This window comes from Brevibacterium jeotgali (genome assembly GCF_900169175.1).
Lineage (GTDB): Bacteria > Actinomycetota > Actinomycetes > Actinomycetales > Brevibacteriaceae > Brevibacterium > Brevibacterium jeotgali.
In genome coordinates this window covers 1-49367 of sequence record NZ_FXZM01000017.1, presented here as the reverse complement: position 1 = coordinate 49367, position 49367 = coordinate 1, and the positions used below count along the sequence as shown (strand labels likewise).

The 49367-nt window shown below is 66.8% G+C and carries 44 protein-coding genes, 1 tRNA gene, 1 other RNA gene and 1 pseudogene; 24 read left to right on the top strand and 23 right to left on the bottom strand.

The annotated features are described in order from the left end of the window. Positions 1 to 360 precede the first annotated feature (360 nt). From BJEO58_RS13855 to BJEO58_RS13835, 5 genes are all read right to left on the bottom strand, one after another. On the bottom strand, positions 361 to 1092 hold the full coding sequence (locus BJEO58_RS13855; protein WP_101590052.1) for a ZIP family metal transporter: 732 nt from the start codon (positions 1090 to 1092) through the stop codon (positions 361 to 363). A 125-nt stretch (positions 1093 to 1217) separates the two neighbouring features. Further along, on the bottom strand, positions 1218 to 1625 hold the full coding sequence (locus BJEO58_RS13850) for an ArsR/SmtB family transcription factor (protein ID WP_101590051.1): 408 nt from the start codon (positions 1623 to 1625) through the stop codon (positions 1218 to 1220). Positions 1626 to 1779: 154 nt separating this feature from the next. Next, positions 1780 to 2274, bottom strand: coding sequence for an NAD(P)/FAD-dependent oxidoreductase (locus BJEO58_RS13845; protein WP_101590050.1), 495 nt, complete (start codon positions 2272 to 2274; stop codon positions 1780 to 1782). Positions 2275 to 2306: 32 nt separating this feature from the next. After that, on the bottom strand, positions 2307 to 2510 hold the full coding sequence (locus BJEO58_RS13840) for an FAD-dependent oxidoreductase (RefSeq protein WP_101590049.1): 204 nt from the start codon (positions 2508 to 2510) through the stop codon (positions 2307 to 2309). A gap of 44 nt (positions 2511 to 2554) precedes the next feature. Then, complete coding sequence (locus BJEO58_RS13835; RefSeq protein WP_144573823.1) at positions 2555 to 2893, bottom strand: SOS response-associated peptidase family protein; 339 nt, start codon at positions 2891 to 2893, stop codon at positions 2555 to 2557. Between the two features lie 98 nt (positions 2894 to 2991). Here BJEO58_RS13835 and BJEO58_RS13830 point away from each other — a divergent pair, with 98 nt between their 5' ends. Together BJEO58_RS13830 and BJEO58_RS13825 are read left to right on the top strand one after the other, a co-directional pair. Then, positions 2992 to 3291: a hypothetical protein gene (locus BJEO58_RS13830; RefSeq protein ID WP_101590047.1), complete on the top strand. Its 300-nt coding sequence runs from the start codon at positions 2992 to 2994 to the stop codon at positions 3289 to 3291. A gap of 331 nt (positions 3292 to 3622) precedes the next feature. Next, the gene (locus BJEO58_RS13825) at positions 3623 to 4483 is read left to right on the top strand and encodes a C40 family peptidase (protein ID WP_101590046.1); all 861 of its coding nucleotides are present in this window, start codon (positions 3623 to 3625) and stop codon (positions 4481 to 4483) included. 365 nt (positions 4484 to 4848) lie between these two features. On the opposite strand, the gene BJEO58_RS13820 is transcribed toward BJEO58_RS13825, so the two are convergent. The 6 genes from BJEO58_RS13820 to BJEO58_RS13795 form a co-directional block, all read right to left on the bottom strand. Continuing rightward, on the bottom strand, positions 4849 to 5250 hold the full coding sequence (locus tag BJEO58_RS13820) for a cytochrome c oxidase subunit 4 (RefSeq protein ID WP_101590045.1): 402 nt from the start codon (positions 5248 to 5250) through the stop codon (positions 4849 to 4851). Next, positions 5247 to 6953, bottom strand: a complete 1707-nt coding sequence (ctaD, locus tag BJEO58_RS13815) for an aa3-type cytochrome oxidase subunit I (RefSeq protein WP_180951970.1) — start codon at positions 6951 to 6953, stop codon at positions 5247 to 5249. The genes BJEO58_RS13820 and ctaD overlap by 4 nt, the downstream gene beginning before the upstream one ends. Next, complete coding sequence (gene ctaC, locus BJEO58_RS13810) at positions 6953 to 7846, bottom strand: aa3-type cytochrome oxidase subunit II (RefSeq protein ID WP_101590043.1); 894 nt, start codon at positions 7844 to 7846, stop codon at positions 6953 to 6955. The genes ctaD and ctaC overlap by 1 nt, the downstream gene beginning before the upstream one ends. Before the next feature lie 177 nt (positions 7847 to 8023). Beyond that, positions 8024 to 8662 (bottom strand): leucyl/phenylalanyl-tRNA--protein transferase, encoded by a 639-nt coding sequence (aat, locus tag BJEO58_RS13805; RefSeq protein WP_308297873.1) that lies wholly within the window; start codon positions 8660 to 8662, stop codon positions 8024 to 8026. A gap of 141 nt (positions 8663 to 8803) precedes the next feature. Next, positions 8804 to 9157: a HesB/IscA family protein gene (locus BJEO58_RS13800; protein WP_087006461.1), complete on the bottom strand. Its 354-nt coding sequence runs from the start codon at positions 9155 to 9157 to the stop codon at positions 8804 to 8806. A 191-nt stretch (positions 9158 to 9348) separates the two neighbouring features. Beyond that, positions 9349 to 10743, bottom strand: coding sequence for a dipeptidase (locus BJEO58_RS13795; protein ID WP_101590042.1), 1395 nt, complete (start codon positions 10741 to 10743; stop codon positions 9349 to 9351). A 20-nt stretch (positions 10744 to 10763) separates the two neighbouring features. Here BJEO58_RS13795 and BJEO58_RS13790 point away from each other — a divergent pair, with 20 nt between their 5' ends. Beyond that, a complete protein-coding gene (locus BJEO58_RS13790; RefSeq protein ID WP_101590041.1) occupies positions 10764 to 11390 on the top strand; it encodes a DUF3043 domain-containing protein in 627 nt (208 codons plus the stop codon). A 72-nt stretch (positions 11391 to 11462) separates the two neighbouring features. Here BJEO58_RS13790 and BJEO58_RS13785 read toward each other — a convergent pair whose 3' ends face one another. Beyond that, the gene (locus BJEO58_RS13785) at positions 11463 to 12575 is read right to left on the bottom strand and encodes a quinone-dependent dihydroorotate dehydrogenase (RefSeq protein WP_101590040.1); all 1113 of its coding nucleotides are present in this window, start codon (positions 12573 to 12575) and stop codon (positions 11463 to 11465) included. 90 nt (positions 12576 to 12665) lie between these two features. On the opposite strand from BJEO58_RS13785, the gene BJEO58_RS13780 reads away from it, so the two are divergent. The 3 genes from BJEO58_RS13780 to sucB all read left to right on the top strand — a co-directional run bounded on the left by BJEO58_RS13780 (position 12666) and on the right by sucB (position 17592). Then, positions 12666 to 14177, top strand: a complete 1512-nt coding sequence (locus tag BJEO58_RS13780) for a leucyl aminopeptidase (protein WP_101590039.1) — start codon at positions 12666 to 12668, stop codon at positions 14175 to 14177. Positions 14178 to 14328: 151 nt separating this feature from the next. After that, positions 14329 to 15720 carry a dihydrolipoyl dehydrogenase gene (gene lpdA, locus BJEO58_RS13775; protein WP_101590038.1) on the top strand — a complete coding sequence of 464 codons (1392 nt, stop codon included), beginning with the start codon at positions 14329 to 14331 and terminating at the stop codon, positions 15718 to 15720. 21 nt (positions 15721 to 15741) lie between these two features. Then, a complete protein-coding gene (gene sucB / locus BJEO58_RS13770) occupies positions 15742 to 17592 on the top strand; it encodes a 2-oxoglutarate dehydrogenase, E2 component, dihydrolipoamide succinyltransferase (protein ID WP_101590037.1) in 1851 nt (616 codons plus the stop codon). A gap of 106 nt (positions 17593 to 17698) precedes the next feature. On the opposite strand, the gene BJEO58_RS13765 is transcribed toward sucB, so the two are convergent. Then, positions 17699 to 19162, bottom strand: a complete 1464-nt coding sequence (locus tag BJEO58_RS13765) for a hypothetical protein (protein WP_101590036.1) — start codon at positions 19160 to 19162, stop codon at positions 17699 to 17701. A 178-nt stretch (positions 19163 to 19340) separates the two neighbouring features. On the opposite strand from BJEO58_RS13765, the gene lipB reads away from it, so the two are divergent. The 3 genes from lipB to BJEO58_RS13750 are packed head-to-tail and all read left to right on the top strand — an operon-like array spanning position 19341 to position 21873. After that, entirely contained in the window at positions 19341 to 19979 is a 639-nt protein-coding gene (lipB, locus tag BJEO58_RS13760) for a lipoyl(octanoyl) transferase LipB (RefSeq protein WP_101590035.1), read from the top strand. A gap of 60 nt (positions 19980 to 20039) precedes the next feature. Next, positions 20040 to 21080 carry a lipoyl synthase gene (lipA, locus tag BJEO58_RS13755; protein WP_101590034.1) on the top strand — a complete coding sequence of 347 codons (1041 nt, stop codon included), beginning with the start codon at positions 20040 to 20042 and terminating at the stop codon, positions 21078 to 21080. A gap of 37 nt (positions 21081 to 21117) precedes the next feature. Beyond that, positions 21118 to 21873, top strand: a complete 756-nt coding sequence (locus BJEO58_RS13750; protein WP_101590033.1) for a DUF4191 domain-containing protein — start codon at positions 21118 to 21120, stop codon at positions 21871 to 21873. A 195-nt stretch (positions 21874 to 22068) separates the two neighbouring features. On the opposite strand, the gene BJEO58_RS13745 is transcribed toward BJEO58_RS13750, so the two are convergent. Further along, entirely contained in the window at positions 22069 to 22551 is a 483-nt protein-coding gene (locus BJEO58_RS13745; RefSeq protein WP_101590056.1) for an RDD family protein, read from the bottom strand. A gap of 220 nt (positions 22552 to 22771) precedes the next feature. Here BJEO58_RS13745 and glnA (BJEO58_RS13740) point away from each other — a divergent pair, with 220 nt between their 5' ends. Then, positions 22772 to 24196 carry a type I glutamate--ammonia ligase gene (glnA, locus tag BJEO58_RS13740; RefSeq protein ID WP_101590032.1) on the top strand — a complete coding sequence of 475 codons (1425 nt, stop codon included), beginning with the start codon at positions 22772 to 22774 and terminating at the stop codon, positions 24194 to 24196. A gap of 110 nt (positions 24197 to 24306) precedes the next feature. Then, on the top strand, positions 24307 to 25770 hold the full coding sequence (locus tag BJEO58_RS13735; RefSeq protein ID WP_101590031.1) for a mycothione reductase: 1464 nt from the start codon (positions 24307 to 24309) through the stop codon (positions 25768 to 25770). Between the two features lie 25 nt (positions 25771 to 25795). Here the strand turns inward: BJEO58_RS13735 and BJEO58_RS13730 are convergent, their stop codons facing one another. From BJEO58_RS13730 to BJEO58_RS13720, 3 genes are read right to left on the bottom strand one after another with little or no spacing between them, the layout of a single operon-like run. Then, positions 25796 to 28927 carry a bifunctional [glutamine synthetase] adenylyltransferase/[glutamine synthetase]-adenylyl-L-tyrosine phosphorylase gene (locus BJEO58_RS13730; RefSeq protein WP_101590030.1) on the bottom strand — a complete coding sequence of 1044 codons (3132 nt, stop codon included), beginning with the start codon at positions 28925 to 28927 and terminating at the stop codon, positions 25796 to 25798. Then, positions 28924 to 30261: a type I glutamate--ammonia ligase gene (gene glnA, locus BJEO58_RS13725; RefSeq protein WP_101590055.1), complete on the bottom strand. Its 1338-nt coding sequence runs from the start codon at positions 30259 to 30261 to the stop codon at positions 28924 to 28926. The genes BJEO58_RS13730 and glnA (BJEO58_RS13725) overlap by 4 nt, the downstream gene beginning before the upstream one ends. A 13-nt stretch (positions 30262 to 30274) precedes the next feature. Continuing rightward, positions 30275 to 30469 (bottom strand): hypothetical protein, encoded by a 195-nt coding sequence (locus BJEO58_RS13720; RefSeq protein ID WP_101590029.1) that lies wholly within the window; start codon positions 30467 to 30469, stop codon positions 30275 to 30277. 166 nt (positions 30470 to 30635) lie between these two features. On the opposite strand from BJEO58_RS13720, the gene ald reads away from it, so the two are divergent. Further along, positions 30636 to 31754: an alanine dehydrogenase gene (gene ald, locus BJEO58_RS13715; protein WP_101590028.1), complete on the top strand. Its 1119-nt coding sequence runs from the start codon at positions 30636 to 30638 to the stop codon at positions 31752 to 31754. Between the two features lie 77 nt (positions 31755 to 31831). Here ald and BJEO58_RS13710 read toward each other — a convergent pair whose 3' ends face one another. Further along, on the bottom strand, positions 31832 to 32545 hold the full coding sequence (locus BJEO58_RS13710; protein ID WP_101590027.1) for a FadR/GntR family transcriptional regulator: 714 nt from the start codon (positions 32543 to 32545) through the stop codon (positions 31832 to 31834). A gap of 162 nt (positions 32546 to 32707) precedes the next feature. Between BJEO58_RS13710 and map the strand changes: the two genes are divergently transcribed. Continuing rightward, the gene (map, locus tag BJEO58_RS13705; RefSeq protein ID WP_101590026.1) at positions 32708 to 33622 is read left to right on the top strand and encodes a type I methionyl aminopeptidase; all 915 of its coding nucleotides are present in this window, start codon (positions 32708 to 32710) and stop codon (positions 33620 to 33622) included. Between the two features lie 41 nt (positions 33623 to 33663). Then, positions 33664 to 34506, top strand: coding sequence for a polyphosphate--glucose phosphotransferase (gene ppgK, locus BJEO58_RS13700; RefSeq protein ID WP_101590025.1), 843 nt, complete (start codon positions 33664 to 33666; stop codon positions 34504 to 34506). Positions 34507 to 34578: 72 nt separating this feature from the next. Here the strand turns inward: ppgK and rnpB are convergent. Next, positions 34579 to 34972: RNase P RNA component class A (rnpB, locus tag BJEO58_RS13695), an RNA gene on the bottom strand. Between the two features lie 157 nt (positions 34973 to 35129). Here rnpB and BJEO58_RS13690 point away from each other — a divergent pair. Together BJEO58_RS13690 and BJEO58_RS13685 are read left to right on the top strand one after the other, a co-directional pair. Then, the gene (locus tag BJEO58_RS13690) at positions 35130 to 36005 is read left to right on the top strand and encodes an SDR family oxidoreductase (protein ID WP_246075993.1); all 876 of its coding nucleotides are present in this window, start codon (positions 35130 to 35132) and stop codon (positions 36003 to 36005) included. A gap of 129 nt (positions 36006 to 36134) precedes the next feature. Further along, positions 36135 to 36899, top strand: a complete 765-nt coding sequence (locus BJEO58_RS13685) for a YaaA family protein (protein ID WP_101590023.1) — start codon at positions 36135 to 36137, stop codon at positions 36897 to 36899. Positions 36900 to 36923: 24 nt separating this feature from the next. On the opposite strand, the gene BJEO58_RS13680 is transcribed toward BJEO58_RS13685, so the two are convergent. Together BJEO58_RS13680 and BJEO58_RS13675 are read right to left on the bottom strand one after the other, a co-directional pair. Continuing rightward, entirely contained in the window at positions 36924 to 37655 is a 732-nt protein-coding gene (locus tag BJEO58_RS13680; protein ID WP_101590022.1) for a zinc ribbon domain-containing protein, read from the bottom strand. Between the two features lies 1 nt (position 37656). Further along, a complete protein-coding gene (locus tag BJEO58_RS13675) occupies positions 37657 to 38550 on the bottom strand; it encodes a Nif3-like dinuclear metal center hexameric protein (protein ID WP_246075992.1) in 894 nt (297 codons plus the stop codon). A 22-nt stretch (positions 38551 to 38572) separates the two neighbouring features. On the opposite strand from BJEO58_RS13675, the gene BJEO58_RS13670 reads away from it, so the two are divergent. The 3 genes from BJEO58_RS13670 (at position 38573) to BJEO58_RS13660 (ending at position 42152) form a co-directional block, all read left to right on the top strand. Continuing rightward, complete coding sequence (locus BJEO58_RS13670; protein ID WP_101590053.1) at positions 38573 to 40081, top strand: fatty acyl-CoA synthetase; 1509 nt, start codon at positions 38573 to 38575, stop codon at positions 40079 to 40081. A gap of 58 nt (positions 40082 to 40139) precedes the next feature. Next, entirely contained in the window at positions 40140 to 40595 is a 456-nt protein-coding gene (locus tag BJEO58_RS13665; RefSeq protein ID WP_180951969.1) for a Fur family transcriptional regulator, read from the top strand. Between the two features lie 81 nt (positions 40596 to 40676). Continuing rightward, positions 40677 to 42152: a catalase gene (locus BJEO58_RS13660; RefSeq protein ID WP_087005816.1), complete on the top strand. Its 1476-nt coding sequence runs from the start codon at positions 40677 to 40679 to the stop codon at positions 42150 to 42152. Between the two features lie 382 nt (positions 42153 to 42534). Here the strand turns inward: BJEO58_RS13660 and BJEO58_RS13655 are convergent, their stop codons facing one another. Together BJEO58_RS13655 and BJEO58_RS13650 are read right to left on the bottom strand one after the other, a co-directional pair. Further along, a complete protein-coding gene (locus tag BJEO58_RS13655) occupies positions 42535 to 44460 on the bottom strand; it encodes a heavy metal translocating P-type ATPase (protein WP_101590020.1) in 1926 nt (641 codons plus the stop codon). Positions 44461 to 44499: 39 nt separating this feature from the next. Beyond that, a tRNA-Val gene (locus BJEO58_RS13650) sits at positions 44500 to 44576 on the bottom strand. Positions 44577 to 44911: 335 nt separating this feature from the next. Between BJEO58_RS13650 and BJEO58_RS13645 the strand changes: the two genes are divergently transcribed. The 5 genes and pseudogenes from BJEO58_RS13645 to BJEO58_RS13630 all read left to right on the top strand — a co-directional run. Then, complete coding sequence (locus tag BJEO58_RS13645; protein ID WP_101590019.1) at positions 44912 to 46573, top strand: LPXTG cell wall anchor domain-containing protein; 1662 nt, start codon at positions 44912 to 44914, stop codon at positions 46571 to 46573. 156 nt (positions 46574 to 46729) lie between these two features. After that, positions 46730 to 47926, top strand: coding sequence for a DDE-type integrase/transposase/recombinase (locus BJEO58_RS13640; protein ID WP_257904218.1), 1197 nt, complete (start codon positions 46730 to 46732; stop codon positions 47924 to 47926). 33 nt (positions 47927 to 47959) lie between these two features. Next, entirely contained in the window at positions 47960 to 48871 is a 912-nt protein-coding gene (locus tag BJEO58_RS13635; RefSeq protein ID WP_144573822.1) for an IS1249 family transposase, read from the top strand. A gap of 60 nt (positions 48872 to 48931) precedes the next feature. Next, positions 48932 to 49051 (top strand): annotated as a pseudogene (locus BJEO58_RS14825) (transposase); the annotation flags it as partial. 69 nt (positions 49052 to 49120) lie between these two features. Continuing rightward, a partial coding sequence (locus tag BJEO58_RS13630) for a transposase (protein WP_180951968.1) occupies positions 49121 to 49367 on the top strand: 247 nt, incomplete at its 3' end.

Below are 49367 nucleotides of genomic sequence, written 5' to 3'. Positions count from 1 at the left end.
ACTGAACCAGTAGCACGGCAGTCGGTGGGGGCCGGTGGTCCCCACCGACACCACGCCTGGTCCCCGACGGCAATATCGGTGGCCCCGAGAGGCAATATCGAGTGGCCTTCAAACCTTCAAATACTCAGGCAGAGAGCGCGACTCCTTGCTGGCCCTGGCCGAAGACCACGAGCGGTCCCACACCGGCACACTTGCCAGCCGCATGCGTATCAACGTCTACCGCGACCGCCTCATCACGTAAGGCCTCACTGAACCCTCAGGCCGCGGCCATGTCTCCTATGCCATGATGCTCCGGATTTCGTTGAGGCTGAACACCCGGTCAGCCTCAGAAAAATCCGGGACTTGACGCATCAGGGTGTCTCAGCCGAGGTATGCGGAGATGGCGGCGAAGAGAGCGAAGCCCACCGTCAGCACCACTGGGCCCAGCCGGCTGGTAGCGACGTCATGCGCCTCGGTGAGCATTTCCTCGATGACGACGCAGAGCAGGATTCCGCCGGTGAAGGCCAGCACCGACACTGTGACCAGTTCGGGAGCGGCCCGGAGGATGAAGTAGCCAAGCGCTGCTCCCACGAGGACTGGAATCCCGAATGAGGCCGCCAAGAGGATCCGTTTCCCGCGTGGTACGCCGGCTCGGCGCAGTGTCGCGATCGCGGCGAATCCTTCTGGAGCGTCGGCCGGTACCTGGCCAAGAGCCAGCAGCAGGCCAAGTGTTGGGTTGATGATGGTACCGGCGCCGATCATCACCCCATCGCTGAAGAGATCGAGTCCGACTCCTGCGAAGATCGCCCAGGGTCCGGACCCGCTGTCATCGCCGGCGAGGCGACGCCGTACGGAGTCGATCAATCGTTCCAAGCCGATGAAGCCCAATCCGCCGGCAGCCAGCGCCAGGACTGGCACCCAGGCCGGGGTCGCGGTCAGTGCCTCGGGCATAAGCTCGAGCCCGACAACGGCGAGAACGATGCCGGCTGCCAAGTGAAGTGCCAGGCTGAGCGCGCGGTCTGAGACGTTGAGAACTTCGGCCAGTAGCCCACCGGCGAAGTTGCCGGCTGCCGGCAAGGCGGCGAGCAGGAGTACGAGGACGAAACCGTCCATAGTGTGGGGCCTCCGGTAGTGATTCGCGGCGGTCTGCCGCGACAGCGGGTATCGGTGAGCGGTCTGACTGAGTGCCGTCGAGGGTTCGGGCCCGTCATCGCCTCAACAGCTGTCGAGGTGGTGACCTATCGGTCCTTATTCTCGTGATGAGACTGAAACTGCTCGGGTATCGGGCGACTCGCCGTGCCCACGCCGTAGTTTGGACACAACGCCACAGCGTGGCCGGTGGCAGTCAGGAGGTCTTCGGCCGCAGCCAGAAGCATCAGCAGCTGTGGAGTGGTACTCAACGAGAACATCGAGGCGCGGCCCTCCTGCCGGGATTCGACCAGCCCGCAGTCGCGCAAGCAGGACAGGTGAGCACTGACGGTCGATTGGGCCAGCCCCAAGTGGTCGGTCAGGTCCCGCACCCGATGTTCCCCTGCGGCAAGGTGTTGCAGAATCGCCAACCGTCTCGGGTCCGACAATCCATGGAACACGGCGGCCGCGGGCTCCAACTCGTGGGCCGATGCAACTGTCTGAGCACGGTCAATCATGGGGTGGACCTCGTAACGACTCGGTGGCGGATCACAATAACGGCCAAAGTTTTCGACATCATGCGCACCGGAACAACAGGAGATCGCTCAAGGAGTGATCCACCAGGGGCGTAGCTGATTCCGGACGCAGATATGAGATTTCTAAGCAGCGTGTCTATACCTCCTCTGCCGGTGGGGAGGACCGGCCGTGGAAGCCGGGGGCCGGTTTGCTGAGTGAGTGCATGGCTCGGCGGGCGAGGCGGTGAGCGTCGCGCGCGACGAAGCCAAGGAGCGCGGATCCGCGGTCCTGCTGCCAGGAGCGGCCGATCGAGTACAGGCCGGGAACGGGAGTCACTCCGTCGGTGGTGATGAGAGCGCCGGAGCTGTCGAGCGCACCTGGGAGCGTGATCCAGCGGTCGCGGTGCCGGTATCCAGTGGCCCAGATGACCGTATCGAAGTCGAGGGTCGATGAGTCGGCGAAGGTGATGCTGCGACCCTGCGCGTTGACGGCGCGAGGGTGGAAGGTGACGCCTGCGTTGCGTAAGCCGCGTCGGGTGGAGCCGATGACGGGTTCGGCTCCCCGGACCCGGCGCCCGAGTCGTGAGGTGTGCGACGCGTCGAGGACTCCTGTGGTGGTCAGCCACCAAAACAGGTCTCGGCCGGCGATCACTTGAGGAAGCGTGCGGCGGCGTGCTCCCTCAGCTAGATGCACTTGCCGTCCGGCCTTGGCAAGCTCGTGAGCGACCTGAAATCCCAGGAGTCTCCCACCTGTTCACTCTCGTCGACAAGGAGTACGTCGGCTCCAGCTCGCGCCAGGTGATACGCCACCGCCAGCCCCGCCTGACCAGCACCCACCACCACGACGTCCCGGGGTGTCGCTTCAACCACACCTTTCTCTACTTGCATAGCCACACTCTACCTCAAAACATCGTCACATGACAATGCCATCCTCATTCAACGATGCAACCCAGAATGGCCATCAAGGCAGGTATAGCCAGCCTCAGGTTGTGGCGCGCGAGGACAAGACAGGGGTCAGGCGATGGGTGAGAGGAGTGTCGGTCGACGGCGCGAGTGCTGGTGACTCGCGGGAAGATTCTACGGGTCTGGAGCGCCTTCGCCGCTGCCCGCGCGGAGTCAGCCAAGCGTGCCGTCATGTCCTCAGCCGAGTCGAGCGGGCCGGAGTGCAGCCACTCGGCGGCAAGCTCTTCGGAGAGGAAGACCAGCATCCGGTCATGAACCTCACCGCATCCTCGGCGTCGTCGGTGATGATCGTGCAGGACAACTGCCACTGCTCCTCCTCATCCTTGCGTGGCGCGTAGAGCCCCGCCGCGAGCAGGTCGAGACGAGGATCCTCTCGATCCTCCCGGAGCACACGACCGGTCCCTACGTGAACCCGATCCCGGGCTTCGAGGACCTGGGGGCAGGCTCGACCGGCGTGCCGGAGACCATCTCGCTCACGCGTGCGGTGAAGTCCGGTGAGAAGAAGACCCTGGGCGTCGCGTGGCTCACGGAGCCGTTCCAGGTCGACATCGAGCTGCTGGCGCAGATGCAAGAGACCGGGATCGCGCCCGGCACTGTCATGAAGGCGGAGCCGGACGGCGACTACATCAGCAACCGGGCCGACGGGTCGTCGGATGTACCGGATCTCCCATCCGAGACCACGGCATCCGTATTCGTGACACGCTGACATACACCCTCGTTATATCCGTTATGATTCCGTTACTTACCGCTCTGAGCTGCAACGCTGAAAGCTTCTGGCGCGCACGGGATGACCAATCACGATTTCATCCGTGATCCAAACGTGACATGACATTGCCGATCGTTTACATTTGTCGAGGCGCCTTCGAAAGAAGGCCATCCGACCCGGGCTCCGCACGCCGCACCCGCACGATCGGATCGAAGAGACAGCAACAGGACCTGAGCGGCGGCGAGGGGCCGGGCAACCGGCAGCACAGTCCGGAAGGACAGGGCATCTCCAGCTCGACGTGCGACATCTCGTAGGAAATGGAGAGGACATCGTGGCTACGAAGAAGCATGGTCGCCGCGCGGCCGAAACCCGCGTCAAGACCCCGCTCACAGAACTCACCGACGCACTGGGCGCCAACTACGGCGTCGTCGGTCGTCGCGCGGCGGTCGTCGCCGCAGCGGGCGGACTCGTCGTCACCGCCACCCTGCCCGCAATGGGCCAGGGCGAGGATAAGACAGCAGCCGTCACCGCTGAAACAGAGAACACACCCAGCACCGATTTCGTGAACCAGGCGAAGACGGTCATCCCGGAGCAGGGTGAAGACAGCGACGACGCAGACGTCGTCGGTGCTGCATCGGTCTCCAATGTGACCGCGGAGAAGGCTCCCGAGCCGGAACCCGAGCCGGAACCCGAGCCGGAGCCCACTCCCTCCGAGTCCGTCGAGTCGAACTCCGGTTCGTCCGACTCTGACTCCTCCGATTCGGGATCCTCCGACTCCGGTTCGTCGGACTCCGAGTCCTCCGATTCGGACGAGTCCTCCGAGGGCGGCGGCGACGCGGCCCTTCCGGACGAGTCGAAGGCTGAACAGGTCATGTCGATCGCCGAGCAGTACACAGGTGTCCCCTATGTGTACGGTGGCACCACTCCCTCTGGTTGGGACTGCTCGGGCTACATCGCCTTCGTCTACGACAAGGTCGGTGTGGACCTGCCGCGCAACTCCGCCGCCCAGAAGGCCGCCGGCGAAGTCGTCTCCGCCTCCGAGGCGAAGCCGGGCGACCTCGTGTACAAGCCGGGACACATCGGCATCTATGCCGGCGACGGCATGATGTACGACGCCGGATCGCCGGGCTCCGGCACCTCGTACCGCAGCCACTCGTGGATGGGAAGCGTCACCTACATCCGCGTTCTCTGATCGCACTCCTCACGCAGAAGACACCCGCACGCCGTCCCCAGGTCCGGACGGAGTTCGGGTGTCTTCTGCGTGATGGCCTCCTGCATGTGGGCCGTCCCTATTAGCAGTCAACGCGCGTCCTGGACTCCTGGTGGCAACCACCCCCGGGACCATGAGTGGCAGGGCAAGAACGCCATACCGGGGCCAGCAACCAGATTCTCTGATGAGGACCTACCAATAAATGTAACGGGGGGATCGCCAAGCGGAACGGATACGCAGACAACACACAGGGAGGGAGAGCGGGATGGAAGCTTCCTTCCATCCCGCTCTCCCTCCCTGGTCAGAGTGCAGGGCTCACGGCGGGATCGACCCGTCGCGCGCTCCGATCAGTGAGCGAAGTTGCCGCGGTCGTACTCGTAGATCAGCCCGACCATACCGATGACAGCGATGACGCCACCGAACGGGAAGATCCACCAACCCACTGCAACCGAGATGAAGCAGAGTGCCGCGCCCGTAGCCAGGGTGATCGGCCACCAGCTCCACGGAGAATAGAAACCGTACTCGTAGTACTCGTCCTCGATCTCACCATCGACGTCATCCATGGGTAGCTGCGGGTGCTTCTTCTCCCACATCCACAGGTAAACGCCGATCATGAGGGACATACCGCCCACCAGCATGAGACCGGCGAGTCCAACCCACTCCGTGAAGTCGGTCAGGAACCCGTAGAGAATGGCCACGGGAGCGAAGAAGAATATTCCCAGACCGAAGATCCATGCCGATGTCTTCACTTCGCGACCTCCTTGGCCGCAGGCGCACCGTGACCGGCGGCCGCGAGTTCCAGCAGTTCCGGGTGGTTCGCTTCGAACGCAGGGCGCTCGGAGCGGATGCGCGGAAGCGAGGTGAAGTTGTGACGCGGCGGCGGGCAGGATGTCGCCCATTCGAGCGATCCGCCGTAGCCCCACGGGTCGTTGACCGTGACCTTGGGTGCCTTCCGCGCGGTGACCCAGACGTTCCAGAAGAACGGGATCATCGACAGGCCGAGGATCAAGGATCCAACGGTGGAGATCTGGTTCAGGAACGTCCAGCCGTCCTGCGGCAGGTAGTCCGCGTAGCGACGCGGCATGCCGTCTGCGCCCAGCCAGTGCTGCACGAGGAAGGTGGCGTGGAAGCCGATGAACAACGTCCAGAAGTGGATCTTGCCCAGCGTCTCGTCGAGCATCTTGCCCGTCCACTTCGGCCACCAGAAGTAGAAGCCGGCGAACATCGCGAACACCACGGTGCCGAAGACGACGTAGTGGAAGTGAGCGACGACGAAGTATGAGTCGGACACCTGCTGATCCAACGCCGGCGATCCCAGGATGACGCCAGTCAGACCGCCGAACACGAAGGTCACGAGGAAGCCGAGCGACCACAGCATGGGGGTCTCGAATGTCAGCGAGCCCCTCCACATCGTGCCGATCCAGTTGTAGATCTTCACGCCGGTCGGTACGGCGATGAGCATCGTCATGACCGCGAAGAACGGCAGCAGCACGGCGCCGGTCACGTACATGTGGTGTGCCCACACCGTGACGGACAGTGCGGCGATGGCGATCGTCGCGTACACCAGACCGACGTAGCCGAAGATCGGCTTGCGGCTGAAGACCGGGAAGATCTCCGACACGATGCCGAAGAACGGCAGGGCGATGATATAGACCTCCGGGTGTCCGAAGAACCAGAAGAGGTGCTGCCAGAGCAATGGCCCTCCGTTCTCCGGGCTGAAGATGTGTCCACCGAGGATCCGATCGGACGCGAGAGCCAGCAAAGCGGCGGCAAGCGCAGGAAACGCCATCATGACGAGCACAGCCGTGATGAGCGTGTTCCACGTGAAGATCGACATGCGAAACATGGTCATGCCCGGGGCACGCAGGGTGAGGATCGTGGCGATGAAGTTCACCGAGCCGAGGATGGTGCCGAAGCCCTGGAAGGCAAGGCCCATCACCCAGAGGTGACCGCCGATCCCCGGAGTGAACGTGGTGTTCGACAGAGGCGCGTAGGCCGTCCATCCGAATGATGCCGCTCCCTGCGGGGTGAGGAAGCCCGCCAGCGCGATGAGCGAGCCGAAGGAGAAGAGCCAGAACGCGAACGAATTCAGCCGCGGGAAGGCGACGTCGGGCGCACCGATCTGAAGAGGCATCATCACGTTCGCGAAGCCGGAGAACAGCGGCGTCGCGAACATCAGCAGCATCACCGTGCCGTGCATGGTGAACATCTGGTTGTACTGCTCCTTGGTCTCGAGGACCTGCATCCCCGGCTCCCACAGCTCCAGGCGGATGATGAGTGCCATCACGCCGCCCAGGCAGAAGAAGATGAAGGAGGTGATCAGATACATGTATCCGATCGTCTTGTGGTCAGTGGAGGTGATCCAGCTGACGAAGATACGACCCTTGCTGGTCGGTACCGGATCGGCAGACATCCCCGCAGTACCGGCGGGACGCGAGTCAGTCGCAGTCATCAGTTCTCAGCCCCTTCCTGCTCGTACGGGTTGTCGTACCAGTCGTCGCGGTTGTATTCCTCACCCAGAACACCTTCATTGCCCTGTTCGCGCAGGGACTCGATGTAGTCGTCGTACTCGGCCGGCGAGACGACCTTGACGTTGAAGATCATCTCCGAGTGGAACTCGCCGCAGAGTTCTGCGCACTTGCCCATGTAGTCGCCTTCTTTGAGGGCCTGGAGATGGATGCTCGACGAGCGCCCGGGGATCATGTCGCGCTTCTCAAGGAAGGCCGGAATCCAAAAGGAGTGGATCACGTCACGGGATTCGAGTTTGAGCTCGAGGTCCGTGTTCGCGGGAAGGTAGAGCGTGGGCGCCTCGATGCCCGGCTGCTCCGTACCGTCCAGGTTCGCCTGTACTCCGGCGTAGTGGACGTCCTCCGTCACGTAGTTGAAGTCCCAGGCCCACTGCTTGCCGTAGACCTCGATGACCTGTTCGGCTTCGGTGTCGTCGTTGATGGTGTTGTCCATCGTCTTGACTGTCTCGAAGAAGAATACCAAGACCAGAATGATCGGAACGACCGTGTAGAGGATCTCTACCGGCATGTTGTAGCGCATCTGGACGGGCAGACCGCGATCGGACTTCTTGCGGCGATAAGCGACGATGCACCACATCAACAGACCCCAAGTGATGGCGCCCACGATGAGGGCAGCGATCCATCCGCCGTTCCACAGCGCGATGTAGTGATCGGTGTGTGAAGTGGCGCCCTTCGAGTCGGGCGGGAGGAACCCGACCTCCCACCGTTCACTCGAGCATCCGGCGAGCAGTGTCGTTGCCGCCGCTGCGCCGATCACACCGAGCCGCTTGGCCCAGGACGCGCGCGCCCCCGGTGCTGGCTGATTCGGAGAATCCACGTGCAGCCTTTCGAACCTCTGTCGGTGCCCCAGAGTGGCTGACCCCGCCCGTTCCCACCCCGGATGAACCGTGAATGCGGAACGCGGACGAGGGTGTAGATGCCCTGGTCACCGAACTCTGACTTTGTCTCCGACAGCTTACCGCTACACGACGTAGAAATTCACGTTGGCGGGGCTTCAGCTGAAAAAGACCTCAGAAACGGGAGCGCCTTCCGCACGGTGGAGCCGATCGAGGTATTCGAGCCCCGTCAGCTCCGACACGCCCAGGCTCTCGAGGTGCGGTGTCGACCACTGCACGTCGATGACCCAGCGGACCCCGCACCGCTCATCGAGCAGGCCAGAGAGGTGGACGAGCGCCGCCTTCGACGCGTCCGTCTCCGCATGGAACATCGATTCGCCGACAAACACCGCTCCGAAGCTGATGCCGAAGAGCCCGCCGACCAGCCGGCCATCCGCATCGCGCACTTCGACCGAATGTGCCCATCCCGCTGCGTGGAGGTCGTCGTACATCCGGGCGAAGCCCTCAGTGATCCACGAGCCCTCCCGTGAGGTGTCCGCGCACCCTGCGACCACGTCGGCGAACGACTGGTCGACGGTGAAGGTGAAGTCCTGCATCGAGCGGCGCAGGCTCCTGCTCACGCGCAGTCCGCCGGGCAGCAGCACACCGCGGACGGTCGGAGCCCACCACCCCATCGGGGGCCCGCCGTCATCGCCCAGCCCCATCGGGAAGAGGCCCGCCCGGTATGCGGACATGACCAGGTCCACATCGCCGGAAAAGCCGACCGACACTGCTTTGAGATCCTCGTCGTGCATCATCGCTCCTCCGATCGATCACCAGACTGCCGACTCATCACCAGACTGCCAACTCGCCACCAACCGCTCGGTCTCCCGCGCAATGCACAGCGGGAGCGGGCTTCCATGAGAAACCCGATCCCGCTGTCGCTGAGCGCCGGCTGGTCAGTGGAACGAATCACCGCACGCGCATGAACCTGCGGCGTTGGGGTTGTCGATCGTGAAACCCTGCTTCTCAATGGTGTCGGAGAAGTCGATCTTCGATTCGCCCAGGTAGGGAACGCTCATCTTGTCGACGATCACTTCGACGCCGTCGAAGTCTCGCACCGCGTCTCCATCGAGTGTGCGCTCGTCGAAGTACAGCTGGTAGATGAGACCGGAGCAGCCGCCGGGCTGCACTGCGACGCGCAGTCGCAGATCGTCGCGGCCCTCCTGTTCGAGCAGGTTGCGGACCTTGTCGGCGGCTGTGTCTGTCAGTTCGACTCCGTGGGGCACGGTCGTCGTGTCGGTGACGGTCATCGGATCTCCTTCGCACGATTCGGGGAACGTCGCAGATCGCACTGTCGATCGCTGGTCCTCTCAGGCTACACCTCAGAACGCCGCGATGGCCGTCCCTATTCCGATACGTCGGGCCCGGCGCATTCCGGCGCATTCCGGCCGCGCAGCGGACGCGTTCCGGCAGGCACTCCGCCACCGGACTGGACCAGCCCCTACCCCTCACCGCGCCCGAGCGCTTCGAGGAGCAGCGCCTCGGACACGATCGCCGACCGGAAGTCCGGAACATGCAGCGACTCGTTGGCGCTGTGCGCCCGCGCATCAGGGTCCTCCACTCCCGTCACGAGGATCGACGCGGAGGGGAACTCCTCGAGCAGGTCCGCGATGAAGGGGATCGACCCGCCCAGGCCCACCTGCACCGCCTGGGCGCCGAAGCCGTCGGACAGCGCGGCCATCGCGGTATCGACGACTGGGTCCTCCGTATCCGCCTGCCACGGGCTGCCGCCCTCCTCTGCACCGAACTCGACATGCGCGCCGAAGGGAGCATGGGACTGCAGGTGCTCCTTCACCGCTGCCAGTGCGTCGGCGGGGGTCCCACCCGGGGCGACGCGGATGCTCAGCTTCGCGCGCACGGAGTGCTGCAGCGTGTTCGAGGAGACGTCGACGTGCGGCAGGTCCAGGCCGATGACCGTGATCGATGGCTGGGACCACAGCCGAGAGGCGAGTGTTCCCTCACCGATGAGCTGGACACCGTCGAGTACGCCGGAATCCCGGCGGAGGTCCGCCTCGTCGTACTCGACGTCTGCGTGCGACTCGCCGCCGAGGCCGGACACCGCGACCGCGCCGCCCTCTCCGTGGAGCGTGCTCAGCAGCCTCGTCATCGCTAGCGCCGCGTCCGGCACCACTCCTCCGTACATCCCGGAGTGCACCGCGTGGTCCAGAGTCGTCACAGTGAACTCGAGCGACGCCATGCCGCGCAGACTGGTGGTCAGCGCCGGTGTGCCGACCTTCCAATTCCCGGAGTCCGCGACGACGATGACGTCGCCTGCCAGCTTGTCCCGATGCGTGCGGAGGAAGTTCTGGAAGCTCGGGGAGCCGGCCTCCTCCTCGCCTTCCACGAAGAGGACCACGCCGACGCCGAGGTCGTCGCCCAGCAGTCGCAGAGCGGTGAGGTGGACGAGGATGCCGGCCTTGTCGTCGGCCGCGCCGCGTCCGTAGATCCGGTCGCCGATCTCCGTCGCGACGAACGGCGAGGTGTTCCACAGGGCCTCGTCTCCCGTGGGCTGGACATCGTGATGCGCGTAGAGGACCACTGTCGGAGCGCCTGCTGGACCCTCCCGACGCGCCACGACGGCGGGGGCTCCGTCCTCCCCGGATGCGGTGGGCGCCGTGAGGACCTCCACCGACGGGAAGCCGGCCTCCCGGGCCAGGCCGGCGACGGCCTCGGCGGAAGCGGCGACATGGGACTGGTCGAAGGACGGCCAGGCGATCGACGGGAGTGCGACGAGCGACGCGAGAGTCTCCTTCACCTGGTCGAAGACGGTGTCCAGTGCGGCGTGGAGCTCCGCAGCGCGGGCGGACGCGGGACGCGGATGCTGTGAGTCAGTCATGATCCGATACTATTCATTGCGTGTTCGGACGGAAGAGTAAGCCCCAGGAAGCTGACCCGGATCAGCGCGCGTCGTCGAACGACGACACAGGGGTCGGCGCTGACGCCGACCCCGTCGCGCACTCCGCGGAGCAGAAGAAGAATCGCCCCACGCCCAAGCGCAGTGACCAGGAGGCGCTCAACCAGCGACCCCTGGTCGGTGGCAACCGCAAGGCTGCGGACAAGCGGGCACGTGAGGAGATGCGGCGTCGTCGCGACGAATCGCGGATCGGCGTGATGAACGGCGACGAGAAGTTCCTCGGACCCCGTGACGCCGGGCCCCAGCGCCGCTACGTCCGCGACTACGTCGACGCACGATTCTCGATCGGCGAGATGTTCATCCCGATCGCACTCGTCGTGCTGCTCGCCGGCATGTTCGGCGGACAGCAGTGGGCGATGATCGCGAACTTCATCGTCTACGGACTGATCCTCCTCATCGTGCTCGACAGCATCTTGCTCTGCGTCCTGCTGCGCGGCCGCCTCAAGACGAAGTTCGGCGAGGACGCCATCCAGCGCGGCACGAACTTCTACGCGATCATGCGCTCCGTGCAGATCCGTCGCCTCCGCGTGCCCAAGGCCGTCGTGAAGCGCGGCCAGTACCCGTCCTGACCCGGACGGCACAGCGCACATGCTATGAGGAGGGCCCGGGCGATCGCCCGGGCCCTCCTCATATCCACCCGCTCACCGCCGCCGTCCGCCACGACTTCCGCGGACCAGCCGTCCCGGCCACGCCGGTCCGCCGTAGATGAGGCCGGAGTACGCCTGCACCAGGTCCGCACCCGCACCCAGGCGAGCGGTGACATCCCGGGCATCGCCGACTCCGCCGGCAGACACCAGTGCCAGCGCCGATCCCGGGTGCACGCGGTCCAGGTGGGCGCGCACCAGGCGCAGCACCTCCATCGATCGTTCGGCGAGCGGTCGTCCGGAGATCCCGCCGGCCTCGCCCTGGGCGAACGCGCGGTCCTCGCCTGCCAGGACTTCGCGGTCGATCGTCGTGTTCGTGAGCACCAGACCGTCGACGCGCTCCTCGATCGCGAGGTCGACCAGGTCCCGCACGTCGCCGTCCGCCAAATCCGGCGCGAGCTTAACGAGCAGGGGCACGTGGCCGAGCGTCGACCGCGGTGCCTCCACGACCTCGGCGGCGGTGTCGCGCACCGCGGTGATGATGGGGCGCAGCGAGTCCGCCGCCTGCAGGTCTCGGAGACCCGGAGTGTTCGGCGAGGACACGTTGATGACGAGGTAGTCGGCCAGCGGCGCCAGCTCGCGCGTCGACACGGCGTAGTCCGACGCCGCCTCCGTCGCCTCGACGACCTTGGTCTTGCCGATGTTGACCCCGACGATCGGTCGCCGTGATGCGGGCAGCGCTGCGACGAGTTCCCGCTGCTGCGCGACTGCCGCTGCTGCGGCGTGCGATCCGGAGTTGTTGAAGCCCATGCGATTGAGGATCGCGTCGTGCGCGAGCAGGCGGAAGAGCCGTGGACGGTCATTGCCCGGCTGCGCCTGGCCCGTCACGGTCCCGATCTCGATGTGTCCGAACCCCAGCCGCGACAGGGCGCGGACACCGCCGCCCTCCTTGTCGAAGCCGGCCGCCAGCCCCACGCGGTTGCGGAACGGAAGGCCCAGCACCTCGACGGGGTCGTCGGTCCCCGCGCACAGCACTGCGCCGAACGCGGCCCGCAGCCCCGGCACGGAATCGACGGCGCGCAGGGCCGAGAAGCTGAGGTGGTGGGCACGCTCCGCGTCCATCGGCGCGAACACGGCACGGAAGACGAGCGAATACAGGGAATTGTCCACGAGGCGGAGTCTATCCGCCCGGCCCTCACCTGCATCTCCCACCGGACTAGGGTGGGGACGGACACCATCCGACTCACGGAAGGACCCTTGATGGTCACCCCCAGCACTCCCCTCCCGACGCTCACGCGCGCCACCGGCGATCCCGCTGCGCTCACCGTCGATGCACTCGTCGTCGCGTTCCAGCAGGACCAGACGGGAGGCCTCCCCGCAGCTCCGGGCCTGGCGAAGAAGCAGGCGCAGGCGCTCACGGCCGCGGCGGCAGCCGTCGGTCACACGGGGAAGGCCGGCTCGACCGTCCGCATCCCGGCACCCACAGGCTTCAAGGCGACCTCGGTCGTGCTTGCGGGGATCGGCGAAGAGGCCGACTCCGACAGCGCGCACCTCGAGACGCTGCGCCGTGCCGCCGGCACAGCCCTGCGCTCACTGGAGAAGACCGATTCCGTCGGCCTCGCCTTCCCCGTCGCGGACTCGGCATCCGCCGAGGCCGTCGCCACCGGCGCGCTGCTCGGCTCGTACCGCTACACCGCCTACCTGTCTGACGGTGCGGACAAGAAGCCGGTCTCGACCCTCACGATCGTCGCCCCGACGTCCGCGAAGGCCGGACTCGATCGCGCCACGACGATCGCCGCCGCGTCCGCAGGCGCCCGCGACCTCGTGAATCAGCCTCCGCTCGACCTGTTCCCCGAATCCTTCGCGCAGTCCGTCGTCGACCAGGCGGGATCCGGAGACCTCAAGAAGGCCAAGGTCACCGTCGAGGTGCTCGATGAGGACACGCTGCGCACCCGTGGGTTCGGCGGTCTGATCGGCGTGGGCGGCGGTTCGACCCGCGGGCCCCGTCTCGTGAAGATCTCGTACGCCCCCAAGAAGGCGTCGACCCACCTGTCGCTCGTCGGCAAGGGCATCACCTTCGATTCCGGCGGCATCTCGCTCAAGCCGCCGGCGAAGATGGAGGAGATGAAGTCCGACATGGCCGGAGCGGCAGCCGCGGCGCAGTCGATCTTCGCGATCGCGCGCCTGGGCCTGCCCGTCAGGGTCACCGCCTGGCTCGCACTCGCGGAGAACATGCCGTCCGGAACTGCGCAGCGCCCTGCCGACGTCCTGCGCATCTACGGCGGGAAGACCGTCGAGGTGACGAACACGGACGCCGAGGGCCGACTGGTGCTCGCCGACGCCCTGGTCGCCGCACAGGAGGAGTCCCCGGACCTCATCGTCGACATCGCGACGCTCACAGGCGCGCAGGTCGTGGCGCTGGGGCTGCGCACCACGGGAGTCATGGGCACGGACGATGCCCGCAACAAGCTGGTCCTCGCGGCAGAGGCATCCGGCGAGCCGATGTGGCCGATGCCCATCCCGGAGGAGATGATCCGGTCGTTCGACTCGGACACGGCGGACCTCACGAACGCGGGCGGCCGCGCAGGAGGGATGCTCGCCGCCGCGGCCTTCCTCCAGGAGTTCGTGGAGGACGGCGTCGAGTGGGCGCACCTCGACATCGCCGGACCGTCGTTCAACGGCGAGGGACCCCACGGCTACACGGGCAAGGGAGGCACCGGAGTGCCGGTGCGCACCCTCGTCGAGCTCGCAGGCCGCCTGGCACGAGCATGAACCGCGGAAAGGCTCACGGGGAGGGGCACCGCGTGATTGCCCTCACCGTGAATCGAGCGGGAATAGGGGTCCCAACCCCCTCGTTTAGTGGAATGATTGAGCTCGACGCCCATGTGTGGAGAAGAGTCCGCCGGATATTGAGGAGTGTTCCGTGACCGAATCGTCAGAGAACTATGATCTTGTGATCCTGGGAGGCGGTACGGCCGGATACGCCGCAGCCTTCCGCGGTGCGACGCTCGGGCTGAGCGTCGCCCTCATCGAGCGCGACAAGGTGGGCGGGACCTGTCTCCACCGCGGATGCGTTCCGACCAAAGCGCTGCTCCACGCCGCAGAAGTCGCGGAGACGGCGAAGGCCGCTGACCAGTTCGGCGTCAAGGCCGAGTTCCAGGGCATCGACATCGAGGGCGTGCTCGCCTACAAGGATGATGTCGTCTCGAAGAACTACAAGGGTCTTCAGGGACTCATCAAGGTTCGCGGCATCGACTACATCACCGGCGAGGGCACGCTCACCGCGAAGGACACGATCCAGGTGTCCAACGACGAGGGCGGAGTGACCGTCACGGGGAAGAACATCATCCTCGCGACCGGATCGGAGCCCAAGACGATCGGCATCGACATCACCGGTCGCGTCCTCACCTCCACCGAGGCCCTCCACCTCAAGGACGTCCCAGAGACGGCCATCGTCCTGGGCGGCGGCGTGATCGGCGTCGAGTTCGCCAGCGTGTGGGCGTCGTTCGGCACGAAGGTCACCATCGTCGAGGGCCTCCCCCGCCTGGTGGCGAACGAGGACGAGGCGATCTCGAAGAACCTCGAACGGGCCTTCAAGAAGCGCAAGATCGGCGTGCAGACCGGCAAGATGTTCAAGGGCGTCACGCAGGACGACGACCAGGTGCATGTGGAGCTCGAGGACGGCACCGTCCTCGACGCGGACTACCTGCTCGTGGCCGTGGGCCGCGGCCCCGTCACCCAGGGCTTCGGCTATGAGGATCAGGGCATCACGACGGACCGTGGATTCGTCATCGTGGATGAGCGTCAGCACACGGGTGTGGGAAGCATCTATGCGATCGGCGACATCACGCCGGGCCTGCAGCTCGCTCACCGCTCGTTCGCACACGGCATCTTCGTGGCGGAGGAGATCGCAGGGCTGAACCCCGCGCCGCTCGTCGAATCCGGCGTCCCCCGCGTCACGTACTCCGAACCGGAGATCTTCTCCGTGGGCATCACGGAGAAGCAGGCCGCTGAGCAGTACGGCGAGGACAGCATCGAGACCCTCGACTACAACCTCGCGGGCAACGGCAAGACCGTCATCCTCAGATCGGCGGGTGCGATCAAGGTCGTCCGTGAGAAGGACGGGCCGGTGCTCGGCATCCACGGGATCGGCGCCCGGTTGAGCGAGCAGGCCGGCGAGGCGCAGCTCATCATCAACTGGGAGGCGTTCCCGGAGGAGGTCGCGCAGCTCATCCACGCGCACCCCACCCAGAACGAGGCCATCGGAGAGGCGTTCCTCGCACTCACCGGCAAGCCGCTCCACGCGCACAACTGAGTCCCGAAGGAGTCGAACACGATGTCCAACACAGTGAACATGCCCGCTCTGGGCGAATCGGTCACCGAGGGCACTGTCACCCGGTGGCTCAAGGAGGTCGGCGAGTCGATCGAGGTCGACGAGCCGCTGCTCGAGGTCTCCACCGACAAGGTCGACACTGAGATCCCCTCCCCGTACGCCGGGGTCGTCGAAGAGATCCTCGCGGAAGAGGACGACGACGTCGAGGTCGGCGGAGCACTCGCCGTGATCGGCGACGGCTCCGGCGGTGGCTCCGATGAGTCCGCAGCGCAGGAGGACGCGCCTGCCGAGGACCAGTCGGACGAACAGGACGAGGCGCCTGCTGCCGAGGAGCCCGCCGATGAACCCGCTGAGGAGGAGACGGAGGAGCCCGCTGAGGAGCAGCAGTCCGCCCCCACCTCCACGTCGTCGGGAACCGGTGACGCGACCGAGGTGACGATGCCCGCTCTGGGCGAATCGGTCACCGAGGGCACCGTCACCCGGTGGCTCAAGGAGGTCGGCGAATCGATCGAGGTCGACGAGCCGCTGCTCGAGGTCTCCACCGACAAGGTCGACACCGAAGTGCCGTCCCCCGTCGCAGGCACCGTCCTCGAACTCTTCGCAGAAGAGGACGAGGAGGTCGAGGTCGGCGCGAAGCTCGCGCTGGTCGGGTCCAAGGATTCCGCTGGCGGTTCAGACGACTCCGGTGCGGATGACTCCGGTGCGGACGAGGAACCTGCCGCCGAGGCCGACGAGGCACCCGCAGAGGAGGCGCCGGCGGAGGACCTGCCGGTCGCTGACGAGGCACAGGACGAGGCACCGGCGGCCGCGGATTCCGAGCCGGAACCCTCCTCCGCTCCTGCGGAGGAGGCTCCCCAGGTCGTGAGCGGTGGAGACACCCCCGCATCGGGCGAGGACATCGCGCGCAGCGTATCGGGCGACAATGCCGCGTATGTGACACCGCTGGTCCGCAAGCTCGCCAAGAGCAAGGGCGTCGATCTCAGGACGCTCAAGGGAACCGGTGTCGGCGGGCGCATCCGCAAGCAGGATGTCCTCAACGCAGCGGCCACTCCCGCACCGGTCAGCGGATCCGACGGTACGACCAGCGGGTCCGGACCGCGCGTCGTGGAACTGTCGGAAGAGGCGAAGAAGCTGCGCGGCACGACGCAGAAGTCTTCGCGGATCCGCCAGACGATCGCGAAGCGCATGCGCGAGTCGCTGCAGAACACCTCGCAGCTCACGCAGGTGTCCGAGGTCGATGTCACCGGCATCGCGAATCTGCGGAAGGCGACCAAGGACGCCTTCCAGGAGAAGCACGGCGTCAAGCTCACGTACCTGCCGTTCTTCATCAAGGCAGTCGTCGAGGCCCTGCAGATCCATCCGGAGATGAACTCGCAGCTGGGAGCTGACGGCAAGGAGATCGAGTACTTCGATCACGAGCACGTCGGCATCGCAGTCGACACTCCGCGCGGTCTGCTCGTCCCGGTCATCAAGAATGCGGGCGATCTGTCGATCGCCGGAATCTCGAAGGCCATCGACGACGTGGCTGATCGGACGCGCAACAACAAGATCAAGCCCGACGAGCTGTCCGGCGGCACGTTCTCCGTGACGAACATCGGCAGCTTCGGCGCGATCATGGACACACCGATCATCAACTACCCGCAGTCCGGCATCCTGGGAGTCGGGACGATCGTCCGTCGTCCCATGATCGTCCAGACCGCCGACGGCGCGGAGTCGATCGCGATCCGCGACATGGTGTACCTGCCGCTCACCTACAACCATGAACTGGTTGACGGTGCCGACGCAGGGCGCTTCCTCAAGACGATCCGTGAGCGTCTGCAGGAAGCCGACTTCGAGGGCGACCTCGAGCTCTGATGACCCGGCGCCCGCGGCGCTGACGCTCTGACGGGGACATGTCGACGTGAGGGGCAGGAGACCGATGGTCTCCCGCCCCTCACGCATTCATCGCCGGGTGAGGGGTTCACGACGGATGCACATCGTGAACCCGCCATCGACCCTCGTACCACTCGAGGACGAAGACCACCGGGACCGGCGCTGCACCCGCAGAGCGCATCATCGCGCTCACGTGCGCCCGCTTCCCCTCCGCTGGCGTACGCCCCTCCTCGTCGTGCTGCTCCCCGCGCACTGCCGGAACCTCGTGCTCGTCGGCGAATCCGACGTCGGAGAGCGACAGCGCATCAGCACACTCCGCGCACTCTCCCAGCGTTCGCTGCGCGTCCGCCTCAGCCGCAGGCGAACCAGGCACCGTGACCGCAGCCAGAGCGTCTGCGTCGCCCACCGCGAACGCCTCCGCACGTGCACGGGTGAGCTCGACCGCAGCATCGCGCGGCTCGGATGCGTGGGGCTCGGATGTCGCCGGCATCCGGGTGGGGCCCTGTGAGCTCTGGGCGACTGTGCTGGGAGACAGGGATCGCGGTGACATCGGAGCGGGCGTGGGATCGGGCGGCGCGGCCGGGGCCCGCCGCGACGCCTCATGTCTCACATCCGCATCGCCGGTGCCCGCACCACTGCCCATGAGCACCGCACCGGCAGCGACAGCGGCCGCGCATCCGGCAAGGATGCCGATCGACAGGCGACCATGCCGCCCACCGCGCTCCACCCGCCGACGATCACGTCGTGTCGTCGCGATTCCACGATTCTCCGCAGGCACTCGCGACGGCCCGGACGGCTGTCGACCGTCGAGCGGCGCGCCTCGCAGTGCCACGACGACCTCCGGGCTGAGAGTCCCCGTCGGCACGTCCTCCTCGAGCACCCCCGGTTCTGCCGGGAGGAAGCCGCGGGCGCGCGACGGACCCAACCGCGCGATGCGGGCACGCAGGTCCACGAAGTCCACACGCTCTCCCGACCGCGTGAGAATCTCTCCTTCGAGCAGATCGGAGACGAGAGCGGAGACGGCCGTCGGCACGTCGGGTGCGGTCTCCGCCAGGGGCAGCGCCGTCTCCTCCCACGTCGATCCCGTGAGTGAGAGATGCAGCAGTTCGCCGAGCTCTGCCGCGTCAGACCGCTTCGCCCCCTCCCGGAAGCGGCCGGGGATCAGAGCCACGCCTCCGCCCCGTTCCACCGCGAAGCTGCGGATCGCTGCCCGGGACACACCGCGGGGCGCGACTGGTGCAGTCTCGAGGAGCTCGAGGACCTCGTCGAGCACGCCGAGCGCCAGCGCAGCCGACATTCCCCCGCGCCGTCGTAGGGCACCCTCCAGCAGCCCGCCCTCGCAGCGCGCGACGAGGAGGCCCCCGCGACCCTCCACACATGCTCCGCGAACGTGCGTCCACACCCGGGATTCGCTCTCCCCGACCGCATCGGACTCCACCACGGCGAACCAGCGCGTCTGCCCATTCCTGCGCACGCGGAAGAGGGTCGGGTCGATCTGCTCTTCGACGGTCCATCCCCCGCTCCTGGACTCACCCGCTGCACCCGCATCCATGCTGACTCCTCCCTCCACGCGCCTCGCTGCGCACTCCTGCGGACTCGATCACAGTCAGTTTAAACGCCTTTAATGCTGTTTGACTACGTTTGATGCCTTCCAGTGCGTCACGCAGCAGGTGACGCGAATAACACCGAAGGGATCCGCAGCGTCACCCCGGCGGGATATCCTGAGCCGCATGGCATTCACCGTGGAGCGCCTCGGCTATCAACCGCACCTCGTCGACTACCGCGACGCATGGGCACTGCAGTCCCGCTATCACGACGACGTGGTGCGCGGGGACCGCCCTTCCACCCTCCTGCTCCTCGAGCACGCTGCCGTCTACACGGCGGGGAGGAGGACCGAGGATCATGAACGGCCGACCGACGGCACAGCCGTCATCGACGTCGATCGCGGGGGCAAGATCACCTGGCACGGACCGGGACAGCTCGTCGCCTACACGATCTATCGTCTGGAAGACCCGAAGGACGTCCGCCTCTTCGTGGAGCAGCTCGAACAGGCGATCATCGCACTCATGACGGAGCACGGAATCGCCGCTCGCACCGTCGACGGCCGGGCAGGAGTGTGGCTCCCAGCCGACGATCGCGGCCCGGTGCGCAAGATCGCCGCGATCGGCATCCGCATCCACGACGGCGTGACCATGCACGGTCTCGCAGTGAACTGCTCGAACGAGTCGACGGGATTCGACTCGATCATCCCGTGCGGCATCGTCGACGCAGGCGTCACCACGATGTCCCAGGAGCTCGGGCGCATCATCACTCCTGCACAGGTCGCCGATCGCTTGGCAGAGCTCCTCGACACACGCATCAGCGCCTGAACCACACCCACGACCACGGCCGCACCGATGACACCACCCGTTCAGTGAAGGGACTCCCCCGTGACACTCGCACCCGAGGGCCGCAGACTGCTGCGCATCGAAGCGCGCAATGCGCAGACCCCCATCGAGCAGAAGCCGGCCTGGATCAAGGCGAAGGCCACGATCGGCCCGGAATTCACACAGCTCAAGTCACTCGTCCGCGGAGCCGGGCTGAACACCGTCTGTGAGGAGGCGGGATGCCCCAACATCTTCGAATGCTGGGAGGACCGCGAGGCCACGTTCCTCATCGGCGGTGAGCAGTGCACCCGGCGCTGCGACTTCTGCCAGATCGACACCGGCAAACCGGCCGACTTCGACGCAGAGGAACCTCGCCGCGTCGCAGACTCCGTCCGCCAGATGGGCCTGCGATACTCCACGATCACGGGCGTCGCCCGCGACGACCTCGCTGATGGCGGCGCGTGGCTGTACGCCGAGACCGTCCGCCAGATCCACGCGCTCGAATACGAGGACGGGGCGGGAACCGGCGTCGAACTGCTCATCCCCGATTTCGATTCCAAGGACGATCAGCTCGCAGAGGTCTTCTCCAGCCGCCCTGAGGTCCTCGCCCACAACGTCGAGACAGTTCCCCGCATCTTCAGGCGCATCCGCCCCGGATTCCGGTACGAGCGCTCCTTGTCGGTGCTCACCAAGGCGCGGGACGCAGGCCTGGTGACGAAGTCGAACCTCATCCTGGGGATGGGAGAGTCTGATGAGGAGATCGTCGAGGCCATGCGCGACCTCAAGGAGGCCGGCACCGACCTCCTCACGATCACGCAGTACATGCGACCATCCGAACGGCACCACCCCATCACCCGCTGGGTCCGCCCGCAGACATTCGTGGACCTGCGCGATGAGGGTGAGCGCATGGGATTCCTGGGCGTGATGTCCGGTCCGCTCGTGCGCTCGTCCTACCGCGCGGGCAAGCTGTGGGCGCAGGCCAGGCGTGAACGCGGCGAGGAGATCCCCGCTCACCTCGCCCATCTCGACCGCGACGTGGCTGCGCGCCAGGAGGCGCAGGCGGTCGTCGACTCCTTCGGTGAGGGCGAAGAGGTACACTACTGAGTCGTCCCCTCACACCCGTCCGCATCGAAGCGAGAGCATGTCAACGAACAGCGAATCCCCCCGCAAGGGCCTCTTCGGCCGCAAGAAGGACCGGGCCCCCAAGAAGAACGGCCGGATCCAGCAGATGCGTCAGGTCTTCGACCTGGCCCGGAAGCACAACCCCGCTTCCGCCTGGCTCATGGCAGCCGCGCTCGTGGGACTCACGCTGGTCGGCGTCCTCGTCGGCCTGCTCGTCAGCGGCGGTGTCTTCGGCACGATCCTCTGGGGGATCTCCGGTCTTCTCGCGGGCGCCGTGCTTGCGATGTTCATGCTCGGCCGCTACGCGGAGACCGCGGCATTCGACCAGATGCGCGGCCAGCCCGGCGCGATCGGAGCCGTCCTCAACACTGCCCGACGCGGCTGGCTGATGGAAGAGCAGCCCATCGCCGTCGACCCTCGCACGCAGGAGATGGTGTTCCGCACGACCGGGAGGGCCGGTGTCGTGCTCGTGGGCGAAGGACGCAGCAGGCACAAGGTGACGAAGCTGCTCGACAAGGAGAAGCGCCGCCACGAGAAGGTGGTGCGCGGCGTCCCGGTCCACACGTTCCAGGGCGGTGAGAACGACGGCCAGATCCCCATGCAGAACCTCACGAAGACGCTCTACAAGCTACCGAAGCGCCTCAACAAGGCAGAGATCCTTGCAGTCCGCAACCGCCTGACGGGTATCGGCTCGCTGGCGACTCGCCCGCCGATCCCCAAGGGCGTCGATCCGAACAACATCCGTCCGGACCGTCGCTCTCTGCGCGGTCGCTGACCCGCACACGATGTTCCCGCACACGAACGTCCCGCACACGAACGTCCCGCGCAGGCTCGTCACCGCGCCTGCGAGAACCGCTGAGGGCCGCACCGATCTGTTCGGTACGGCCCTCAGCGGTTCTGCTGTGTCAGCGGTTCTGCTGTCCGTCGGAACGGAGCGACCACGACGAGGCGCACAGCCCCGACGAGTCGATCATCGCGTGCGCACGACGACGGTGCGCGTCGCCTGATCATGCAGTCCGCGGCCGTCGGGATCTGTGATGACGACGGGGAGGACGATGCAGACGAGCAGAGTGCGGAGGAGGCCTCGAAGCAGACCGATCGGCCCGGTCGAGGCCAGTGTCCCCCGCGTCTCGATGTCCACCACTCCGATCCCCACCGCGAGGTGGCCGGGTGTGCGTCCCATGAGCCACACGCTCAGGAGGTACAGCACCGCGAAGATGGAGTGGATCGCGATGTTCATCACGAGGAGGTCGACGTCGAAGATGAGGTTCGCGATGATGATGGCGAGGACCCAGTCGATCACGATGCCGCCGACTCTTCGCAGCATCGAGGCGACCGCGCCCGGGCCTTCGGGCGGAAGACCCAGCCGCGCGCCCGGCCACGACCCCTCCGGCAGTGTCGGACCCGTCAGCCAATCGGACCTGCGCGATCCGTCTTCACCCTCTGCGACCATGCCCACCAGGCTAGTCGATGCGCCTGTCCCCCTGCGCCGGGCTCGGACGCCCTCCGTGCGGGTCACGATGGTCCTCGTGAACACGCGCGGAACAATCGGGTGGCGAGGGAGGCACCCCAGGTCGATAGAATAAGTGCGGATCGGACGTCCGGACCCTGTGGCGACATGGTGGTGCGGCGCCCGGACTCACCGACACACAATCGAAAGCAGGAGAGTGCGCGTGTTCACGACAGCACAGGAGCTCATCGAATTCGTCCAGAAGGAGGAGGTCCAGTTCGTCGACATCCGCTTCTGCGACCTGCCGGGCGTCGTCCAGCACTTCAACCTTCCAGCGGAGGCGTACGGCGAAGACGAGATCACCGAGGGCCTGCTGTTCGACGGCTCGTCGATCCGCGGCTTCCGCGGGATCCACGAGTCGGACATGAAACTGCTCGCGGACGTGAGCTCGGCCTACGTCGATCCGTTCCGGGCAGCGAAGACACTGGTCATCACCCACTCGATCGTCGACCCCTTCACGGACGAACCGTACTCGCGGGACCCCCGCCAGGTCGCGGAGAAGGCAGAGGCCTACCTCAAGAGCACCGGCATCGCGGACACCGTGTTCTTCGGAGCGGAGGCGGAGTTCTACCTCTTCGACGACATCCGCTACCAGACGACTCCGGGCCACAGCTTCTACCAGATCGATTCGGTCGAGGCTGCGTGGAACACGGGCGCGGACGAGCCCGGCGGCAACCTCGGCTACAAGACGCCCATGAAGGGCGGCTACTTCCCGGTGTCGCCGCAGGACCACTTCGCAGACATCCGCGATGAGATCTCGCTGACCCTCGCGAAGATCGGCTTCAGCGTCGAACGTGCGCACCACGAGGTCGGCACCGCCGGCCAGCAGGAGATCAACTACAAGTTCGACTCGCTCAAGCACGCGGCGGACCAGCTCCTGGACTTCAAGTACATCGTGAAGAACGTCGCAACGGAGAACGGCAAGTCCGCGACGTTCATGCCCAAGCCGATGTTCGACGACAACGGCTCCGGCATGCACTGCCACCAGTCCCTCTGGAAGGACGGCAAGCCGCTGTTCTACGACGAGAACGGCTACGCGGGCCTGTCCGACCTGGCACGCTGGTACGTCGGCGGCCTCATCGAGCATGCCGGTGCCGTCCTCGCCTTCACGAACCCGACGATCAACTCCTACCGCCGGCTCGTCCCGGGATACGAGGCACCGGTGAACCTGGTGTATTCGTCCGGCAACCGCTCGGCTGCGATCCGCATCCCGGTCACAGGCTCCTCGCCCAAGGCCAAGCGCCTCGAGTTCCGCGTGCCTGACCCGTCGTCGAACCCGTACCTCGCGTTCGCCGCGCAGCTCATGGCCGGCCTGGACGGGATCAAGAACCGCATCGAGCCGCCGGACCCCATCGACAAGGACCTCTACGAGCTCCCGCCGGAGGAGCTGGAGGGTATCGAGACCATCCCCGGATCGCTCGACGAATCACTCCTCGCACTCGAGCAGGACACCGACTTCCTCACGGCAGGCGACGTCTTCACCGAGGACCTCATCGAGACCTGGATCCGCTACAAGCGAGAAGAGGAGATCGAGGTGGCTCGCCTCCGTCCGACGCCGACGGAGTTCGAGCTCTACTACTCGCTCTGATGCTGTGGGCGGCGTCTGTCCGCAGACCCCGCCCCACGGGACCCGGCCGACGTCCCGTCCACACTCTGAGGGGCCCCGCCGATGGCGGGGCCCCTCAGTAGACTGCCCGCATGACTCATTTCGACGTGCTCGTCATCGGCACCGGCTCAGGGAACTCCATCCTCGACGACCGCTTCGCGAACCTGCGGGTCGCGATCGCGGAGCCGTCCCTGTTCGGCGGCACCTGTCTGAACGCCGGATGCATCCCGACGAAGATGTATGTCCACGTCGCAGACGTCGCGCGGCAGGCCACCGACTCCGAGGACCTCGGACTGCAGACCGACTTCAGGTCCGCGGACTGGCCGTCGATCCGCGATCGCGTCTTCGCACGGATCGACGAGATCGAGGCGGCCGGGCGGCACTACCGCAGCGAGCAGCTCGACAACACGACCGTGCTGACGGAGCACCTGCGCTTCACCGGCACGCACTCACTCGTGGGTGACGGCGGCTCTGAGATCACGGCGGACCGGATCGTCATCGCAGCGGGCGCGCATCCCGTCGTACCGGACATCCCCGGCCTCGATCCCTCGATGGTCGACGCACCGGGCTCACCGATCCACACATCCCGGTCGATCATGCGAGTCGACGAACGCCCCGACTCCGTCCTCATCCTGGGCTCCGGATACATCGCCGCCGAGTTCGCCCACATCTTCACCTCGATCGGCGCAGACACCATGGTGGCCGTGCGCGGGGACAGCATGCTCGGATACCTGGACACAGAGGTCTCGGCCGCCTACACGGCCGCATTCGCCGCGGAGAACGACATCCGATTCGGCATCGAGGCCTCCGAGGCGGCGCTCACGGACGACGGGCGGGTCCGGGTCACCTTCGCGTCCACGGGCCGCGTCCCAGACGCCGAGGTCCCTGATCCGATCGTCGTCGAGCGCCTCCTCCTCGCTGTGGGGCGCGATCCGAACGCTGCCGGCCTCGACCCTGTGGCCGCAGGCCTCGATGTGCACCCGGACGGCAGGCTCTCGGTCGACGCCCACCAGCGCGTCCTCAGCGGCGGCGATCCTCTGCCGGGCGTGTTCGCATTGGGCGACGTCTGCTCTCCCTACCAGCTCAAGCACGTCGCGAACCATGAGGCCGATGTCGTCCAGCGCAACGTGCTCGTCGACATCGCTGCCGGGACACCGGGCGGCGCCCAGGAAGCCGACCTCGCGGCCGTACGGCACCACGCCGTACCGGCCGCCGTCTTCACCCGTCCCCAGATCGCCACCGTCGGGATGACGGAGGAGGAGGCCCGGGCCTCGGGCGCCGTCGTCACCGTGGGACGCCGCGACTATGCCGGGGTTGCGTACGGGTGGGCCCTGGAGGATCGGACCGGGTTCGCGAAGGTCATCGCGGACAAGGGCACCCGGCGCATCCTCGGTGCGCACGTGATGGGCCCGGAGGCATCGATGATCATCCAGCCGCTCATCCAGGCGATGGCGTTCGGCCAGCGTGCGGACGAGGTCGCTCACGGCCAGTACTGGATCCATCCGGCCCTGCCCGAAGTCGTCGAGAACGCGCTGCTCGACCTCGACTTCGCGTAGGCGCCCGCATCGCCCCAGCGGCCGCTCAGTCGTGCCGGCCCGCCCACGGGTCGTCGGCGTCCGCGGTGTCGTCGAAGCCGAAGAAGAGCCTCTCGACCACGCGACGGGCGCGGCGCGTGGCACTGCGGTAGTCCTCGGCGAGTTCTCTGCTCTGCCCTGCGGGATATCCGAGCAGGCGGGCACAGGCCTCGAGCTCGAAGAGGTCCGCCGGGAGCGACGCCGCTGTGCGGCCGCGGAACAGCATCGCAGCGGAGCGCAGACCGGATGCCAGCAGCCACGCCTCACGCAGCACCGCCGCATCAGACTCGTCGATCAGGTCGGCATCGACGGCCGCTGCGAGTGCCGGCAGCGTCGACGTCGTCCGCAGCGCAGGCACTCTGTGCGCATGAGTGAGCTGAAGGAGCTGCACCGTCCACTCCACGTCGCTCAGGCTTCCCCGGCCCAGCTTGAGGTGCGTGCTGCGGTCGGCACCGCGCGGCAGCCTCTCCGCCTCCATCCTCGCTTTGAGCTTCCGCATCTGCCGCACTGAACGGTCCGGCACGGACTCCGGGTACCGCAGTTCGTCGATCAGGGTCACGAACTCGTCGCAGAGAGCTGCGTCCCCGGCGACGGGACGTGCACGCAGCAGCGCCTGGGCCTCCCACGGCTCTGACCACTTCGCGTAGTACGAGCCGTACGACTCGAGGCTGCGGACAAGAGGTCCCGAGCGGCCCTCTGGCCGCAGGTCCGAATCGACCACGATGCCGGGCAGTGCGTCCGGCCGGGACGCCTCCTTCGTCAGGGCGAGGGCCAGTCGCTTCACATGCGCGGCGAGCGTCGATGAGGCCTCGGGCGTGAGAGGTGCGGCGCCGGCTGCCGAGGCCTCGCCGACGGGCCGGTACGCGAACATCACATCGGCGTCGGAGAAGTATCCGATCTCAGCCCCGCCCAGGCGGCCCATCGCGATGACCGCGAACTCGTAGGACGGCACGTCATCGCCGTCCATGGACAGGCGGAGTGCGGAGACCAGTGCATCGAGGTAGACATCCGCGCTGCGCGACAGCGCCGCAGCCGTCGCGTCCACGCCCGGCTGCTCGAGCACGTCGGTGAGCGCGGTCCGCAGGACCTCTCTGCCGTGGAGTGCGCGCAGGGGCCGCAGCGCCTGGGCACCGTGGCGCGACAGCAGAGTGCGTGCTTCCCGGGCGATCGTGTCGCCCGCACGCGGCGCCAGCGCGGTATCGTCATCGATCCATGCGACGGCATTCGGCACATGCTGCAGGAGGTTCGTGGCATAGGCGGACGCGGACAGCACGGCGGCGAGCGAATGCACGGCAGCTCCCGAATCGCGGAGCAGCCGCAGGTACCAGCTCGAATCCCGGAGGCTCTCGCCCAGACGACGGAACGCCAGGAGTCCGGCATCAGGGTTCACTCCCTCTGCCAGCCAGTCCAGCATCGCCGGCAGGACCTGTCGGTGGATCACCGCCGCACGGCTCACTCCCGACGTCGCCGCCTGGATATGGGTGAGTGCGGCCTTCGGGTCGCGGTAGCCGAACGCGGACAGCCGATCGCGCGCGTCAGCCGCGGTGAGGGAGGTGAGGACGGTGTCCGAGCTCGCAGCGTCGAGGATGGGCCTGTAGAAGATCTGCTCGTGGAAGGAGCGCACTCGGCGACGGACGTCTGCCAGCGCCCGGTCCAGGCGCGCGGTGGTCCGGTCTCCCGTGGAGTACACCGCGCGGGCGAGCCTCCTCCTGCGGTCCTCCAGCTGCGGGACCACCGCGGTGCGCAGGAGACGCGGGATCTGGAGGCGGTGCTCGATCACCCGGAGGAAGCGGTAGCAGTCGTCCAGACCCCGCGCGTCCCTCCGTGCGATGTAGCCGCGCTCGCCCAGCCGCGACAGCGCCAGCAGTGTGGCCGGGACGCGGATCGATTCGTCCACGCCTCCGTGGACCAGCTGGAGGAGCTGCGCGGAGAACTCCACGTCCCGCAGGCCGCCCCGCCCCAGCTTGATCTGCGCATCCGCCTGCTGGGTGGGCACCAGTGAGACGACCCGGCGCCGCATGGCACGGACGCCCTCGACGAACCCGTCGCGCTGGCTGGCGGACCAGACGTGAGGTCGCATCCTGTCCGCCCATTCCCTGCCCAGGTACACGTCTCCCGCCAGGTGACGCGACTTCAGGAGGGCTTGGAACTCCCACGATTCCGCGACGTCCACGTAGTAGGCATCGAATTCGTCGACGGTGCGCAGCAGCCTGCCCGACTTGCCCTCCGGACGCAGCGCGGCATCGAGTTCCCAGAGCGCAGGCTCCTGTCCCGCCGCTCCGACGATCTCCGTGATCCGTGCAACCATGTCCTCCGCGGTCTTCACCCCGTCGTCGTCCGGTGCGACCGCGTCATCGGGAGAGTCGTCGCCCGGCGCATGGACGTAGACGACGTCCACGTCCGACACGTAGTTGAGTTCGCGTGCACCGCACTTGCCCATCGCGATGACGGCCATCCGCACCCGCGCGACGGGATCGAGCTCCGCGCGCGCGATCGCCAGTGCGGCCTCGACCGCCGCACCCGCCAGGTCGGACAGTACGCGGCACACCTCGTCGACGACCTGCACGGGGTCGGCTGATCCGAGGTCGTCGGCGACCAGGCGCAGCACTTCGTCGCGATAGGCGCGGCGCAGCGCGTCCACACCGTCCTGCCCCGTGCGTGTCGCGACGGGGGACGCGACGTCCCGGTCGGAGTCCGCGCCCACGGCATGGAGCAGCAGGTTGCGCAGAGCCTCGGCCCCCGCGCCGGGAGAGTCGAGGAGCAGCGTGCCCTCTCCCTGCAGCCCGAGTGCGGACGCCGGATGGCGCACGAGGTGGTCGGTGAGCGCCTCAGAGGCACCGGCAACGGTCACGATCCGCCGCAGGAGCCCGGTGGACGGGGACCGGGACTCCTCACGCAGCGCGTCGAGAAGCCCCTCTTCGCCGCCCGCGCCCGCGGATTCGACGACGCGCAGCAGCCCGAGCGCCGCAGCGTCCGGATCGACAGCCGACGAGAAGAGCTCTCTGACAGCAGGCTCGGAGGCGAGCGACGTTCCCAGCTGCTCGTCGACTTCGCCGAGGAACCGCCGCACTCTGCTGGGGCGCCTGCGCGAGAGCGACCGGGACGGGTCGCTGCTCCTCCCTCGTCGGGTCGTGATCACAGTGAGCCGAAGAGTCGCTCGAGCTCGAAGGGCGTCACCTGGTCTCGGTAGCTCGCCCACTCCTGCCTCTTGTTGCGGAGGAAGAAGTCGAACACCTCCTCGCCGAGCGTCGTGGCCACCAGCTCGCTGTCCTCCATGAGGGAGATCGCGTGGTCGAGGCTCTGCGGCAGCGAGCGGATGCCCAGTGCGCGGCGCTCCGCGTCCGTGAGCCTCCAGACGTTGTCCTCCGCCTCTTCGGGGAGGGGGAGCTCGTCCTCGACACCCTTGAGCCCGGCCGACAGCATGAGGGCGTATGCGAGGTAGGGGTTCGCTGCGGAGTCGAGGCCGCGGTACTCGACCCGTGCCGACGACGCCTTCCCGGATTTGTACTGCGGCACCCGGATGAGCGCGGAGCGGTTCCGGTGCCCCCAGCAGATGTAGCTGGGAGCCTCGTGGCCCGTCCACAGCCGCTTGTACGAGTTCACGTACTGGTTCGTCACCGCGGTGATCTCCGGCGCGTAGTGGAGCAGCCCGGCGACGAAGTGCCGTCCGATCGAGGACAGCTGATACTCCGCTCCCGGCGCGTAGAAGGCGTTCGTCTCCCCTTCGAAGAGCGACACATGGGTGTGCATCCCGTTGCCGGGTTCACCGACGAGGGGCTTCGGCATGAAGGAGGCGTACACGCCCTGCTCCACAGCGACCTCTTTGACCATCGCGCGGAAGGTCATGATGTTGTCCGCCATCGTCAGCGCGTCCGCGTAGCGCAGATCGATCTCGTTCTGGCCGGGCCCCGCCTCGTGGTGGGAGAACTCCACACTGATCCCCATGGCCTCGAGGGTCTGCACGGCCTCCCTGCGGAAATCGTTCGCCGTCCCCCCGTTCACATGGTCGAAGTACCCTGCAGTGTCGACGGGGACGGGGACCGCACCGCCCAGTTCGCCGGACTGGAAGAGGTAGAACTCGATCTCCGGGTGGACGTAGAACGTGAAGCCCGCGTCTGCGGCCTTCGCCAGACTCCGTTTGAGCACGTTCCGCGGATCCGCCGGTGCGGGGCCGCCGTCGGGCGAATGGATGTCGCAGATCATGCGTGCGGTGGGGTCGGTCTCCCCCCGCCACGGCAGCAGCGAGAAGGTCGACGGATCGGGCCTGAGGACCATGTCCGCCTCGTAGACCCGTGAGAAGCCCTCGACAGACGAGCCGTCGAATCCGATCCCCTCGCCGAACGCCCCTTCGAGCTCCGCGGGCACGATCGCGACCGACTTCAGCCGCCCCAGCACGTCGGGGAACCACAGCCGGATGAAGCGGACATCACGGTCCTCGATGGTCTTGAGGACGAAGTCCTGCTGCTTGCTCATCGTCGCCATCGGCTCAGCCGTCCTCCCACTTCGCGTCCTCGCGCTCCCACTGGGCGGATCTGGAAGCGGCGGTGTCGAGAGCGCTGCGGGCCTCCGCTTCCGTGTCGTAGGGGCCCATCCGGTTCTCCCAGCTGCTCTGCGGGCCCTTCTCGACCTGACCGGACTTCGTGTTGAACCAGTAGTGCTCGGACGTCGGGGTGTCGGCCATGGCTGCCTCCTCACTGATGGACATGCGGAACGTGCATCCAGCCTACCGCCGCGGCCCGGCACGGTCCGGGCCGTCGGAGCATGCCCGGTCTGCACAAAAGGTTTGGTGCGCACACCTTTCAACGTCTACGCTCGAAGCGTCACAGCCGACGATGGAGGACAGCACCATGCGCATCAGCGTTCCCACGGAGATCAAGAGCGCCGAGCGCCGCGTCGCGCTCACGCCCGCCGGCGTCCATGACCTCGCGGGCCGCGGCCACGACGTCATCGTGCAGGCCGGAGCCGGACTGGGCGCGCACTTCGACGACGACGCGTACGCCCGCGCCGGTGCGCGCATCGTCGAAGACGCCGCGGCGGTCTGGGCCCAGGCGGACATGGTCGTGAAGGTGAAGGAGCCGCTCCCCGAAGAGCACGGCCACCTCCGCGACGACCTGATCCTCTTCACCTACCTCCACCTCGCCGCGGACGAATCCCTCACCCGGGCGATCCTGTCCGCAGGAACGACCGCGATCGCGTATGAGACGGTGCAGCCCGATGGCGGCGGACTCCCCCTGCTCGCCCCGATGAGCGAGATCGCCGGTCGTCAGTCCGTCCAGGAGGGCGCCCACCACCTGCTGAGCCCGGCCGGCGGCCGCGGGGTCCTGCTGCCGGGAGTCCCCGGCGTGGACCGCGCCCACGTGACGGTCATCGGCGCCGGGGCCGCGGGCGCCTCCGCCGCGCGGGCGGCGGTGGGCATGGGTGCGCACGTCGAGATCTACGACGTGAATCTGCCGCGCCTGCGCTATCTCGACGAGGTCTTCGACGGTCGCCTCCAGACGAAGATGTCGACGCCCCTCGACATCGCAGAGTCCGTGAAGCGCTCGGACCTCGTCATCGGCTCCGTGCTCATCCCGGGCAGCCGTGCGCCCAAACTGGTCACGGACGACATGGTCGCCGGCATGGGGCGCGGCAGCGTGCTCGTCGACATCGCGATCGACCAGGGCGGCTGCTTCGAGGGATCGCGGCCCACGACGCACGATGACCCGACCTTCGCCGTGCACGACACCCTCTACTACTGCGTCGCGAACATGCCCGGGGCCGCTCCAGTCACTGCGACCCGGGCACTGACGAACGCGACGCTGCCGTACATCGGGCGCATCGCGGACAAGGGCTGGAGGGACGCGCTCGGGGCGGACACCGCGCTGGGCCGCGGACTCAACGCGGCCTCAGGTCGCCTCACGAACGCTCCCGTGGCCCAGGCGTTCGGGATGGACCACCTCGACGTCGCCGAGGCCCTGGCGGGCTGACGCACTCCCTCCACCTCACGATGGCCGGTCCCACGGGGCCGGCCATCGTCGTACTCACGGGCCGGTCATGGTCGTGCTCACGGGCCGCCCATGGTCGTACCGCGGAAGTGCGCCTCGCACAGGCGGCCTGCGTCGTCGGCACGTCCAGCGGCGATCGCATCGACGATCGCGGTGTGGTCGTCACAGGCGCGGGCGAACAGCGAGGGTGAGAAGGGGTCGTGGCGGAAGCCCGCATTGATCTTCCGGTCCAGCTCCTGGACGATCTCCACCAGGTGCGGATTGTCTGCGGCCTGCGCGATCGCATAGTGAAGTCGCGCATCCGCGGTGCGGGCCTCCGCGGCGGTCCGCGCGCTCTCGTAGTCGATCGCACGGCTGCGCAGCTCGACCACGGCGCCGTCGCTCCGCCTGTCCGCCGCGGCGGCGGCGACACGGTTCTGGACGATCGCGCGCGCGTCGAGCAGATCACGACGGGTCCGGCGGAACTCCGTGAGCCGGTCGGCGTAGACATCGACCCTGCCGGCCTCGACACGGGAGATGAAGGTACCGCCTCCACGGCCTCGGCGACGGACGACGAAGCCCGCGCGCTCCAGCGTCGAGAGTGCTGCACGCACGCTCGAGCGGGAGACGGCGAGTGCGTCCGCGAGGTCGCGCTCGGCCGGCAGGCGCGTGCCCTCGGGAAGAGCGCCCGCGGCGATCGACGCCATGATGTGGTCTGCGATCTGGCCGGGGGTGGACGCGGCGGAGACGACGTCGGAGAGATCGGAGAAGGAAGCGTCCTCCTGCAGTCCCATACTCCACCTCCTGCCCACGCACTCCGTGAGACCACGGCTCCGCGCGACCGGTGTCCGCGCCGCGTCCAGGATATCGGCCCGAGCGCACTGACGAGCACACTACCGAAGCCTGGGCAGGCCCTCACGGGCATCGTCCTGCACGCTCGCTAGACTGGCCCCATCATGAATGGATCCACTGCGCCTCTGGGCACCCTCACCGCCGGCCGCCTGTCGCCTCAGCGCTTCGTCCCCGCTTCCATCCCCCGACCGGAGTACGTCGGGCGAGCAGAGCCGGACGAGGGCCGCGGCGGAGACCTGCACTCCCCCGAAGAAGTCGAACGGATCCGGGCAGCAGGGCGGATCGCCGCCGACGCGCTGGAGGCCGTCGGTCGGATGATCCGCCCGGGAGTCACCACGGATGAGATCGACGCGGTGGCCCACGACCACCTCGTCGACCACGATTCGTACCCGTCGACACTGGGGTACCGCGCGTTCCCCAAGTCCACGTGCACGTCCGTCAACGAGTGCATCTGCCACGGCATCCCGGATTCCACCGTGCTGGCGGACGGAGACATCGTCAACGTCGACATCACCGCGTTCAAGGACGGCGTCCACGGCGACACGAACTACACGTTCCTCGTCGGCGACGTCGATGAGGAGTCCCGTCTGCTCGTCCAGCGCACCTACGAGGCGACGATGCGCGGGATCCGCGCGGTGAAGCCGGGCCGTCAGATCAACGTCATCGGACGCGTCATCGAGAAGTACGCGCAGCGGTTCGGCTACGGGGTCGTGCGCGACTTCACCGGACACGGCGTCGGACGCGAATTCCACTCCGGCCTCATCGTCCCGCACTACGACGCGGCACCGCACCACGGCGACGTCATCGAGCCCGGCATGGTCTTCACGATCGAGCCGATGCTCAATCTGGGGACCGACAAGTGGGAGCAGTGGGACGACGACTGGACCATCGTCACCGCGGACCGCAAGCGCTCCGCGCAGTTCGAGCACACGCTCGTCGTCACGGACACGGGCGCGGACATCCTGACGCTCCCCTCCCCCGGTGCGACGATCGCCGAGGGGCCCGGTTCTCCCTCCTGACCCGGGAGACGCCCACGATCCGGATTCGAAAGGCGACACGCATGCCGCAGCGCTCATCCATCGATGTGTCACGTCTGGCCGTCGGCATCGACATCGGAGGCACCGGGACGAAGGCCGGCCTCGTCGACGTCGCGACCGGCACGATGCTGGGAGGCCGTGTCCGTGACGACACTCCGCAGCCGGCCACCCCGGAAGCCGTCATCGCGACTGTCGCGTCCGTGGTCGGAACGCTGGGTGCGGAAGCGGCTGCGGCCGGCCTCATCCGGGGTGCGGATCAGGTGGAGACGCTGCCGATCGGCTGCGCGTTCCCCGGTGTCATCAAGCACGGGACGGTGCAGTTCACGGGCAATCTCGACGATGCGTTCGACGGCTTCCCGATCGTCGACGCGCTGAGCGCAGCGCTCGGTCCGCACGTGCACATGGCGAACGACGCGGACGCCGCGGGGCTCGCGGAGATGACCTGCGGAGCGGGCCGGGAGCACCGTAGGGACACCGTCATGATGACGACGCTGGGCACGGGGATCGGAACGGCTCTCTTCGCGGGCGGTCGGCTGTTCCCCTACACGGAGCTCGGCCACCTCACGGTCGATGGGGCCGCTGCGGAGACGCGCACGTCCGTCGCGGCGATGCGTCGCGACGGCTACGACATGCAGGAGTGGTGCAGGAGGCTCACCGTCTACTACCGGGAGCTGGAGAGGCTGTTCTGGCCGGACCTCTTCATCGTCGGCGGCGGCATCTCGAAGCGCGCTGCGGACTTCCTCGCGGACATCGACGTGAAGACGCCGATCCGCGCGGCAGAACTGCTCAACAATGCGGGCATCGTGGGCGCCGGACTGCTGGGCCACGACAAGGGCAGGATGCGGGTGCGTCGCACCGACGCATGAGACCGGTGCGGATCGCGCACGCGCCGCTCCGCGATCGGAGCGCGGCACGGGCTGCGGGGGGGGGAACGAGGTGAGGACAGGCCGCCTGTACGCCGGGTTCTGTTCGTGCACCCGGTCACCCCGGTGCACGCGACGACCATCTGTCTGGGACCGCTGTCACCAGCGGCCTCGAGCGATCCACCCGACGGCTTCGGGCGAGCAGCCCTCGAACGCCGTCTGTCCGATCTTGCTCCGGGTGGGGTTTACATAGCTGCCGCAGTCACCTGCGGCACTGGTGGTCTCTTACACCACCGTTTCACCCTTACCCGTCCCGGGATCGCTCCCGGTCCGGGCGGTCTGCTCTCTGTTGCACTTTCCCGCGGGTCACCCCGGGTGGCTGTTGGCCACCACCCTGCTCTGCGGAGCCCGGACGTTCCTCAGCCCAGCGGCTTTCGCCCTGCTGAGCCGCGGCCGTCCAGCGACCTGTCCTCGACGAGACAGTCTAGCGCCTCATCGCACTCATGCTGCCCTTCACCCGGAGGCGTCCGTTCCCTTGCCCGTTGCTGAGGCGTCCACCACACTGCAGTGACCGGCACGTCGGCCGGCCGAGCCGACGCGAGACCCGAGACCCGAGAGGAGTCACCGTGCCTGAACTGGCAGTCGTCGCGGGTGCGACCGGATACGTCGGCCGATACCTCGTGCGGGAGCTGTCCGATCGAGGGTACCGAGTCCGCGCGATCGTCCGATCGCGGGAGCGCGCCGAGCAGCCCGGCGCCTTCGGCGCCCCGTCTCTGGCGGGTCGCGTCGAGGAATGGTGCGTCGGCGACATCACCGCGCCGTCGTTCGTCGCCGGAACCTGCCACGGAGCTGACCGGGTGTGCTCCGCACTCGGCGTCACCCGGCAGAAGGCCAGCCCGTGGGACGTGGACTACCTGGCCAACCTGCGCCTGCTGGAGGAGGCGGAGAATGCGTCGGTCGATTCCTTCCTCTTCGTCAACGTCATGCACGCAGCGGTCGGCCGGTCGCTGATCACGCGGTCGAAGACGGCCTTCTCCGAGGCACTGACCCGGTCGTCGACAGCACACCAGATCGTGAATCCGTCGGCCTACTTCTCCGACATGAGCGAGTTCCTGTCGATGGCCCGATCCGGATTCGTCCTGCTGCCGCCCGGACGCGGAGTCAGGATCGCACCCATCCACGGCGCGGACCTGGCCGCCTACTGCGCCGACCGTCTGGGCGACACCAGCGGCAGCTGGGACGTGGGCGGTCCGGACGTCCTCACCTTCGACCAGGTCGGGAGGCTCGCGGCCGCTGCCGTCGGGAAGCCCTGCCGTATGATCCGGATCCCGGCGGCAGCGGTGACGGCAGGAGTCTGGGCAGCCCGACGCGTCGGTGGCCGCACAGCCGTCCTCGCCGAGTTCCTGTCAGAGGGGTTCACCCGTGACGCGATCGGGGAGCGGTGGGGTGAGCATCACCTCGAGGAGTTCTTCCGAAGGAGCGCCCAGGAGAAGTCCGCGTAGGAGGACCCGGCGGTTCCCCACGATCCGCGTTCACCCGGTCGCTCCTCGCATCGCGGCGACCGGTACAGTCCTCGTGGTCGGTCACTCCGATCTCCACCCGCCCGCGGCGTCACCAGGAGGACATGCCCCGTGAAGATCCTGCTCCCCCCGTCGGAGGGCAAGACGCCGCCTTGCTCGGGGGATCCCGTGGACGTCGCCGGACTCACCTTCCCGCAGCTCGGTGAGGCACGGCACCAGATGCTCCAGACGCTCGTCGAGACCTCCACGCGGAGCGACGCGCTCACCCTGCTGGGCGTCGGGAAATCGCTGCACGAGGAGGTCCGTGCGAACACCCGCCTGGCGAGTGCTCCGACAGGGCCGGCCAGCTCGGTCTACACGGGAGTGCTCTTCGCAGCGATGGGCGCAGACGACCTCGCACAGGTCCCTGAGGAGAAGCGGTCCGCAGTCCACGTCATGTCGGGATTGTTCGGCATCGTCGGGATCGACGATCTGATCCCCGCGTACCGACTGTCGATGGGAGCGCAGCTGCCGGAGTTCGGTCGAGCGAAGACGTGGTGGAGGCCTCAGCTGGCGCCGGTGCTCAACGAAGCCTTCGCCGACGAGCTGCTGGTCGACTGCCGCTCCGCTGACTACCGTGCTGCGTGGCCGGGGCCGTCTGCACAGGTCGTCACGATCGACGTGGTCCAGGTGCGCAGCGGAGTGCGGAAGGTGGTCTCCCACTTCGCGAAGCACACCCGCGGTGAGCTGGTCGGCAGGCTGCTGCGCTCGCCTGCCGCACTGCCTTCCACAGCGGAAGACGTCGCCGAGGCCGCATCCGCCTGGTACGAGGTCGAGCTCACGCCCGCTGCGGGCAGGAAGCCCGCTTCCCTCACCGTGGTGCTGCCGGAGTCCTGATCGCGACGTGGACGGCGGCGGACGTCACGCGACCTTGAGCAGGAGCGTTCCACAGCCGTCGCAGTCGAGCATGCCCCCGGGGCCGAGGTTCCGGTAGGAGTCTCCGAGCATGCCGGAGAGCTGCTCCCCGCAGGCCCCGCAGGACCCAGCAGTCACGACCGCGGCGGCCGGATACGAGCCCTCCGCCCGGAGACGGCTGTGCAGAGCGGCGGGGATCCGCTCGAGCAGTGACGCACGGATCTTCTCGACTTCAGCGATCTCACCGGTGAGGCGCTCTCCCTCGCTCGCGCGCTCGGCCTGCAGTTCTCGTCCACGAGACGCGACCTCCTCCGCCTTGGCAGTGGTATCCGCCAGCTGCGAGGCCGTCGATTCCGCGGCCTCGAGTGCTTCGACCTGCTCTCCTTCGATCACGTCGATGCGTTCGCGCAGGCCCGCGATCTCGTCCTGCAGTCCCATGAGGTCCCGAGAGGTGAGTCCAGTACCGTCGTTGAGGCGCGTCTCCGTGCGCGTCACACGCTCACGCACGTCATCGGCGCTGTTCTCCGCATCCCGTGCGGCCTTCTCCTGCTCCGCGTGGACTGCGGCAAGGCGAGTGCGCTCGTTCTGCAGCTCGCCATGCTCACCTGCAAGAGCTCGCAGCGCCTCGAGTCGTTCAGTCTGCTTCGCCTCGTGCTGCAGCGTGCGCAGGTGCGAGCCCTCCGCGATCCACTCGCGCAGTGCGGCTGCCTGCTCCTCTGAGAGGTGTTCGTCGGCCATATCAGTCCTCCTGTGCGATCCGCAGCGTCCACGCGTCGGTGCGCCGGGTGGAGACCCTGACGCGCAGGTTCCAGCCGCGCTGGGCCGCCACCTCTCCCAGCAATTCAGCCGCCCGGTCGAGCCACAGCGATTCCGCGGCCCAATGTGAGATGTCGATGAGGTGCGGGAGGCCGGCGCCGCGATGTGCGGTGTCCCGGGCCTCGGTCGCGGGATGGTGTCGGAGGTCGGAGGTGATGTAGACGTCGGCGCCCACCTCTCGGACGGAATCGAAGAGACCATCGCCCGCACCTCCGCAGACTGCGACTCGGCGGACCTCGGCGTCGGGATCGCCTGCGATCCGCACACCGGTCACGGTGGCGGGCAGGACCTTCGCGAGCGTCTCCGCGAGCGCACGCACCGTCGTGGGCTCACGGTCGCCCCAGCGGCCGATGCCCACCCCGTCCGGAGCTCCGGCCGTCTGCACGAGCGGTCCCTCGACCGGCACCCCGAGCGTCTCGATGAGCGCGTCGGAGACGCCTCCCAGCTGTGAATCAGCATTGGTGTGGGCGGCGATGTGCGCGATCCCGGCACGGAGGAGGCGGGTGAGCTGACCGCCCTTGAGAGTGTCGGCGGCGACCGAGGTGATCCCCCTCAGCAGGAGGGGATGGTGGGTCACGAGGAGGTCAGCACCAGTCTCCTCCGCCTCTGCGATCACATCATCCACAGGGTCGACTGCCAGCAGGACCGACGTCACCCGCGCAGTCGGATCGCCTGCGGTCAGTCCGACGGAGTCCCACGCCTCCGCGTACTCCTCCGGCCACAGTTCATCGACGAGGGCGCGCACCTGCGCGAGCGTGGGTTCGACCATGGACCCACCGTAGTCGACCACGACGCGGACGTGAGTGGCACGCGTCACGCGCGTCCGCTACGTTCCCACCATGGGACAGATCACATCACCTCGCCAGAGCACCGTTGCCGACGTCGTGCGCCGCACGGCGCAGCGCACCCCCGAAGCCACGGCCGTCGCATTCGGCGATCGCACGTGGACCTACCGTGAGTGGGACAGCGCTGTGACCGCGCTGGCCAGGCACTTCGTGGGGCTGGGTCTCAAGCACGGGGACCGGGTCGCCGCATTCGGCGCGAACTCGGACCTCTACGTCCTCACGTACCTCGCCTGTGCGCGGGCGGGGCTCGTCCACGTCCCCATCAACTACCAGATGCGCGGCGATGAGCTCGACTACTTCTTCACGGACTCCGGGGCCACCGTGGTCTTCGCGGACGCCGCGCTCGCCGAGCACGTGACGGCGACCGCATCCGGCCCGACACTGTCGGTCCGGACGTTCGAGGACCTCGTGCCGGTCGCAGCTGCGGACGCTGTGGAACCTCAGCGTGACGACGAGTTCGCCGTCGTCGACACGGACGTCGCCCAGCTGCTCTACACGTCCGGCACGACATCGGCGCCCAAGGGCGCGATCATGACGCACCGCGCGCTGATCCATCACTACCTCAGTTGCCTCGACGTCCTGGACTTCGAGGCGTCCGACCGGATGGTCCACGCCCTGCCGCTGTACCACTCCGCCCAGATGCATGTGTTCCTGCTGCCGGCGCTCATGAAGGGCGGGTTCAACCTCATCGTCCCGGGCCCCGTCCCGGCCCAGCTCTTCGAGATCTTCGAGACGGAGCGGATCACGGCATTCTTCGCCGCACCCACCGTGTGGGTCGCACTCGCCAATCACGACGAGTTCGGTGCACGTGACCTGTCGAGCCTCGCGAAGGGCTACTACGGCGCGTCCATCATGCCCGGCCCAGTCCTGGCGCGACTGCGCGAGGCGCTGCCGGACATGGGCTTCTACAACGCCTTCGGTCAGTCGGAGATGGGCCCTGTCTGCACCGTGCTGCGGCCTGAGGAGCACGATGCACACCCCGGATCCGCCGGTCGTCCCGTGCTCTTCGTCGAGACCCGCGTGGTCGACCCATCCGGCAAGGACGTGGTTCCCGGCGAGCAGGGTGAGATCCTCTACCGCTCGCCACAGCTCTGCGAGGGGTACTGGAACAAGCCCGAAGCGACGGAAGAGGCGTTCCGGGGCGGATGGTTCCACTCCGGCGACCTCGTGGTCCAGGATGAGGAGGGCTTCATCGAAGTCGTCGACCGAGTGAAGGACGTCATCAACACGGGTGGCGTGCTCGTCGCCTCCCGCCAGGTCGAGGACGCGATCTTCGAGCTCGACGCCGTCGCAGAGGTCGCCGTCGTCGGCACTCCGGATGAGAAGTGGATCGAGGCGATCACTGCCTACGTCGTGAAGAAGGGCGAGATCGACGGCGATGCCGTCATCGCCCACGTCCGCGAACGCCTCGCACCGTTCAAGGTGCCGAAGGCGGTGCACTTCATCGATGAGCTGCCCAAGAACACCTCCGGGAAGATCCTCAAGCGCCAGCTGCGCTCCTGAGGGGCCGACTGCCTGCCCCTTATTTGCCACGGCACAAAAGAGCGACTACCCTAAAACTATGCAGAGAATGCAGGAAGCCGACCTCACGGACCAGGTGCGCCGCGCTGGAATGCGCGCCACACCGGGCCGTGTCGCCGCACTGGACTTCCTCACCGCGAACCCGCACTGCACTGCGGCGGAAGTCCATGCCGGCATCGCGGAACAGCTCCCGTCACTCTCGATGCAATCCGTCCACAACGTCGTGAACGACCTGACGGAGAAGGGTCTTCTCCGTCGCGTCGACGCACCGGGCGCAGCCCGCTACGAGACGCGGACGGACGACAACCACCATCACATCCGGTGTGTGGTGTGCCACCGCATCGAGGACGTGGACTGCGTGACCGGAGATGCTCCGTGCCTCTCCCCCGTCGGCACCAGTGGGATGCCTGTGCTCCTCAGCGCAGACGTCACGTTCCAGGCGGTCTGCACGGAGTGCGTCGGCGCGTGGGAGGCCTCCCGCGCCTCGACGGCATGACATCGGCCCGCACGGACCCGAACCGGCCCCAGTCCCCCTCAACCTCTCCTGCAGAGACATGTTTCGATCGGAAGGAAGAACATGACACAGTTTGATCCGACAAAGCCTTCGACCACGGAGACCGGCGCGCCGCGCGAATCCGACGCCCACTCGCTGAGCGTCGGCGCCGATGGCCCCCTGATGCTCCATGACGTCGCCCTCGTGGAGAAGCTCGCACGCTTCGACCGTGAGCGCGTCCCGGAGCGCAGCCCCCACGCGAAGGGCTCCGGCGCCTTCGGTGAGTTCGAGGTGCTCGAGGACGTCAGCAAGTACACGAAGGCGGACTTCCTGCAGCCGGGCAAGAAGACCCGCATGCTCGCACGCTTCTCCACCGTCGCCGGTGAGCTGGGCTCGCCGGACTCGTGGCGCGACGTCCGCGGCTTCGCCCTGAAGTTCTACACCGACGAGGGCAACTTCGACATGGTGGGCAACAACACGCCCATCTTCTTCGTCCGCGATCCCATGAAGTTCCCGGACTTCATCCATTCGCAGAAGCGCACGCCGGATTCCGGCCTCCGCTCTGCGAACATGCAGTGGGACTTCTGGACCAACTCGCCGGAATCAGCTCACCAGGTCTCCTACCTCATGGGCGACCGCGGCCTGCCGAAGACGTGGCGTCACATGAACGGCTACTCGTCGCACACCTACATGTGGATCAACGCGGAGGGCGAGAAGTTCTGGGTGCAGTACCACTTCCACACGGAACAGGGCGAGCAGAACATGACGAACGACGAAGCGGCACAGCTCGCCGCTGAGGACGCGGACGTCCACCGCCGTGACCTGTTCGACGCGATCGAGCGCGGAGATCACCCCAGCTGGACTCTGTCGGTGCAGATCATGCCGTACGAAGAGGCGAAGACCTACCGCTTCAATCCGTTCGATCTCACGAAGACCTGGTCGCACAAGGACTACCCGCTGCACCGCGTCGGCCGGTTCACACTCAACGAGAACCCGGTCAACCACTTCGCACAGATCGAGCAGGCCGCCTTCAGCCCCGCGAACACCGTGCCCGGCACGGGCGTCTCGCCCGACAAGATGCTGCTGGGCCGCGTGTTCTCCTACCCGGACGCGCAGCGTCACCGCATCGGCACGAACTTCAACCAGCTGCCGGTGAACGCGCCGAAGAACCCGACGAACTCCTACGACAAGGAGGGCGCGATGCAGTACCACCACTCGGGTGATGCCCCGGTGTACGCGCCCAACTCGTACGGTCGCGCCTACCAGGACACCCAGGGCCAGGTGGACAACGGCTGGGAGTCCGACGGCTCTCTGGTGCGCTCGGCGTACTCGCTGCACTCGGAGGACGACGACTTCGGACAGGCGCACACGCTGGTCCGCGAGGTCTACACCGATGAGCAGCGCGACCGCCTCGTCGAGACGGTCACCGGCAGCCTCATCCCCGAGGTCCAGGAGCCCGTCCTGTCGAACGTCTTCCAGTACTGGAAGAACATCGACGCCGAGGTCGGCCAGCGCATCCAGGATCTCTACTTCGAGAAGACCGGGAAGGCACAGGCCTGAGCCTCGCGTGACGCGCGCTCGCCGGGATCTCCGGACTTCTGACGCAGCATGACGGAAGCCCCGTCGCCACGGATATCCGCGGCGACGGGGCTTCCGTCGCATCGGCACCCGTCGATAGGCAGAGAAGGCCGCCGCTCCGTGTCACTGTGTGGATCGCGAGCTTGCGATGAGTGGACGGACCTCCAGAGGTACTCCCCACAACGGATGCGTCCCAGATGGTGGCGAGGTATTCATACCAAGCGCTTCGACCCGTTCGATGGCCGCCGTGGGAACCCAGGAGCAGTTCCGTCAAGAACACACAGGGAGTGGTCCCACGATTGCCCGCCCCACGTCGCCGTCTCGACACCGATCAGCATCGTCCAGTGTTATCTGGCCGACTGATTCACCCAGCTGGCGGTTCATGTCCAGTGACGCGGTCTCGCCGCGCCCCCTTGTGCGCTCGGAGCGCTCGGAGTGCACACACGATGGCGACGAGATCGACGATCTCCTGCAGGAGGGCACCCACCACTGCGGGTAGGTACCCGAATGCGGCAACGAGCATCAAGCCCACTGAGATGACGATGCCCATCCAGATCGACTGCAACGCAATCTGCACGGTCCGCCGCGAGACATACGCGACATCTGCCACGCGCGCAATGTCATTCGAGGTGATCACCGCCGCTGCCGACTCACTCGCAGCAGTGGCCCCTCGGCCCGCCATTGCGATGCCTACGTCAGCGGCTGCCAGCACGGGGGCATCGTTGATCCCGTCACCGACCATGAGCACGGGCCGCGGCCGCATGGCTTGTACGATCTCGACTTTGGTTCGGGGCGTGGTCTCAGCGTGAGCCGTCTGGATGCCAACCGCGTGTGCGACGGACTCTGCAGTGGATGTGACGTCGCCGGTCACCATCGCGATCTCTGTCACGCCGGCTTCGCGAAGGCGGGTCACGGTGTCTGCTGCGTTCGGACGAATCGGGTCGGACAGGATGATGACGCCCGCCAGTTCGTCACCGACTGCCACGTACACGGCCGTCTCTCCAGCTTGGAGTGCGGGGCGGGCGATCGGCCCGGTCACCTCTTCGATGAACGCAGGTTTCCCGACTCGCACCACGGCCCCCCCTACCAGGGAGGCGAGCACCCCATTCGTCGCCACTTCGTCAGCATGCGTCACTTCCGGCAATTCGAGCTGGTGGGTTCTTGCCGCTGCCACGATGGGGTCGGCGAACACATGCACGGAGTACTGCTCAGCGGCAGCCGCGAGCCGCAGCGTCTCGCTCGCCGTGCGGGAGGCCGGGTGAAGATCCACCACATCGGCTTTACCCTGCGTCAGGGTGCCGGTCTTATCGAACGCTGCCGAACGAACCCGGGCGAGCACCTCCAGGACGCCACCATCTTTGATGATGACGTTCAGCTTCGCGGCTGAACTCATACCCCCCATGAACGCGACAGGTGCAGCGATCAGCAACGGGCACGGTGTCGCAACCACGAGCACCTCAGCGAAACGCACCGGGTCACCGCTCAGGAACCAGGCGAGGCCTGCGATGAGCAGCGAAACAGCAGTGAACGGCAGCGCATACCTATCGGCGAGGCGCACCATGGGTGCGCGGGATTCCACGGCTTCTTCTACGAGCCGCACGATCGATGCGTAGTTCGAATCGGCCGCCACCTTCTGAGCGCGCATCGTGAAACTCGTGGTGCCGTTCACCGTCCCAGACAGCACAGGGTCGCCCGCGCGACAGCTCGCCGGGATCGGCTCACCGGTCACCGACGATTCATCGATCGTCGCGTGATCCGACAGCAGCAGTCCGTCAACCGGGAGAATCTCCGAGGATCGCACCAGCAGCGCATCGCCCACCGCGACCTCTTCGATCGCCACTCGTTCGACTTCCCCGGTCACCGGGTGGATCCGCCCTGCGAACGCTGGGGCTCGGGTCAGCAGCTGGTCGAGTTCCCGGCTTGCACGACGCGCGGCCAGATCCTCCAGCGCTTCGCCCCCTGTGAGCATCAACGCGATGATGAGCCCCGCGACATACTCATGCACAGCAAGAGTGGCGATCATGGCGATGACAGCAAGGACGTCGAGCCCCCAATGACCATGCATCAGATCCCGGACCATGCCTGAGGCAGTGATGACGATCACGACGCTGAGCACCAGGTAGGCGGTGACAGCGAGAGCTGTCGTCAGGCCGGTCAGCCAGAGCACCACCCCGGCCGTCAGCCCGAGCATCACGAAGATCATGAGCTTGCGGTTGCGGAGCAGCTCTACTGTCGGTGAGGTCGCGCGCGGCGATTGTCCGGTGTCAGGTGTGACGGTCTGTGCTGGCACTGCCGCCTCCTCAGTCCTTCTTTTCGAACAAAGACCTTCTGGTGGGCCCAGAGGGACTCGAACCCCCGGCCCCCTCGGTGTAAACGAGGTGCTCTGACCAGCTGAGCTATAGGCCCCACACCGCCCACGCGGCGGCTCAAGTATCGCACATGGACGCCGGCGGGCCGTCATTCATCTGAGGCGCGTCGTCTCCGAGTGACGGCGGTCGATCGATCGCCGGGGTGCGTGCGAAGCGTCTTTCCGACGACATACGGATCACGGAAGGATCACGGTCGGTCACATTTGATGACGAATCGGCAGATCCGTCCGAACACAATGATCAATAATTGTTCCGCACTCCCTGTGTTCCTACTGTGGTCCTCAAGAGATCGGTTCTCCCTCAGCGTGGAGGGGCCGGTCGAGGCCAGGATCCTTCGCCACGACGGCGGAGAACCGGAATGGAGTATCGGTGATGAAGAAGGAGACCCTCGCCCCCGCGGTGCTCGCCTCCCTCACAGCTGCGGGCCTCGTTCTTGCACCGGTCGCAGCATTCGCGCAGGATCCGGACACTCAGGACGTCTCACTCTCCGATGCGGGGGCAGACCCGACCGCGAATCCCACGCCGGAGGCCGCGGAGACGGAGCAGAAGAACGCCGAGGATGACACACCCGAGGCCTCCGAGGAGGAGACGACTCCGCCCGCACCGCCCGCTGAAGGCGACGACGAAGACGATGACGGCGACTCCGATGATGGCGGAGGCTCCGCGGCGCCCTCGGACCAGGCCACGGAGACTGAAGAGCCCACCGAAGAGCCCACCGAAGAGCCGACAGAAGCAGCCGATGCTGCGGACGTGACCATCACTCCTCAGAATGTCGATCTCACTGACGTCGTCTACTTCTCCGGTGAGGAGGAGCCGACCGGGGCCACCATCTCCGGAACCGAACTCGAGCCGAACACCCAGTACGACGTGACGGTCGCGGGCGGGCCCGAAGCATCGGGTGAACTCCAAGCCACCACTGACGGCGACGGCGCCTTCACGGTGACGTACACGATCGCAGTCGACTCCGACGCTGATCTGGAGACTTTCGCAGGCTCCCGCAGCGTCACTGTGGTAGATCCTGACGGCGAGCCCGTCGACCAGGGCTCGTTCGAGATCATCGACGACATCGAGGACGACGAGACCGAGGACGACGAAGAGGACGAGGACCAGGCGGATCCCGCACTGGATGTGCCCTCTTCGATCGAGGTCGACGACGTCATGGTCCCGGAAGGTGACGAGCCCGGAGACCGCGGCCTCCAGATCGCAGCGAGCGACCTGGCACCGGGCGAGCGGTACATGATCCGCGTCATCGCTCCAGAGGACACCCCGGACCTGTCGACGGAGTTCGAGGTCGACGCTGACGAGAACGGCGATGCGGTCGGCGCGTACTTCATCGAGTGGTACGGCGACTACAGCGCCGACGTCATCGCGGGCACCTTCGCGATCGAACTCGCCGACGAGGACGATGTGCTCGATTCCGCAGAAGTCGAGTTCACCGCCGGGTCCGATGACGGCGACTCGGACGACGGCGGTGGGTCCGACGAGGGCGGGGACGACGGCGATTCGGACGACGGCGACGGGTCTGAGGACACCGACGACGGCCAGCCGGGTGAAGACGACGGCGATGAGTCCGACGACGCGAACCTCGACCCGGGTATCACGGTGTCGCCGGGAACCCTGTCCGCGGCGGACTTCATGAACTACGACAAGGGTGTCCAGGTCGCCGCCTCCAACTGCCTGCCGGGCGAAATGGTCTCGCTCGAAGTCATGTGGCCGGGCTCCGATGAGGTGGCCTACGCCGACGGGATCGAAGCAGACGACGACGGCGCTGCCTCGTTCTCCTTCTACGGGACGGGTTCGAACGCGGCCGACTACGCCGGAACCTGGAAGGTTTCGATCACCTGCGGCGACGAGACGGTCACTGATTCATTCACGGTGACCGGCGCCCCGGGCGATGATGGAGGCAGTGGATCGGAGCTGCCTCGCACCGGCTCCGATGCCGGCGTCCTCGCGATCGCAGCAGCGGGCCTCCTGACAGTCGGCGCCGCAACGGTCATGCTCAGCTCACGACCGAAGCGTCGAGACACCGTCTGACCGACCTGAGTGCCTGACAGGAGGGCGGGCCGGGTGGAGATCCACCCGGCCCGCCCTCCGTCCGACCATTTGCGGTGAGTGTGGTGTTGAGTCTCACTACATCGGAAACATCTGTCTCGATACATCGGAAACACTTCAGGATCCGCATCATGAGGGATGAACCTCCGCCGACAGATCGTCCGGGCCGTGACCACCGGCACCATGACCCAGGCCCAAGCAGCACGCGCCTACCGCGTCTCTCCCGCGATTGTTTCCAAACTATTGAGACAGTGGGCCCTCGAAGGCGACGATGCCTTCCACCCGAAGTCCCGCAGACCCAATTCGCACCCCGCCACCACACCCGCTGAGACCGTCGAACGGATCCCCGCGATCCGCACCCAGCTCATCGAGCAGGGCCTCGACGCCGGACCCGCCACGATCCTCGAACACCTCCGCACCCACCACCCTGAACAGACACTCCCGTCCCGGGCGACAATCGCTCGGATCCTGTCCCGCGAAGGGCTGGTGAAGGCTCAGCCGAAGAAGCGCCCGAAGTCGTCCCTGCGGCGCTTCGAGGCGTCCCTGCCGAATGGGTGCTGGCAATCCGACGTCACCCACCTGCGCCTGGCCAACTCAACCACCGTCGACGTCATCACCTGGCTCGATGACCACTCCCGTGCGTGCCTGCACATCAGCGCGGTGGAGTCCGCGACCGTCAACACGGTCGTGTCGACGCTCACCCGCACTGCGAGGACGCACGGCTGGCCTGCCGCGACCTTGACCGACAACGGAGCGATCTACACCAGCCGCTATCGCGGCGGTATCAACCGATTCGAGAAGCTGCTCCGCGCCCACCACGTCGAGCAGCGCAACGGGGCTGGCAACCACCCTCAGACCCAGGGCAAAGTCGAGCGGTTCCAGCAGACGATGAAGAAGTGGGTCGAGCACCGACCCGCACCGGCCACGCTCGAGGAGCTGCAGACGCTGCTGGATAAGTTCCAGGTGGTGTACAACACCGAACGGGTCCATTCCGCCAAGCGGTCCACACCGTGGGCGGCGTACATCCGTGCACCGAAGGACACCCCGTCGACGGAACCACCTGAACCAGTCAGATTCCGCGCCGACCGAATCGACAAGCAGGGCAAAGTCACGCTCCGCTATGACACCCGCCTGTACTCGATCGGTGTCGGGCGAACCCACGCCCGAACCCGCGTGGTCCTCATCATCAAAGACCGCCACATCATCATCGTGAACAAGACCACCGGAGAGGTCCTCAAAGACTTCGGGTTAAAGGCCAAAAAGTGTGTCCGTGATCGGGCGCTTGCCCGCACCACAACTGAGCAACAGGCCAATCGCTTAGCTCCCGGGGCTTAGCATCAGTGGGGTGCTTCCAATCGAGCCGCTTGTGTGCTGTGTGCCGGACCACTGAAGAAGAACGGCAAAACCACCGCCGGACGGACCCGATACCGATGCACCCACTGCGGCGCATCCACTACACCGAAACGCGCGACCTCGACACGACGACACGAACTCACCGCGTTCCTGTCCTGGCTGCTGGGCCCCACCAGCCGCTCCCACCACGAGCACATGCCAGCCCGCACACTCAGGCGCCGCACTCAGTGGTGCTGGAACGTCGAACCCCCACCACCAGCACCCACAGGAGAGATCCACACCGAGCTCTTCCTCGACGGCACCTACTTCAACGGCTGGTGCGTCCTCATCGCCTCCACCCGCACACACGTCATCGACTGGCAGTTCTGCAACCGGGAGAAGACCGCGTCCTGGACCGCTCTCATCGAACGCCTTCCCGCCCCCGACTACGCCATCATCGACGGCAACGGACCCCTGACGACCACCATCACCCGGCACTGGCCGCACACCCGCATCCAGCGCTGCCTGTTCCACATCCGACAAGACATCCACAAACATCTGACTCGTCGCCCCGTGCTCGGACCGAACAAAGAACTCCTCGCCCTGACCAAAGCGCTCTCCCGCGTCACCGACCAGGACGAAGCCGCCACGTGGACCGCCGCGTTCCTCGAGTGGGAAGCCCGCCACGAGACGTTCCTCAAGCACCGCACCTACGCGAAACCCGGCGTCCAACCACCCGCGCACGTCACCGCGACGCAGAAGTGGTGGTACACGCATCAACGCACCCGCCGCGCCCACCGACTCCTGGCCAAGCTGATCCGGAAACAGCACCTCTTCACCTGGATCGATGCCGCCACACACGGCACTGAGATCGCGCGTGCGACATCTGTGCTCGAGGGCGCGTTCAACCAGCCGATCAAGGACATGCTGCGCCGCCACTGGGGTTAGCCTCGAGTTGTGGACACCCGAGATAGCGGGATCACGGGTTCCGCTGGAAGGATGTCTGGCATGTCGTCAAGCAGAAAGCAACGACGGTCGTACACCGAGGACTACAAGCGCGAAGCCGCGCATCTGGTCATCGATACAGGCCGCTCGATCGCGGCAGTGGCTGCGGAAATCAACGTCGGCTGGGGTTAGCCTCGAGTTGTGGACACCCGAGATAGCGGGATCACGGGTTCCGCTGGAAGGATGTCTGGCATGTCGTCAAGCAGAAAGCAACGACGGTCGTACACCGAGGACTACAAGCGCGAAGCCGCGCATCTGGTCATCGATACAGGCCGCTCGATCGCGGCAGTGGCTGCGGAAATCAACGTCGGCCCCCAGACGCTGGGCAACTGGGTGCGGCAGGAGAAAGAACTTCTCCACGGGGACGGAAAATCCACCGGTCCGTTGGAAGAAGACGAGCGGTCGGAGTTGAAGCGGCTACGGCGGGAAGTGTTCGAGC

Bases quoted from the DNA above. Each gene is read 5' to 3' on its own strand.
- BJEO58_RS13680 (WP_101590022.1), bottom strand. From the start codon at position 37,655: ATGGCCGACGAACACCTCTCAGAGGAGCAGGCAGCCGCACTGCGCGAG.
- BJEO58_RS13855 (WP_101590052.1), bottom strand. From the start codon at position 1,092: ATGGACGGTTTCGTCCTCGTACTCCTGCTCGCCGCCTTGCCGGCAGCC.
- BJEO58_RS13720 (WP_101590029.1), bottom strand. From the start codon at position 30,469: ATGGCCGACACCCCGACGTCCGAGCACTACTGGTTCAACACGAAGTCC.
- sucB (WP_101590037.1), top strand. From the start codon at position 15,742: ATGTCCAACACAGTGAACATGCCCGCTCTGGGCGAATCGGTCACCGAG.
- BJEO58_RS13800 (WP_087006461.1), bottom strand. From the start codon at position 9,157: ATGACCGTCACCGACACGACGACCGTGCCCCACGGAGTCGAACTGACA.
- BJEO58_RS13780 (WP_101590039.1), top strand. From the start codon at position 12,666: ATGGTCACCCCCAGCACTCCCCTCCCGACGCTCACGCGCGCCACCGGC.
- BJEO58_RS13795 (WP_101590042.1), bottom strand. From the start codon at position 10,743: ATGACTGACTCACAGCATCCGCGTCCCGCGTCCGCCCGCGCTGCGGAG.
- glnA (WP_101590055.1), bottom strand. From the start codon at position 30,261: ATGAGCAAGCAGCAGGACTTCGTCCTCAAGACCATCGAGGACCGTGAT.
- ald (WP_101590028.1), top strand. From the start codon at position 30,636: ATGCGCATCAGCGTTCCCACGGAGATCAAGAGCGCCGAGCGCCGCGTC.
- BJEO58_RS13750 (WP_101590033.1), top strand. From the start codon at position 21,118: ATGTCAACGAACAGCGAATCCCCCCGCAAGGGCCTCTTCGGCCGCAAG.
- BJEO58_RS13710 (WP_101590027.1), bottom strand. From the start codon at position 32,545: ATGGGACTGCAGGAGGACGCTTCCTTCTCCGATCTCTCCGACGTCGTC.
- ppgK (WP_101590025.1), top strand. From the start codon at position 33,664: ATGCCGCAGCGCTCATCCATCGATGTGTCACGTCTGGCCGTCGGCATC.
- BJEO58_RS13745 (WP_101590056.1), bottom strand. From the start codon at position 22,551: ATGGTCGCAGAGGGTGAAGACGGATCGCGCAGGTCCGATTGGCTGACG.
- BJEO58_RS13665 (WP_180951969.1), top strand. From the start codon at position 40,140: ATGCAGAGAATGCAGGAAGCCGACCTCACGGACCAGGTGCGCCGCGCT.
- ctaD (WP_180951970.1), bottom strand. From the start codon at position 6,953: ATGACTGCGACTGACTCGCGTCCCGCCGGTACTGCGGGGATGTCTGCC.
- BJEO58_RS13765 (WP_101590036.1), bottom strand. From the start codon at position 19,162: ATGGATGCGGGTGCAGCGGGTGAGTCCAGGAGCGGGGGATGGACCGTC.
- BJEO58_RS13840 (WP_101590049.1), bottom strand. From the start codon at position 2,510: ATGCAAGTAGAGAAAGGTGTGGTTGAAGCGACACCCCGGGACGTCGTG.
- lipB (WP_101590035.1), top strand. From the start codon at position 19,341: ATGGCATTCACCGTGGAGCGCCTCGGCTATCAACCGCACCTCGTCGAC.
- map (WP_101590026.1), top strand. From the start codon at position 32,708: ATGAATGGATCCACTGCGCCTCTGGGCACCCTCACCGCCGGCCGCCTG.
- BJEO58_RS13640 (WP_257904218.1), top strand. From the start codon at position 46,730: ATGAACCTCCGCCGACAGATCGTCCGGGCCGTGACCACCGGCACCATG.
- BJEO58_RS13735 (WP_101590031.1), top strand. From the start codon at position 24,307: ATGACTCATTTCGACGTGCTCGTCATCGGCACCGGCTCAGGGAACTCC.
- BJEO58_RS13850 (WP_101590051.1), bottom strand. From the start codon at position 1,625: ATGATTGACCGTGCTCAGACAGTTGCATCGGCCCACGAGTTGGAGCCC.
- aat (WP_308297873.1), bottom strand. From the start codon at position 8,662: ATGATGCACGACGAGGATCTCAAAGCAGTGTCGGTCGGCTTTTCCGGC.
- BJEO58_RS13670 (WP_101590053.1), top strand. From the start codon at position 38,573: ATGGGACAGATCACATCACCTCGCCAGAGCACCGTTGCCGACGTCGTG.
- BJEO58_RS13645 (WP_101590019.1), top strand. From the start codon at position 44,912: ATGAAGAAGGAGACCCTCGCCCCCGCGGTGCTCGCCTCCCTCACAGCT.
- BJEO58_RS13660 (WP_087005816.1), top strand. From the start codon at position 40,677: ATGACACAGTTTGATCCGACAAAGCCTTCGACCACGGAGACCGGCGCG.